The sequence below is a fragment of the Streptomyces sp. WM4235 genome, from assembly GCF_001279725.1.
Lineage (GTDB): Bacteria > Actinomycetota > Actinomycetes > Streptomycetales > Streptomycetaceae > Streptomyces.
The window spans coordinates 1-57671 of sequence record NZ_LGDE01000068.1; the positions used below are offsets into that span (position 1 = coordinate 1).

Below are 57671 nucleotides of genomic sequence, written 5' to 3' on the forward strand. Positions count from 1 at the left end.
GGGTCGCAGTCGTGCCTGCTCCTCGAAGCGGTCTGGGAGGGTCGCCTCGCCGATCTCCGCACGGGTGCCCGTCCACTCCTCCACCACCTGCCGCCGCTCCACGCCGCCCAACAACTCGACCTGGGACAAGGGGAGTCGGAAGCCGTCCAAGGCCTGCTCCACGAAGTGGAGGAACCGGTCCTGATGGCCGGCCACCGCCTCGATGTCGCACACCTCGGGCGCCGCGTCGAAGTCGATGCGCAACCCGCCCTCCGGACCGAGGTCGTACACGCCGACCGCCAGGTCCTCGACGGGCCCGTTGCCCAGGTTGTGCTGAGTGGTGGGGAACCCGCAGAAGCGCATCCCCGGCGTGAACGCCATGATGTTGACGAGCGGGGCCGTGATCCGCCGCTGCGTCTCGCCCAGACCCAGGTCCCGGCACATGTCCTCGTACCGGGTGCGCTGGTGCCGCAGACCCTCCCGGGTCTCCGCGACGACGGAGGCCAACAGCTCGGCGAGCGTCCCCTCGGCCGCGACCCGCACCCGCAGCGGGACCACGTTCGACAGCATCCCCGGAGTGCGCCGCGCGAGTTCGGTCCGTCGGCCCGTGACCGGCAGCCCCAACACCGTCTCCGGACTCCCGCTCACCCGATGCGTGTACGCCGCCACCAGCGAGATCACCAGCATCGTCCACGGCGCCCGGTGCTCGCGAGCCACTTCGCGCAACCGGTCGGCCCGATCGGGCGACAACACCACGGTCCGACGGACGAAGGGCAGCGCGCCCGGCGCCGTACGGCCCGAGTGCCCCTCCCCGAGCCGCGGGGTCGCCGGCAGGTCGGCGAGGTGCGCGGCCCAGTGCGCCCGGTCGGCAGCCCCCTCCGCGGAGGCCCGGTACGCCGCGTCCTCGGCCAGTACGTCCGACAGCGCCCCGAACGGGCTCGGCCCCCAGGGCTCCCCGGCGGAAACCGCCGCGTACAGCTCCACCAGACGCTGGTCGAGCAGGGCCACGCCCATGCCGTCGATCGCGAGGTGGTGGAAGGCGTGGAAGTAGAACCACCGCTCCCCGCCCAGTCGGATGAGGGCGTGCCGGGTCAACCAGTCCTCGGCCAGGTCGAAGGGCCTGGCCAGTTCCGCCGCCATCCACGCGCGGGCCGCCGCGGCGGGATCCGGTTCCCCACCAAGATCCATGAACTCCAGCCGCCGGCCGACCGGTTCGGGGTGAACGAGCTGCCACAGACCGCCCTGCTCGTCGGATCCCGTACCCCGGATCCGCAGGACGTCGGCCTCCCGGGCGAGTCGGTACCAGGCACCGGCGAGCGCCTCGGGATCCAGGGCGCCCAGGATCTCCCGGTACTCCCCGATGTTGTAGCGGCAGCCCGTGGCGTCCAGCCCATGGGCCATCCAGATGTCGCGCTGCGCCGCCGACAGGGGCAGCCGCACAGCGGCGGGCCCGTGCGCGGTGCCCTGTTCAGAGGCCTTCGGGGACATGCGGAAGCTCCTAGGGATCGTTGCCGTGGCGGGCCCGGGGGCGCCCACACGCGCCGGGTCTGTCGGGTGGTCGTCGGGACTCATCGGCTGTCGTCGGGTGGTCGTCCGGCCGTACGTCATCCAACCCGCGGCGCGCCGGCCCGGGCGGCAGTTGCTCCGGCACTCCGGCAGCAGTTGCTCCGGCATTCGGGCCTTCCGGCACTCCGGTGCTCCGGTACGTCGGTGCTCCGGTAGGAGTCAGGAGGTGGCGGAGACGGAGGCGACCGCCCGTGCCCGGCAGGCGGTCCGGACCAGGCCCAGCACCCGGAAGTGCGAACCGTCGCCCTCGTGCGCGACCCGCACGGCCCCGCTGATCAGCAGCTCCCGCAGCAGCCGCCCGGAGCCCGGCAGGTCGCGGCCGGTCAGCGCGGTGATGCCGGTCAGCGTGAACTCGTCGTCGGGCCCGCCGCCCGCGCACAGCGCCTCCAACAGACCCCGCGCGCCGGGCGTGAGCCGATCCGTCAGTGCGTGCAGCGCCCTCCGCAGGCGCCCCGCGCCCTCCCCGCCGCCGAGGTGGTCGAGGAGGGCCGCGGGGTCGGCGTCCAGGCTCCGGCACAGGGCGTCGAGATCGCACAGCACCAGCCAGGACGCGGCCGCGGCGAGCGCTCCCGGATGGCCGTCCAGGCGGCGGCAGATCCACGTCGCCCGCTCCAGATCCGCCGACGTCGCACCGAACCCGGGCCGAACCCGCCGGACGTGGTCCAGGAACACCCGCACGGCCGGGGCGGCGCGATCGACGGTTCCCTCGGCCGGCACCGCCGGCGGGGAGAGCAGGAAGATCCGCTCGCCCGGCATCTCCCACGGCCGGTCCGAGGTGACCAGCAGCCGCAGGCCGGGGCAGGCCCGCAGCAGGGCTGTCAACAGGTCGAACCGGGGAGGATCCGCGGGGGCGCCGTCGAGGACCAGTAACGCGGCCCTGTCGCCGAGGAGTTCCGCGAGCGCCGACACGGCCTCCGCGCCCTCCGGATCGCCGCCCCCGGGGACGTGCGCGGCGCGCACGGCGGGCGCCGGGTTCGCGGCGGCCCACAGCCGGGCCGCGGTGGCTGCCACCCGGGCCGCCACCGTGCCCTCCCCACACGTCAGGTAGTCCGCCGTGGCACCGGGAAAGGCGTGCCACAGCACCGGCGTCCCGGCCCGGTGCAACCGATCCGCCACCTCCAGCGCCAACCGGGTCTTGCCCACCCCGGCGAGCCCCACCACGTGCGCCAGCCGCTCCGCGCCCGACCCCAACTCCCGCTCCAGCACGCCCGCCTCGTCGTCCCGACCCAGGATCGCGTGCAGCGCGGTCGGCGGCGCAGGCGGCTCCGCCCATCCCTGCCCACCCGGCCGACCCCGCTGCGCGGCCGCCTCCAGCGCCGCCCGGGCCCGCGGACCCAGCCGCAGCGCGTCCGCCATCAGCCGCACCGTGTCGGGGCGCGGCCGTCTCGCCTTGCCCTGCTCCAGATCGCGGATGGCCCGCACGCTGATCGTCGACAGATCGGCCAGCTCCCGCTGGGTCATGCCGATGCGCAGCCGGTGCCCTCTGATGAGGGCTCCCACCCGGGAGGCCTCCCGCACCGCTCCGTCCTCGGTTTCCCGTGTGTCGGGCGTGCCGCCGGTGTGGTGGGCGTTGTGGGTGTCGTGGGTGTCGCGGGTGCCGTGAGCGCTGTGGGTGTCGCGGGTGGTGTGGGTCTCGTGCATGCCGTGGGTCTCGTGCGTGCCGAGTGGGCTGAAGGGGTCCCGCACACCGTGCGTCCCGTACGGGGTGTCGTGTGGGTTCGGGTGGGCGGCGCTGCGAGCGGTCGTGTGAGCTGTCATGTGGGCGCTCCCGGCTGCGGTGGTGGGGGAACGGGCGGGCCTGGGACGAAGCGCCCGGTTCCTGTTCCCATCGTCGGCAGCGCGCTATCGCGCGGGCATCGTCCGACGGCCGGGCGCCGCTATCACGGGGCCGGGAAAGCGCGGGTCAACGGTGATAGCGCGGCGATAGGAGCGGGGCCGGTCCCGGGATTCCGGCCGTTCCTAACGTGAGGTCCAGAAAGCAGGAAGCGCCCCGGAACCACCGGAGCGCACCGATGAAAGGACCTCGACATGAGCGTCACCCACGCCTTCCGCGCCGCCCTCGTCACCGTCACCATCGCCGGAGCCGCCACCCTCGGGGCGCAGGCCGCCCACGCCGCCGACCCGGCCGGCCTCACCGCGGTGACCGGCGCCGGCGTCTCGTACACCGCGGCCGCGGCGGGCGCCTCCACCAACACCAACCCGTGGGACTGACGCCCCGCCGCTCGGGAACGACGGCCGGTCAGACCCCGGCGGCGGACTCCGCCGCCGGCGCGTGCACCGCCCGAGCCGTCAGGGCCGTGATCGCCGGCCCGCGCACCGGCCCGGACGAGGAACCGCCCCCGATGCCGGGACCCGAAGCCGTGGCGCCCGCCGTGCCTCCCGCTGTACCGGTGCCGGCAGCCGCACCCGCGCCGATTCCCGGCATCCCTTCCGCTGCCAGCATCCCTTCCGCCTCGACGAGTTCGACCGTCATCCGGCGTTCGCGGAAGGCCCGTACCGCCGTCTCCAGCAGTTCGCGGGAACGTGACCGTTCCCCGGAGCTCCCGCTCGCGGCCAGCAGTCGCGCAAGGTCGAGCCGCACCAGCGCCGCCCCACCGTGGTCCATCATCTGGTCCCGCACGGACAGCGCCTGGGCGTAGAAGCCCCGGGCCGCCTCACCCCGGCCCATCTCCACGTGCGCGTGTCCCAGGTCGCGCAACAGGTGCCCCTCACCGATCAGGTCCCCGCTCGCCCGGCACAGTTCCAGCACCTCCGTGAACGTCCGCACCGCGCGCTCGTGTTCACCCTGGCTCTGCGACAACTGCCCCGCCCTGCGTAGGGTCCGCGCCTCACCTCCCGTGTAGCCCACGGACCGGTAGATGCCGAGTGCCTCGTCCAGCCGGCTCTGCGCCGCCGAGTCCTGCCCGCGCCGCATCCAGATGTGCGCGCTCTGCGTCAGGACGATGGCCCGGCCCACCACGTCACCGACCTGGTCGAAATCCCGCAGCGCCCGGTCGTACAGGCCGAGCGCGCGGTCGTCGTCGCCCCGCATCCGTTCCAGCAGGGCCAGGTCGCGGTGGCACAGCGCCAGGCCCTGCCGGTCGTCGAGCTCCCGGAACAGCCCGAGGGCCGTCGTCAAGGCGGTGCGGGACTCCTCGTTCTGGCTGCGACCCAGGTACAGCACCCCGAGCGAGCCGAGCAGGGCCGCCGTGCCGCGCGTGTTCCCGGCGGACCGGACCGACTCCAGGGCGAGTTGGTGCGTACGCTCCCAGTCGTCGAAGTAGCCGCGGCCCTCGAAGAGGGTGGCCAGGGTCGTCGCCAGGTCCCAGCACAGTTCGTCCTGCTGCTCGCGGGCAGCGTGCTCGACGGCCTGCACCAGGTTCGCGTGCTCACTGTCGAGCCATTCCAGCGGATCGACCAGCAGCTCGTCCACGCACACGGCCGGCGGTTCCCAGCGGGGCGCGGTGCCGTGCAGCACCGTGAAGTCCCCGCCGTAGATGCGGCGGTGGGCCTGTTCCGCAAGCGACAGCCAGCCACCGAGCATCCTGGCGACGGCCGTCTGCTGGGCGTCCGGATCGTCGTGCGTGGCCAACTGCTCCCGCGCGAAGACCCGGATGATCTCGTGGAAGCGGTAGCGGAAGCCGCCGGTGGAGTCCACGCCGACGACGTCCAGCATCTGTACGTCGACCAGGGGTTCGAGGAGGTCCGAGGGGAACGGGCTTCGATCGTCCAGCAGTGCCCCCGCCAGCCAACCCGGCAGCGTGGGTCCCTGTGCCAGGCTCAGCAGGCGCAGCAGCCGCCGGTCCTCCGCCGCCAGGCCGTCGTGGGTGAGGCAGAGGCTGGCCCGCATGGTCATCTCGCCGTGGGTCAGCTCGTCCAGACGGTGCCGTTCGTTGGCCAGCCGGTGCACCATCGAGGACAGCGGCCAGTGTGGTCGGGCCGCGAGCCGGGCCGCGACGATCCGCAGGGCCAAGGGCAGTCCGCCGACGGTCCGTACCAGCGCCTCCGCCGCCGACGCCTCACGGCCGACGCGGTCGCCGCCGACGACCCGCGCCAACAGTTCCAACGCCCGCTCGGTGTCCATCACGTCGAGCTCCACCCGGTGCGCGCCGGGCAGCCCGGTCAGGCGGACCCGACTGGTGACGAGCACCGCGCACCTGTTGCTGCCGGGCAGCAGGGGCCGGATCTGACTCTCGGACGCCGCGTCGTCGAGGACGACCAGGACCCGCCGCGCGGCCAACAGGGTCCGGTACATCTCCGCCCGTTCGTCCTGCGACTCGGGGATCACCGGCCCGGGGATGCCGAGCGCGCGCAGGAACCGTCCCAGTACCTCTCCGGACGTGGCCGGAGTTCCCGTGCCGCGCAGATCGCAGTACAACTGTCCGTCGGGGAAGTGGGTTTCACCCAGCCGGTGTGCGATGTGGGTGGCGAGCGTGGACTTTCCGGTACCGGGCTTGCCCACGATCACCGCGAGCCCCACCGCCCGCCGGTCCCCGTCACCGAGCAACGTCCCCTCGATCAGGGCGATCTGCTGCTCGTCACCGACGAAGTCCGATGTGTCGGCCGGGAGTTGCCGTGGCACCTCCTCGCGAGCCGTCGTGGCCGTGCGGAACCCCGCGGCTCCGGTCGGCTCGGCCTCGGCGAGGCTCCGTCCGGTCGGGCCGAGGTCGAGCGGGGCAAGGCCGGGCGGGACGAGGTCGGCCGGAGCGAGTCCGTTCGGGACGAGGCCGGCCGGAGCGAGTCCGTTCGGGACGAGGCCGGTCGGGGGAATCGAGGTCGCTGCCACGAGCGTGGTCGCACTCGCACTCGCACTCGCTGTCGCCCCGGCGTCGTCGGCCCGGTCCCGGCGCTGCTCGGCGTACCCGCCTCCGGTCGAACCGGGGAGGGTGCCGCCACCCGGCGCGCGGCCGGGCCCGGGTCTGTCGAACCCCGCGGCTGCCGAGGCGGGGCTGTCTGGCCCGGTCTCCGACGGCAGCGGGGGAACGGCACCCGACAGGATGTCCCGCTCCAGCCGGCGCAGCGCCCCACCGGGCTCCAGGCCCAGCTCCTCCACCAGCAGGTCGCGCCCCACGCGGTAGCTCTCCAGCGCCTCCGCCTGCCGGCCCGACCGGTACAGGGCCAGCATCAACTGCCCGCGCAGTCGCTCCCGCAGCGGGTGGACCCGTACCAACAACTGGATCTCGCCCACGAGCTGATGGTGCCGCCCCAGGTCCAGATCCCATTCGATCCGGGTCTCCACGGCCGTCAACCGCTCCTCGTCCAACTGGAGCGCCTTGCTGCGCAACGTCTCGCTCGACACCCCACTCAGGCAGTCGCCTTGCCACAACTCGCCAGCCGAACGCAGGAGTTCCACCGAATCGGACACGGCGCCCTGCCGCGCGGCGGTCCGCGCGTCCGCGACCCTGCGGGCGAACAGCGCCGCGTCGACGAGGTCCCCCTCCGTCTTCAGCACGTACCCCGGCGGTCGCGTGGTGATCGCGGCGGCGATGGCCGCCTTCGTGAACAGCTTCCGCAACCGCGAGACGCAGATCTGCACCTGGGTGCGCGCCGTGTCCGGCGGTTCGTCGTCCCAGATCAGATCGACCAGATAGTCGGTGCTGACCACCCGGTTCGCCTCAAGGAGCAGGGCGGCCAGAATGACTTCCTGCCGCCCGGGGGGAATCCTGACCGGCCCGTCACGGCCGGTCACCTGTAACGGTCCGAGGATCCGGAAAACCACCGCGTCCGGGGTGTGGAACACCCCGCCGGACGAAACAGTCATGAGTCTCCCAGCTGGGGCAACGCCTGAGGACGGGTCGAGCGCTGGGCAAGTCTCCCCGAACACCCCTCCGGTGTCCATGGTGTGGGGGTTTCGTGCGCGTGAACCGTGATAGGGCGGGGATAGCACCGGGTTATGGCCCCGGGGCACCGTAGACCTGCGGCACCGGTCGGGGTGCGGCCGTACGAGAGGACCTCCCATGAACAGTCGGCACGCCGGGCGGGTCCCGCCGCCCAGCCGCGTCGTCACCGACTCCGGGATCGACCACGTACGCCTGGCCTACCACTACCTCGACACCGGAGACCTCGACGGCTACGGATCGCTGCTGCACGCGGGAGCCCTGGGCGCCGATCTGGAGTGCCCGCCGGTACCGGGAACCCGTCACGACATCACGAGGATCGTCGCCGACGGGGACTGCGTGGTCGCGATGGGCCGACTCGCCCCCCAACAACGGGACTTCGTCGACGTGTTCACCCTCTCGGCCGAGGGCATGCTGCGCGCCTGTCGCCGCTACTACGGCGGCCCGCCCCGCCCGGGCCTGTCGGGACGCTGAACACGGCTCCTCCGCACAGGAGATGACGGTGGAACCCCTCCGCACTGGTCCGTCCTGTTCCGGGGCACGCCCGCCACCCCGCACGCCCCCGAGTCGATCACCTGGGGCATGCTGGCGGCCGGAAGACCACCGCACCCGAGGGAGCAGCCGAATGACCGTCCGCCACATCGAGTTCGAGCGCCTGCACAACTTTCGTGACCTGGGCGGCTACCGCTCCGCCGACGGTCGCACCGTCATCCCGGGCGCCCTGTACCGGTCCGACTCGCTCGGCAAACTCCGGGGCGCCGACTGGGACCGGTTCCTCGCCCTGGACATCCGTACCGTCATCGACCTCCGTTACCCCTGGGAAGCCGACGCCAAGGGCGGGGTGCCCGAGCCGCACCGCTTCACGTACGCCAACCTCAGCATCGAGCACCGCCCCTACGACCAGGCGGAGATCGACCCCGACATCGACCCCTGGCGCTACCTCGCCGACCGCTTCGCCGAGGTGGCCGAGGACGGCGTCGAGGAGATCCGGCAGGCCATCGAGCTGATCGCCGACGCCGAACCGGGACCGACCGTCTTCCACTGCACGTCCGGCAAGGACCGCACCGGCCTGATCGCGGCCTTCGTGCTGATCCTCCTCGACGTGCCCGAGGAAGAGATCCTGGCCGACTTCGCCCTCACCGAACTGGCGACCGAACGCCTCACGGCCGACTGGCACACCGCCCACCCCGGCCGCACCATGCGCTGGCCCGCGTACGGGCGCGCCCCGGCCACCGTCATGGAACTCGTCCTCGCGGACCTGAATGCCCGCCACGGCTCCCCGATCGCCTATCTCACGGACCACGTCGGCATCACCCCGGGGACCGTGACCCGGCTGCGCGCCCGACTGCTGACGGCCACGGCCCCTGCGGCCCCCGCGGCTCCCGCGGCTCCCACGACCGCCTGACGTGTTCCAGGCGAAGGTCGCGAGGAGGGCCGCCCTCGGTGCCATGCCGTCGAAGCCGTGGTACGCGCGCGGCCAGACACGGAGTTCGGCCCGACCCCCCGACCCCCCGACCCCCCGACCGCCTGACCGTCCGCCAGATCGCGTTCGCGTACGCCACGTCCTCGGCCACGCGTGACCTCCAGGTCCGACCCGGCGCCCGGTCGCTCCGGAAGCCCTTGCTCGGCGGGGGCCGGGCCCCGGCCCGGCTCGCCGACCTCGTGATCGGCCGGACTCGTGACAGGACGCGCAGACGAACAGGCGCGAGAGGTGGAGAGGTCGGGACGAATCGCGCTTCGGGCAGTGATACCCCTTGGACAGAGGCTGGTTGAGGTACGAGGCTGACCGGGAATCGCCCGGTGGGCACATTCCGCGAGTGATATCACCGAGGTGATCTCGGTCTACGCGGGGCTGCCCCGGGCCTGGGGTGTTCTCGTTCGGGAGGTAGGAATGGCCCAGCAGACCCTGCGGTACTGCGATCAGTGCGGGTGCCGGCTCAGCCAGTACAACCCGGACGGCCTGTGCGCCTCCTGCGCCCGGTCCCGTATCGAGGCCGCCCCCGCACTACCCGTCGTGCCGGAGAGGGTGTGGCAGGACGCCGGCGTTCAACAGGCCTTCGCCGCCTTGGACTTCGGCAAGGCGAGCCGCTTGATCAGGCAGCGAGGCTCACTGCGCCAGGAGGACATGGCCCGGCTCACGGGGTTGAGTCAGGCGTTCTTGTCCATGCTGGAATCGGGCCGCCGCCGCCTCACCAACATCGACAAGATCATCGAGTTCCTCGCAGGCGTCGGCGCCCCCGCCGAGCTCCTGCGGTTACCACTCCCACGGCCAGTGGGCAGATCGCCTCAGCGGCCCGCGGACCGGTCGGCCGCTGATCTCGACCCGAGTTTGCCCTGGACCTCGGCCCGTATGGTGGCGGCACTGGACCACACGGTCGGGTACCTCGCCGAGCAACTCCAGTCGACCCGTCGCAACGAGCACGTTCAAGACGTGCTCGGCGAGCTCGTACAGGCAGGGCAGAACCCCTACGCTCTGGACGGCCTGCTCGACGCGGAGATCGGCGGGTTCGCCTCCGACGCCCACCGCCGGCCGGCGCTCGTCGCCCTCGCGCAGAGGCCAAGCACGGCACGGCCTTCCATCGCGCGAACACCGTGATCATCGATGATTCCCTCAAGGACGTTCGCACGGGCCTCGAAGGCGGCGCCCGCGTCATCGGCGTGGCTTCGGGAAGGACCACGACCGCCGAACTCACCCGGGCCGGTGCCGATCTCGTACCCGACTCACTCGTGGACGTCGCACGGGTACCGAACGTCATTTGCGAACTCACCACCACGGGTGGGTAGTCGTCACCGCCGAGCACACCCGCCTTCGCTTGAAGAGGCAGTCGATTCCCCCGGAACCACGGATCAGCGGCGAGCGGGGGAGGACGTGGCAAGGCCGCCCGAGCCACAGGAGTTGTCGAGCACGCCGTACCGCCACCCCAGCGTGACGAGGCGGGGATCGTTCAAGGCGTTCCACGGTTTCCTCAGGGCCCGCAGCTTCCTCTCCACCACGTCGGCGGAGTAGTGGCACCGGCGGCCGGTCTCCGCCAATGCAATCGCCCAAGGCCGGCCCCAGGGGATCTCCCCGCTCGACTTCGGTCGCCACCGGTGCCGGTGTGACCCGTTCAGCACGGGCCAACTGGCTGGTGACGTAGCAGGCGTGCACGAGCGCGGTCCGGGTCGCCACACCGGTCTTCGCGTTGCTGTCGGACATCTGGACGTTGACGGTCGCCTTGGAGAGCGTCAGCGCGGCGGCAACCTGGGCGCTGGACATCCCCAGGGCCACCCTTTCCGCGATGCGCAACTGGTCTTCAGAGGATGGACAACGGGTCGACATCCGGCGCCTGCTCCCCCCGCACCGACGCCGAGGCATTCCGGCCGTTGCCGCCCTGGACGCCCGGGCCACCGCATACCTCGTCCGAGTACATTGACCGGGCCACGCCGAGGCATGAGGGGGAGCGGATGGCAAAGTCGCTGGAAATCGAACCGATCGGCATCGTCGTCGGAGGCCGGACCGAGCCCACGGACGATCACTGGGGTGGTCCCGCGATCATCCGCCTGAACCCCGACTTCCCGGCGGAGGTCGTCAAGGGCCTGGAGGAGTTCTCACACCTCGTCGTGGTGTGGCACTTCCACAAGGCTTCCCCGGCCGACGTGGCCCTCCACGCGCGAAGCCCCCGCGGCAACCCGGCCTGGCTGCCCACCGGGACCTTCGTCCACCGCAACCACCGTCGACCGAACCAGCTCGCGCAGTCCTTCCCGCGACTCGCGAAGGTCGAGGGCCTGGACCTTCACGTCATGGACCTCGACGCGATCGACGGCACCCCCGTCTACGACGTCGCGCCCTACTTCCGAGAGATGGGACCGCGCGGGGAGGTACGGGAACCGCTCTGGCCCGCCGAGCTGCTGGCGGACTACTGGGAATGAGAGCAACCGACGTCACCTGATCGACCTGCGCAGGCCCGGAATCGACAGGCCGGCGCCGCGAAGGTGGGGATGGCGTGTGACTCTCACGAGAGGTCACCGGGTGGGCTTCATAGCCGATACGGATGGAATCCGGCGTGCCGGTCTGGCAGTCGGGACGGCCGGGGCCGGAACGAACCCGCTCTTGGGGCCCGGGCAGGTGCCACAGGTTGACAACGGAGGCTACTGGAGGGTGTTCATCCCGATGCTTGAAGGGTAGACCCTGATGGAAATGTTCGGCTTCTATCGTGAAATGCAGCCTGAACCTCAGGGTGTCTTTCACGAGTCGATTCGAGACAAGGTGAGAAGCGAGGCTCCGTACCCCAAGACGGAGATCAAGGAGTACCTCGAATCCGGCTACCCCATTTTCGACATCATGGAAACGACGCAGGACGTCATCGGAGGATCGTTCACGGTGGCCGGCGGTTCCTCTTTGCTGTCCGACGGGCGGTTCGTCTGGCGTGCCGATCTCCCCAAGTACGTCGGCACGTACAACCTCGAACTGCCGGGAGAGTTCCTCTCCTTCGCTGCTGAGCATACGTTTTCCGTACCTGCCGCGAGCCACGAGACGCTGCTCGGCATCTCGGTGGCAGCCGGGCGGGCGCTCGGCTTCCGCGTGGACACCGGCGCCGCGCCCGGCGACGGTGCGTAATCGGACGAGTTCGCCGTCCAAGCGGACCGGGACGCCGGTGATGTAACCGGTGCACGGGGGTCCGGACGGACTACTACAGCCAGTCGCGCTTCTTGAAGATGACGTACAGGCTCACGCAGACCACGGCCATCAGCAGGATCGCGAAGGGGTAGCCGGCCGCCCACTGGAGTTCGGGCATGGTCTCGAAGTTCATGCCGTAGATGGTGCCGACCAGGGTGGGGGCGAAGAGGATGGCGGCCCAGGCGGAGATCTTCTTGAAGTCGTCACCCGCACGCCGCTGACCTGCGGAAATTGCCTACACAGACAGTCTGGCCTGCAGCGATCAACCTTTCCGGGTCTTTCACCCTGCTGCCCTTATATGCAGCCGATTCCCCCCAGCCGCCCCCCAACGAGGCTTCATTCCCCCCAGATTCCCCCCAGCGGAGGTAGCTTGCGGCGGCGGGTTGCCGCTGGATGGGATCGTGATCTCGGCGGCGGGGATGGCTACACGACGTAGCAACAGGGATGGTACGACCTGGCGATCGCGGACGTCCCTGACTGTCTCCGAGTCTAGGTTGGATGAGGAGGCTGCATCTCTGTGGGCGATGAGTCTGAGCGACTTGTTGCCGCCGCTGTTGTGGTGCACGAGGGGTGCTGTTGGTGCGGCGTCGCATAGCAGAGGGGCACCCGTCCTGACAGCTACACAGCTGAAGGGCAGGACTCCAGTCTTGGCGACGGGGAAGGTCAAGGGCTGGCCGGTGAGTGCGTCGCCGGCCTTCGGGTCCTGCGTACAGACCTTCCAGTTCGACTCTTGGAGGACCCTGCGGCTCTGTACCGCATCCTTCACGGTGATGCTCGCATTTGCCGGGAGCGTGGAGCGGGCGGCCTTCATCCCCTGGCCGACGAAGTTCGGCATGACGTCGCCCGCTGGCTTCGGGGCGGGCGCGTCCGTGGCGGGGCAAGCTTCTTCAAGCTTGACCGCACCGAAGTCCACGGCGGTCTTGGTGTCGATGCCTGCTCCCGGTCCTGGGGTCTGGCTACAGACCTCCCAGTTCCGGTCGAGAGCCTGGAGCCGCTCGCGGCCGAGTGCCTCGTGCGACTTGAGGGCGAAGAAGCCTGCGCGCTGTGCTCTGGCTTCCTCGCTCTCCAAGTTCAGTTGTGGGTAAGCCATAGACTCCCTGCGAACCGTCAGAGGTTCGGCCGTCCCTCCAACTCCGCCCCGAATACGAGCAGGAGCTGGGTGACCGATCGTGTACCCGCTACTTGAACCCGGACGCGGTACAGACCGGGCTCCGTCAGTGTCACGCTGGCAGCCAGACAGTCCTCCCTGGTGGACAGGCGTGGCGTTGCCACAACGGCACCCGTCTCGGTGTTTATGACCTCGCACCTGACCCCGACCGGTCGGTCGCGACCAGTCACTCGCAACTGCCAAGCTCGACCTGCGATGGCTCCCTCGCCGGGCAGGTCTAGTCCGACTTCGCCAGGCCCCATCGGTGGGCCCGCGTAAGCGCTCTTCTCGGTCAGCACGCCATGGACATAACGGAGTGCAACGTCGTCCTTGGCCAGGGAGCCGTGTTGCACTGGCAGGTAGACCGGCTTTTCGGCGCCGTGTGTGGCTGCGTCGCGGTACACCGTTCCGTCTCCCCATCGGTCCAACCGCTCCGGGATGCCGTGCTCGTTGCGCCTCAGGTCCCCGTGCTCTCCAGCAATGAACGACGTGTACTGCGGCTGGACCACGCCGGCCTCGATGCGGACGCTCTGCGCAGTCGGCTGCGCGACACCTACGACGGCCCGGTGAGCCGGAATGGCCTCCATGTGGTCGAGGCGCATCTTCAGTTGAAAGCGCATCGAGGCCTCTGCGAGGTAGGGGTCGCCTCCGATCCTGGCCACCGTCTGCGGCGTGAGGCGGGCGACTTCCAAGCCCTCGTCGATGCAACGGTAGTCCGGAAGCAGGTCGTAGATACCTGGAAGGGTCACGCTCAGGCGCTGCAGACGATCCAGGACCATGCCGCTGATGCCCCCGGTCCGCCGCCCACCGTTCAGCATCATGGCGGCCTTCGCCGATCCAAGAAACGGTGTCCCCAGGGTGACGACAGCACGGGTGTCCCCGTGCAATTCGGGCTGTTGGTAGATGGCAGCCCGGGCAACCAGGCCGCCCATCGAGTGTGCCACGAAGACCAACTGTGGCATCCGCTCCTCGCACAGCGCACGCAGCGCAGGGGTGGCCAGAACGGTCGCGGTCCAGCCCTCCAGGTGCCGACGTGCCGCGTCAGCGAGCAACTGCCCGTTGTACTCGACCGGGAGTCTCCAGTCGTAGGGAAACGGCAGAACCGCAGCTGGCGTAGGGACCGTGTCGCGCACCATCGTGAGGAGGTCGTGGTAAGGCTCGATGCCATGGATTAGAGGTACCCACGCTGGGATCTGTAGAAGGGCCGACGGCAGCACCCGGGTCCGCCCAGTCCCGTCCAGCTCGGCCTCGGTCGCCCGAAGCGCATCGAGGCCGCCGCTGTGTCCGAACGCCCGGCCCAGCATGGCTGGCTTCAGCCCCCACAGCAGCTTGCCCGTCTCCGTCTCTACGAGTTCGCTGCCCATGATTCCCGGAACGACAATGACCGCGTCGGGGGTGACGTCCCGGCTCTGTCGTGCTCCTGGGTACCAGATACCACTGGTTGCCTCTTGCATGCCTCTGCTCCCCCTCCTGTCCGCCGTCCTGCAGACTAGCGCTCATGGACAGTGACAGGAGTGCCGCTCATCCGACGGCCGGTGGTGCTCGTCGTCGGCTGCTGGCTGTCTCAGTCCAGGGCTACGCAAATGAGGACCCAGAGTTCAGCGAGGGTATGAAGGAGCAGCTCCAGGTTCTGGAGGGCTGGTGGTGCGACCCGGGGCTCGGTGAGCGGAGCTTCACTCGCGAGGAGGTACCCGACCTGCAGCAGCGCCAGCACGTGGAGGCGTTTCTGAATGAATCGGAACTCCGGGATGCCCCCGCCGACGATGCCATCCTCTTCTTCGTTGCAGGGCACGGTGAGGCCAGTCCCGCCGGGAGCCATTTCCTGATGTTGCCGGGGACTGACCCCCAACGGTTGCTCGCCACTGCCTACCGCACTTCCGACTTGATCGCGGCAGTCCTGGACTCCGAGGCCAAACACGTGCTTGTCATCGTCAATACGTGCTACTCCCGCGCAGTCAATATAGGCCTTGCACAACTGACCCACGATCTGAACCAGCCTCGGTCCAACAGCCCCACTCTGGCTGTGCTCGCCGCCACTGACGTCGGCACTACGGTCGGAGTCCGCGAGCTGAGTGCACTCCTGGCCCAGGTACACAAGCAGCTGAGCACCTCGGCCGAACTGACGAGTGAGCACCTGACCTTCGTCGAGTTCATGGAACAGCTGCACGATGCGTCCGAGGCCACCGGATATAAGTCGCCGCATGCGCTGCTGGGCATGAACGGCTCCCGCACACCACACCTCTGCCTTCCCAACCCTGGCTACCAGCCCACCACGCGGCTCGTCGCACCGCAGCGCAGCCAGGTTGCCGCGTCGGAGGAGGACCTGCGCTACTGGATCAACCGGGCCAGCGGTCGGCCAAACCGAGCGGATCCGGGATGGTACTTCTCAGGGCGCCGGCCCCTCACCAGCGTACTTGCGAGGTTCCTTGAAGCCGGACCGCCATCGGGGTTCGCGCCCTCGCTGATCGTCACCGGTACGGCAGGAAGTGGAAAGTCTGCGGTGATCGCTCGCGCCGTGACGTTGAGCGACGTCGGCTTCCGTGCCAACCCGGCCTACTCCGGCGCAATCGCCGGCTCGCCCCCTGACACGGTTCCCCCGGCAGGCTCCATCGACGTCGCGCTTCTCGCCCGCCAGCGCACAGCCGAGCAGGTCGTCGCTGCGTTCCTTGACGGCCTCGGCCAAGAAGCCCCGGAACCAGAGCCCGGCACTGACCGCCTCACCGACATGCGTGGCCACCTGCTGAAGGTCCTGCGTGAGCTCGCGAGCAGCGGTCGCACCACCACGTTCGTCGTCGACGGTTTGGATGAGGCCGACGACCCCTACCTCCTGGTCAGCCAGGTTGTCGCGCCGCTGGCCCAGGCGGGGCAGGCCGCGCTCCGGCTGGTGATCGGTGTCCGCAGCCACCTCACGAGCGCCGCACCCGGTGCGCCAAGCACGGGGGAGCCCGTTCAAGATGTCGCTCTCCTCGACCACGTGAGACAGGCCCTGACTCTGGCAACCGGCACCTCCCGTACCCAGCTCCCACCGATGCAGCTGCGCACGGATGGCCCGGAGACGACCGCCGACGTTCAGGAGTATCTGCAAGCCTTGCTCGACGACATCCCTGATGCCGCGTTTGACGCCGCGGACGTCGCACGCCGGATCACTGCGAGGATCCCGGATGTCTCCTTCCTCGATGCTCGTATTGCCGGTGGGCAGCTTCGCGAACACGAGTCACCCGCAGACTTGCTCACCGACCCACTATGGTGGGACTCCCTCGGCGGGGGACTGGTCGGGATGCTTCGTCGAGATTTGCGTGAGCTGAGCACTCCGCGACTCACGTCCGAAACAGCCTTGGCTCTGCTCAGAGCAGCTGCATTCGCCCAGGGGGCCGGAATCCCCTGGGGACCGATCTGGCCGGCCCTCGCCGAAGCCGTCCTGGACCGGCCGCTGCCAGACTCCGAGTCCGCCATTGTCGGCCTCAGGGCCAGTCGGTTGGTCGGGTACCTGGCCCAGGACACAGAGGACGGCCGCACGGTGCATCGCCTCGCTCACGAGCGTCTCGCCGAGGTTCTGCGCAGCGAGCCCCATCTCCTGCACACCTCGGCAATGGAGTCGCAGTGATGACCTCAGCACCTCAGCCGGACTCGCAGGTCGAGATCCATCGCCGCATCGCTCATCGTCTCGCCGAACTGGTCCACAGCGAGCCTGGCGTCCCACTTCACCCCTACATCCGCCGGCACCTATCCCAGCACGCAGACCTCGGCCACGTCCTGAACGATGCAGCTCTTCCTGCGGCATTCCTTCCTTGGGACACTGACGGCAGGCTCCGGGGCCGCCTCGGACTACCAATCGCCCCGCGGCCAGACCAGCATGCTGTGGCGGCTTGGGCTGAGATCGAGCCATTCCTGGTCGGTGCGGACCAGAGGACGCGTCAGGTCAGCCTCGAATTCGCTCTCGCCACACGGGGTGTACAGCTCGGCGAGAATGTGACCGTCCGCCCCCGACTCGCCCGTTGGCAGACGCCAAACAACGTGGTGGCGGATGCCGGGACAGTACTTACATGTCTCGCAGTGATTCGAGGAGCGGACGGCCGCACGTACCTTGCGGCAGGCGGCCGAGACGGCGTTTTGGTAGTAGATCCGATCAAGGGAACCCAGGTTGGAGAACGGCTGGCCGTCGAAGGCGGAGTTCGGGCTGTGGTGGGGTTCCCCGGACCCCAAGGTCGAGCACTGCTCGCAACTGGCGGCAAGAACGGGTTGGTTCGACTCTGGGATCCCTTGACCGGGGCCGAGGTTGCCAGGCCATTGCGTGCGCACCAGCACGCCGTGTCGTCGATGGTGGCATTCCCCGGGAGCCCTGACCGTCCACTGCTCGTCACGGCCGGCACCGACGGAGACGTCCGTCTGTGGGATCCCCTGGCCGGCATTGAGGTTGCCAGGCCATTGCGTGCGCACCAGCACACCGTGTCGTCGATGGTGACACTCTCCGGGAGCCCTGACCGTCCACTGCTCGTCACGGCCGGCACCGACGGAGACGTCCGCGTGTGGGATCCCCTGGCCGAGACTCAGCTCGTCAGAGCCTTTCATGCTCACAAATTGGGTGCGATGGCCTTGGCGACGTTCCCCGGCCCCGAGGGCCGTACCTTGCTCGCTACTGGCGGCAAGGGGTCGAAGGGCCGAGCTGTCCGGGTGTGGGAACCGTTGTCCGGTACCGAGGTCAGCAAGCTTTCGCGTGGCCGTGGGAGCTTCGCGAGGGCCATGGCCTCGTTCGACGGGGCTGATGGTATGCACTTGCTCGCCACGGGGGGAACGGACGGGGTCGTTCGCCTCTGGGATCCTCGGACGGGCGAGCTGGTCTCCGAGCTGATGCACGGTTACGAGGGCTCCGTGTTGGCGCTTGTGACGTTCCCCGGTTCACACGGAGCGCGACTGTTGGCCACGTGTGGCAGGGATGGAGTGGTGCGGGTGTGGGACCCGCTGAAAGTCCAAGGCGGTGAGGTCGAGCGCGGCCACAAGGCCGGGGTACGGGCCCTTGTGGCATCCGGTGGGCAGAGAAATCAGCCACTCCTCGCCACGGCCGGTCATGACACGGTGGTGCGGGTGTGGACCCCGCTGACCGACAGCGATGCCGCTAGGCAGCTTCAGAGCCCCGAGAGTGTGGTGCGGGCCCTGGCGGCGTTCACCGGTCCTAATGGCCGGCCACTTCTTGCCGTCGGCGGGAGCGACGGGGCAGTGCGCGTTTGGGATCCGCAGGCTGGGAAGATGACGGGTCGCCTCCTCCGGGACAAGCAGAGCTCAGTGGCCGCCCTAGTGACGTTCGGTGACTCGGAGGACCGACCACTGCTTGCTGCGGGCTACCGGGACGGAGCCATTCTGGTGTGGGATCCGTTGACCCAAGGCAGGCTCTATGAACTGGTGGGTGAGCGCCGTGTCGAGGTGACGGCTCTGGCTGCCTTCTACCGGACGGAAGGCCAGCTTCTGCTCGCAGCCAGCGGCAAGGACGGCGCGGTACGTGTCTGGGATGCCGAAACCGGCGATCCGGCCGGACAGCCGATTCAGAGCTTTCAAGGCGAGGTACGAGCCTTGGCCGCGTTCGACGGGCCCGCGCATCGTTCGCTGCTTGCCATCGGGGGGAGCGACGGGGCCGTCACCCTTTGGGATCCGCTGACCGGTGAACCAGCGGGAGAGCCGCTTCAGGGCCATCGAAGCGCAGTAACTTCTCTGATCACCTTCGTGGGTCCACAGGGCCAAGTGCTGATGGCTACCGGAAGCAAGGACCGCAACCTTCGGGTTTGGGATGCCCTAACGCGCCGCTGCCTACTCCGCATCGTCACAGCGAGTCCCCTCCATGCCCTGTTCCCGGTCCGGGGTGACCGTGCGGGAGCATCAGGCCTTCTGGTCGGTGCCACGGCCGGATTCGCCTTCGTTGATATCGATATGGCCGAGTGAGCGTCGATCACGCCTCAAGTGGGTGAGTGGAACCTTGCCCTCGCTGCGGTAGCTCTCGCAGGCGCGGTGGATTGCCAGCCGGAGCTGTTCACTGGCTGGTCGCGGTTGAGGGGGATGCCGATGGACAGGGCGACTCCACCGTCGGCAAGGCCGAATCCCCAGGGGTCTGGTGCAGGTCCGGGGGACAGGTTCGGTCACGCGGCCTGAAGGGCCTGTGTCGTCATGACGGTCTCGAATTCGACGGGGGTCAGTCTGCCGAGCGAGGCTTGCCTGCGGCGGCGGTGGTAGGTCCTCTCGATCCAGGTGACGATCGCGATCCGCAGTACCTGGCGGGTGGCCCACGTCCGGCGGTCATGGCCGCGTTGTCGCCGGCTGCCCCGACTCTTCTTATGGAGCCGGCCATCCGGTGGCGGTCGAGCGCCCGGACGAATTTCCGGGACCGGAATTGCGATCCACGATCGCTGTGCAGAATGGATCCGGCGACGTGTTCACGCCGGGCCACGGCGTTGTCCAGGGCGGTCACGGCCAGGCGGGACTTCATGCGCGTGTCGATGGAGTAGCCCACGATCCGCTTGCTGAAGACGTCCTTGATCGCGCAGAGATACAGCTTTCCCTCGCCGGTGATGTGTTCGGTGATGTCGGTGAGCCACAGCCGGTTCGGGCCACTCGCGGTGAGGTCACGGCGAACGAGATCGTCGTGCACCGGTGGGCCAGCCTTCTTGTTCCTGCCTCGTTTCTTGCCGAACACGCTCCACCAGCGGTTGTCCCGGCAGATCCGCCACGCGGTCCGGTCGGCCATGGCGGATCCCGCGCTGTGGGCCTCGTCGGCCAGGAAGCGGTAGCCGAACTTTGGGTCCTCACGGTGGGCGTCGAACAACGCGTTCGCGCGAGCGGCCGGCTCGACCTCGGCATCGGTCACCGGCCGCTCCAGCCACCGGTAGTAGGGCTGTCTGGCGAGCTTGAGGACCCGGCACGTGACCGTGACGGGAATGCCGTCCGTGGCCAGCTCCTTCACGACCGGGTAGATCCTTTTCCCGGGAGGTTCGCCTGGGACAGGTAGGCGGCGGCCGGGCGCAGGACCTCGTTCTCCTGCTCCAGCAGCTTGATGCGCCGACGTGCCTCGCGCAGCTCCGCGCTCTCCTGGCTGGTTGTCCCGGGCCGAGTCCCGTCGCCGATGTCCGCCCGGCGCATCCACTTCCACAACGTCATCGCGTGGACTCCGATGTCAGCGGCCACCTGCTCGACCGTCACGCCCGGGCCGCGCTTCCTCGCGACCCGCACGACGTCCTGGCGGAACTCTTCAGGATATGGCTTGGGCACAGCGACACCCTCCCACCCGCCCCGCAGGGCAAGCCAGACCAGATGTCACCCAATCGTGCGGCAGACCCGGTGCCCACCGGCAGCCCCTGCTACGAGCAGTTGGTGGCTGATATCTGTATCTCTCTGCCTAGCCGGTCCATGCCTCTTAGGTAACAACAGAAACAGTAGGCGTCACACGTCACATCAACTCAGTAAATATGATGGCGGAAACGAGTCGCTAGGCAGCTCGCGTAATCCCGTGAATTTCGGATTCTCCGTCATCTGGCCGGACCGCGGCGACGCTACGGCTATGCGACTTCATTTCCTGCGCTGGATCCTCGCCCCCATCACCAGCTGGCAGGCGTTTCGGGTGTCCAGGGCCAGCCGTGGACGCACTTCATTCGACGTGGCCTGGCGGCGGGCCAGGGTCGCGAGACACCCTGAAGAAGCTCCCTACGTGTGGCTCGGACACAGAGCTCCCAGCAGCACCGAGCATCATGACCAGACCGGCAACAACCGGCCACATGGCCCGATCTGACACGGCTGATTTTCGGTCGACAACAGCGGTGATCGAGAAGACCGTGGGCTTTCCGCCACATTCTGAAAAGCATTCCTCGACGCTTGGCCGTTTAGTGAGAATCAAGAGCCTGCCAGCCAGACAACGGGGGAGAGCGATATGCCGGATCCTGTAGAGATCGCCCTGATCAGCTCAGCCGTGCCCGCCACACTGACCTTCCTGTATCAGCGACTGGAACACCTGCTCAGCCCACGCCGCCGTGAGATCGAGCCCGATGTCAGCCTTCCCGACACCCTGGTCGGAATGCTTCAGCTGCCCCTGCACCCGGACGAGGAGCGCCTTCAGGCCTACGAACGCGAACTCGAAGTGCTCCACCTCGTCCTCCAGGGCTACGCCGGCCGTAACCTGGACACAGACGCCACAGACCCAGGCCTGCTGCGCAGCATGACGATGCTGCGGGCCGCCCTCGAGGACATCTACGGGCAGCGTCTGACCTTCGAAGGCGAGAACCGCCCGGCCTCCGGGCCGTTCGTCGACCAGAAGCTGACCACGCTCACCGGTGAGGCCACTGGTATGGATGCCGACGAGATCAGCGGGAACGCCCGGGTCACTCAGCAGGTGGAAACGGTCGAGGCAAACGCCAAGCTCATCGGAATGAAAGCGCGCCGGATCGGCGGATAGCAACGCCGAAACGCCACCCGCTGCGCACCCGCGCAACGGCGCCATCCGTCCGAAGGGCCGCGTGTTGACACTGAACGAACCGACCGCCCCCAGCCAGCCCCGCGGGCTGCCAGTCCTGGCTCCACCTCCCAGCGGCACCGACGCGACCAAGCCTCCCGCCGCCCTCCCCGCCGAGGCCGCACCTACTACCCCCGCGCAAGCCACAGTGCCCGCGCAGGACGGAGCCCCGCCCGCTGCGGAGGAACCAGCAGCACCTGCCGAGGCGACCACCACGGCTGATCACGTGTCCGAACCGGATCGCCATGCCGAAGACCGCACTGGGAACACCGATTTCGCGATGAGGGTTGACCAGACGGTTCCGAACAACCACGGCACCGTCATTGGCGTTCAGAACAACCACGAGATCCAGCGACTACGCGGAACCCCTCTGACCGATGACTGGGTCCGCGGGCGCCTGCGCAGCTTTGCCAGCAACGACGACACGACGAAGACACTCGAGGCGATCCTCGAAGCCCACCGCGTCGTGGTCATCCACGCGTCCCCCGGCACCGGCCGTTACACCACTGCCCTGCACATCCTCACCACCTTGCGCATGCGCGCTATCCGCCAGGTCAGGCGCGTCCCCGACGAGAAGATCGAGCTCGAAGGGCTTCTGGACGAGGACACCGGCTGGATCCTGGACCTGCGACACGAGACACAGCCGTTGCCCACCGCTACTGGACTCCACCTGCGAGAGATCGCGGACCATCTGCGCGAGACCCGATCGTTCATCATCGCTGTCGTCCATACCGACACCTGGACGAGCGTGGCCGACGAAGCACCCGACCTGGACCACCAGCTCAAGCCCGCGGACGGGCTCCGTGTCGCCCGCTCGCACCTCGCCGACCAGCCACTCAAGCCGAGCGAACTGGACCAGTGGCTCAGCGATAGCAAGATCACCCGCCACCTCCAGCACGCCACACCAGCGATGGCGGTCAGTTGGGCCCACAAAATCACGTCGGCCGTCACACTGAACCACTCAATGACGGAACCGAAAATCTTCGACGAACTCGTCGACTTCGTCATCCAGTCCGCGCGGAACTGGCGCAGTGAACTCCTCAAGTGGCACAAGGAGCAAACCGACAGCGGTCACCGCACCTACCTGCTCGCCGCCGCCGTACTCGACGGAGCAACAGCCCAGGCCGTCTACGACTCCCACCTCAAGCTCGGTACGGCACTCGACGACACACCCGTACCCACCAAAGGCCAGCGCGGCCCCGGCGTCATCGAACTTACCGACGCCATCAACGCAGACCTCGGCACCGACGATCGCATCCGCTTCCTGCGCCCGGGATACGCCGAAGCCGTCGTCGACTACTTCTGGGTCGACCGTGCCCACCACGTCGAGGCCTTCACTCACTGGACAGCCGAGCAAGCAGCCCTCCTGTCCGGCGACCTCGGGATCGGTCTGGCTGATCGCGTCAGCCAGTGGGTCATCCGCTACACCCTCACCAAACAGAGCCTGACCGTATTGCGCGCGACCGCCACACACTGGGCAGCCTCCAAGAACCTCAGCGGCCCCGCCGTGGACCTCCTGGTCGCCGCCGCCATTGACCCGCAAGCCGGCAAACTCGCCCGCGATAAATACCTTCAATGGGCCGGCGCCCCCGACCAGCCAACCCCTGACGAACGCGTCCACACCCCGGTCGCCCTCAAACGCGTCCTCGCCGCAGCGATGGCACAGCTCGGCCCCGCCTACCCCAAGGTCGCGCTGAGGCGACTGGCCGACCTCGCCGCGCACACCGGCGACGCCACCGTCACACAAGCCGTTGGCGAGGCCCTCATGGCCCTGTGGGACCAAGAAGGCTTCACGGAACGGATCCGCGACACACTGACCACTTGGTTCACCGCAGCACAGCACCACCACACCGCTGCAGCCCGCCGCGCCTTCCTGCATCTCGCGGAAAGGACTGGCCCCTACGGCATCCCCATCCTCCTGACCACACACACCAGCGGACCAGACCCCTGGACCCTCACCGGCTGGCGCCGATCCCTCGACGACACCCAGAGCAGCCAGATCCAAGGGGCCGTCGACGCCTGGCTTGACGCCGCCCTCGCACACCGCGAACTCCGCACCACGATCGTCACCACCTTCACCGAAGCCGTCTTCCGATCCGATACCGACCGCACCTACCTCGCCCAGCGGTACATCGTTCTCAACCACGCCGCCAACGGATGGGAACCCGCCCACGCCGGACAGCAGCCCACGGAACGCACCCGCCTGCGCGACGAGGTGCTCATCGCCATCCGAGAAGCAGACCCGACAGCCCCGACCCGCGCCCGCGATGCGCCGACCACGTCGTAGAAGGGGTGGCTGGCCTCAACCCCGGGCAGGCAACCTCAGCATCACTTGCCCCATGCCCAGTACGATGCCCGGCCACCCCTTCACCCTCACCCTCACCGGGGCGTGGGAAGAACTTCCCTCGCCTCGTCCCCACCACAACCCCGACGCTGCCGCCAGTCACCACGCCCTGACCATCGTCCGCAACATCACCTCCGCCCTCACCCCGGCCGACACAGTCCTGGCCGCGGCACGCATCAACACGCTCCTCGGCCAGCCCTCCGACATCCCCGGCATTCCTGTCAGGCTCATCTGGGCCCACGCGGACCTGACCACCGACCTCGAGGCACTCAGCGCCACCAACCGACACCAACGTCTCAAGCACGAGGAGGAACAGCGCCGTGCCGAACAGGCCCGCCACCTGGAGACGGCACGTGCCTTCCAGACCACAGTGATGAGCGACCCCTCCCTAGCCCTGGCCTACTGGTATGCCACCGCACCGCACACCATCGACAAAGACACACTTACTCGCCTCGAACAAGTGCACAGCCAAGCCGCCGCTTACGCACCACAAGGCCGTTGGGCACTCCTCGCACGCCTGCTCCACACCTTCACCAGCGACCTGACCACCGACGCCAAGAACCACCTCATCGACACGATGGCTGCCCTCACCGACCGTTACGGGCAACCCGACATCGCCAGCGAGATCCGCACCCTGCACACCCCAGACCCGGCCGAGCGGCATGTCCCTGCTCAGGGGCCAACCCCCTGAGCGCCCCGGACACGACGAAAACCGCCCATGACAACGGGGAAACACTCACGCAGCGCCGGACGCCGAATTGGCGGGCCGACGACTGGCGCGAGGTGGGCCGCAGGTCATCACCACCCCGCCTGGGACGGGCGAAGCTAGGTTCGCGGCTCTCGACCTCGGCCAGCCGCTCTTCAGGCGCGCTGCGTTGGTTCGGTGCTGCGTTGTCCCAGGCGCCGTAGGAAGTAGCGTCCGCACGCTCTGCTGAATGAGGCGCCACACGCATTGTCTCCCAACTCACAAGAGCTGCCTCTGCCCCCTACGGGCGTGGACCCCAGCGAGCGCGTCGGACTGGTCACCCAGGCTGCTGCGCCCTGCGGGTATGGACCCTTGGCGTCCGGTCTCTGAACGAGCCAGATGTGGTCCAGCGCGCATGGTGCTACTTGCCGCAGAGCTCATCGATTCGACACTGCTCCCAGTAGTCCAGGACCATGTCGAGTCGCCTGACGGACGGTTCGATCCGGCTCAGGGAGCGGTCCAGGTTGATGAACGGAATCATCAGGCCGGTGAGCGATGACGTCTTGGACTTCAATCGCTCCGCCTGCTTCCTCCATGACAGCAAGTGCTTGGCCACGTCGCTGAGACCGTTCAGCATGCGAGCCATGTCGTCGTCCGGGAGGGAGGGGTCCACTTCCCCGGCACTGTTGACGCCCAACAGCTGCTGCGCGATGGCCACGGCCGCGATGACGGCCTGGACACGTTTCATTGCGTGATCGTGAAACCTGCGGCTTATCGCTTTGAGATCGACATCGACGCCTTCGACAAGCCGGCCCCGGAGCTGATGTGGCGTCACGATGCGAGCTGGGTCCGACGACGCCATCGTCCATGCGATTGGTCTGTGCCGGCCGATGAGTTCATCTGCGAGAACCCTGTAGGCCAGTACAAGATCTGAGATCAGATCCGGTTCCAGCGTGTCCCGGTGGTATGCCGCATTGCGGTACTGGTGCAGCCGGTCGAGCACCTCGCGTTCCTGGGCTGTCAGCACGCCCCTCTGTTTCAGGAACTTGGTCCTTTCATGCAGATGTTCGTCCATGGACTTACGGCGATCCGGTTCCACATGCTCGTCGACGGCTTGGGTCAGCCGCTCGTCGATCTGTCCGCCGCTGTCACGGAACTCGCGCATTTCCGCAATGACGCTGTCAGCGATCTGGGAGGCCAGCTGGGCGTTGACCTCACGGCCGATGACCACCTCAACCAGATGGTCCAGGAGGATGAGGGCAAGCCGGTCGTGTGCCTGGTCACCTGCCTCAGCGCAGCGCCGGATCTCGGCTATCTCGACCGCGAGCCAGTTCCACTGCTCGGCCTGCTGTACTGCGACGCGGTCCCAGTCGGACGCGAAAGGCTGCATAGGTGGCATGGCACCAGCCTCCCATCACATGACGTAGTGAAGCTCCCCCCGCGAACTGGACAGCGGGTGTTCACGCTGCCGGGGCGAGGTCTTGCCTGAGCAGGGTTCTCGTTTCGAGCGGGGTGACGTACCCGGAGTCGGCTGCGGTTGTACTCGACCTCGATGTAGCGGAAAACGTCGGCCCGGGCAGCCTCGCGGGTCTCCCACACGGTCGTCCCGATCTCCGCTTTCAGGATGGCGAACCAGCTTTCCGCGGCGGCATTATCGTAACAAGAGCCGACACGCCCCATCGACTGCCGCATGCGCAACTTGCGTATCTCGGTGCGGAATTCGTCACTCGTGTACTCGCTGCCGCGATCCGTATGCATGACGCAACCATGCTCCAGGCCGCCCCGCCCGGCCGCCATCCTCAGAGCGGCGACCGGCAGCTCGGCGCGGTGGTGCTCGGCCATTGCCCAGCCGACCACCTCCCGCGTCGCGAGATCGATACACGTTGCCAGATACAACTTCCCTTCCAGTGTGACGAGTTCGGTCATGTCGCCGACGAGCCGCATCCCGGGCCGGGGCGCGGTGAAGTCCCGGCCGATCAGGTCGAGCGCGAACACCGCCCGCTTTGCCTGCCGGGTCAGGCCCCGATGCCGGCGGCGGGTGATCCCGGCGATCCGGTGTTCGCGCATCAGCCGCTCGACCTTCTTGGAGTTCACCGCCCGCCCGGCCCGCCGCAGAGCGGCATGGATCCGCGGGGCCCCGTAGGCGCCGCGAGATCCGGCGTGGAGCACCCGGATCTCACCCACCAGCACATCCTCGGCCCGCTCCCGCACCGTCCGGGCCGGCCGTGACGCCCTGTGCGCGTAGTAGGTGGAACGGGGCACCCCCAGCACACGGCACAGAAACACAACGCTGTGACCTGCAGGATTACCCTCCGACGCCTTCTCCGCATCGATGAAACAACACCGCGCCGCGGTGTCTACCTCATCTTGTCCTGAGCGAAGAAGGCGGTCGCTTTTCCCAGCACCTCGATCGTGGCCTCCTGCTCGCGAACCTTCCGCCGCAACCGGACCAGCTCCTCACGCTCCGCAGTGGTCAACGCCCCGGCGGGCCCCTCACCGCGGTCGATCTTCGCCTGCTTCACCCACCCGCGCAGGCCTTCCGGACTCACACCCAGATCCCTCGCGACCTCAGTGACCGTCTTCTCCGAGGACAACGCCAAGGCAACCGCGTCCCGTTTGAACTCGGCCGTGTACCGCTTACTCATGTTGCTCTTCATGCTCACTACCTGTGACTGCTTCCTCCGGGACCATCCGTCCCAGTATCAAGCTGTCCAGCCGACAGGGGGAAGCTCACAGGGGGAAGCTCATAGCGCTGTGAACTCCAGTACGCGGTGCAAGCGGGCAGAGCAGAGCCTCCATCTCAACTGCGGTGACGGGCGCGAGAAGGGCGGCATGGCGTCCTGCATGTGAGGGAGAGGCCAGAGAGCGATGGGGCATGACCCTTTCTCGTCATGTTGACGAGAATGAGGGTGGGGTGGCACTCTGAACCTGCGGCCCGTTGGCGCCGTGCTCCGTGCGAGTCACCTCTGGCGGCAACCATGAACCACACAGACGCTCAGCAGTACGTACAGCAGCTGGAAGCGGCGATGGCGCAGATCAGGCCCTGGGGGGCCGTAGCCATCGTCGGGGCAGGCATGTCATTCGCCGGATATCCCATGACTGCCGGACTCAACCCCTTGCTCTGGCAGGCCCTGGACGCCTGCCCGCCAGCACTGCACGCGACAGCCCGCACCATCGGACAGCCCCCCACACCGGCCAAAGACCTGCTCGGCAACAACTGGGACAAACTGAGCCGCGGCTACCAGCAGCTGCGCCTCCACGCCGACGCCCGGGCTTCCTTCCAGCTCGGATTTCAGGCACTCGACCGACAGCGCCAACCCTCACCTGCACACCAGGCCATGGCACGCCTGATGCACCACGGCCTCATCGAGCTCACCGTCTCCTTCAACTGGGACACCGCCGTCGAACGTGCCTGGGGCGCCCAGTACGGCACCCCGCTGCCTGCTGCCGCGGCCCAGTTCGTCAAACCCCACGGGGACGCTGCCCGTCCCAGGGCTGCGTGGATCCTGCCCGACGAGCCCGGCTTCGTCCCACCCGACCTCGCCGAGCGGGTACGCGCCATGCTCACCGAACGCCCCCGCGTTCTGCTCATCGTCGGCTATTCCGAAAGCGATGAGGACGTCGTCACCCAGCTGACCGGTCCCATGGGGCAGCAATGGCCGGTTGTACGCATCGGCCCCTCCGCCACCGGCCCACTGGCCGTCACCGCCACGGCCGACGACGCCTTGCCCGACCTCGCATCCCAGCTGGTCCCCGAGCCCGAACTGCCCGGCTGGCGCTGGGTCGACTACAGCATCCAACGAGACCTGGGGGCCGCCCTGCGCGGCTACCGGCTCACCTCCCAGGACGCGGAAGCCTGCCCGCAATCCCCCGAAGCCGCGGATGTGGCGCAGCGGCTGACCGTCGCCAACCTGGCCCGTCTTCAGGCGCCCAGCGGCTGCGGCAAGTCCGTCACCGCCTTTCAGGCCGCACGCATGCTCAACCACGACGGCTGGGAAGTCGTCGAACTAGCCGAGACCGGAGTCGCCACCCGCGCGACCGTTCAATCCCTCGCCCGCACGCACTATCCCACCGTGGCTGTCGTCGACGACGCACAGGCCCTGCGCCCCGAGGTACTGACCAGTCTGGAGCGCCTTGCCTCCAGCCGGCTGAAGGTCCTGCTCGTCCACACCGACGACGAGAACGCCCCCTCAACGGACCCCGCCACAGTGCACCTGCTGCCCACCCGGGCTGTTCAGCTTCTGGCTGACCACATCAGCGCCCACCAGAACGGCCTCCTGTCCGTTCTCTCCCGGCTGGACGACCGCCTAGGACAAAAGCCGTTCACCATTTCCGTCGACGAACGGCTCGCTGAAGCACGCCAAGCCTCCCGCCCATGGCAGTTCATGTTCGTCCTGACCGGAGGGGAGCGCCGTGCCGCGGAGGAGGTCGCTTTCCTGCGTGAACACAATCGAGCAGACCTCCTGCTTGCTGTTCTCAGCGCTCAGCAACTCCTTTCCCTCGACGCCGGCATCGATGAGACGACACTGCTGCCCCTGGCCGCTGGGAATCTCGACCGTTCCCAGCGATGGGCCCACGACGCGCTGGCTGCTCTCGTCGGGCGCCGCCTTGCGCTTCCAGGTGAACGCATCCGCACCCCCCATCAGCGTTTCGCCGCATATGCGCTGCGTGCCGTCCTGCGCACGGGCACCCAGCCCGATGAACAGCTCCTGCAGCACCTCCGCAGGCAGCTGACCGATCCGACCACAGCTCTCCGCGGCATCCACTGGCTGCTGGATGACCTCCGTCAGGTCGAACAGCTCCGGTACAGAAGACCACCCTTGCTCATGGACGAGACGACGACCCAGACCCTGGTGGACCGCTGCATTCACGCACCCCGCCAAGAACGAGCAGCAGCAGCGATGGTCCTGTGGCATGTCACGTGGTGGGGAGAAGAGGCGCGCACCCAAGTGCTGTCCCGCGATGCCATCATCGCTCGCTGGATCAGCGAGGCCACTACAGCTGAGGCCTATTCGCTGCGCTGGGCTGCCAGCGGACTGCGCTCCGACAGAGGCGAAGGCGGTACCTGGGCTACCACTGCGGCACAGATCCCACCTCTTCAGTTCGCCCACCGACTGAATACGGAACTCACGGCCGGATCCGTCTACTCCTGGTCCGAGCTGGTGGGCGAGCTGTGGCAGGTAGTGCCACAGGAGTGGAAGAAGGAATGCGTGGAGGCACTGGACCGCGCAACCTTGCTGACCGCAGCCCACGACCTCGACGAATACTCCGTGCACGGCTACACCAAACTCGCGATGTGGTGCGCCGCGGCGGATATCAGCCTGTACTTCGAAATGATGAGCGAGGCGGCCCCAGCCATCAGCCGCACTCTGACCACGGCACCAGGACAAGCTGTCAATAACCTTTTCGACTTCCTCCTGGCGACCTACTGGGCCGAGGATCCCCAGCCCCAGGACGACGCCCGGCGCCGGTTCGTCGAGGAGGCCAAGGTCCTCGTGCGGCGCATCATCGCCGCAACCTCGTGGGAAACCGCTGCTGATGTCGTCAGTAAGGGTGATCTGCGCTCATGGGGAAGCCTGGACGTGCTGGCCCACTGGCTCCACAGCCACGACCCCATCGCCTATGCCACGTTCACCGACAACATTACTCTCGCATCTCTGGACACCCGCACCGCAGGACTCTGGCACGACATGATGGAACTTCGTTCCATCACACAGACACTCAGCTGCGGCACCAGCCGAGAACCGGGCCGCAGCTGGATCACCACCCACGCGGACGAGATCACCACAATGCCGAGTTGGGCCATCGCGATCGCCCCGGACACCGCAGCAGCCATCTCCCGGCGCGGCGGAACGCTCTCCCTGGGCCTGTCCGGCGGGGCTCACTGGGACTGGGCTGCCGACGCCCTCCAATCCCTCACGGAAACGAACAGACCCGTAGCCGTGGAGCTGCTGCGCTGTAGCCGTTCAGACCTCACCAACGCTCTGACAAACAACCAGTTCCACTCTGCCAACGGCTTGGCAGAGTTCCTCAACGCGGCTGACACATGTGCCCCAGACATCGTCGATGCCGCCCTCGAGGCCCTCGCCCCGACCCAGATCAGCGAATCATGGCCAGCAATGCTGGACGGTGCAGACGAGCAACGCATCGCCGCAGCGACACTGATCACCCGAACCGCACGTATTCACGGCCCCATGGGAGAGCAGGCTCGACAACTTCAACGTCACCTCCCCGTAGGGGAGTCGCCCTCGCCCGGTGAAGCCGACGCATAGCTGGTTCTGCTGCGGCGCTGCGTAGGAAGCCAGGGGCCAGAGATATACCGGTACGCACCGGCACGCCACCGGGGGACCTTGCTCGAATGAGGTTGGTCACATCGGCTTGGCAAGAACTAGCCGGGATGACCGTTCACTTCAGGGCTGGCGAGCCCGAGTAGTAGAAGACGTCAGCTCGGAACGCATTCCGGATCTCCGTGAGGGCTTCGCGGTCGCGATTGAAGCGGAGCTTGTTGGTGAGGAGGACGGCCCATCGGTCTTGTTGCGGGCTGATCCACATGCCGGTGCCAGTGAAGCCGTAGTGGACCCAGATGTCCTCGTTGGGTTCGGTAGCAGGTGCAGGATGCCAGAAGAGGCCGCGGGCGGGGGCTAGGCCGCCCGTGCGGATGCGTAGGGACTCGTCGATCCAGTTGGGGCCGAAGGCGGTCTGGGTGGGGGCGAGCATGTGGCGGAGGAAGCGGGCCACGTCGTCGAGGACCGAGAAGGTGCCAGCGATGCCGCAGACGCCGTTGAGGAGGCGGGCGGAGAAATCGTGGGCCGTGCCCTTGAGGTGGGTGCCGGTGGTCTCGTCGTACTCGGTGGGGGCGCAGCGGGCCGCCTCGGCGTCGGGGAGGGGGCCGAAGCGGGTCTGGGTCATGCCCAGGGGGTGCCAGATGCGGTCGGTGGCGAGCTGGTCCAGGGGTTGGCCCGAGAGGTGTTCGGCGAGGTAGCCGAGGACGAGGGCGGCTCGGTCTGTGTACTCGACGGCTTCGCCGGGTGGGCGGTGGAGAGATTCGTGGAGGACGCCGTCGCGGATGTCCTGGGGGTCGGTGCCGTAGAGGTTCTTCAGGTTGGCGCGCAGCGGCAGGCCTGCGGTGTGCGTGAGCAGGTGGTGGGCCGTGGCCCGGGCTAGGGGGCGGCCTGCGACTTCGTCCCAGAAGGTGCCCAGCGGGGTGTGGAGCTGGAGCTTGCCCTCTTCGACCAGGGTGCCGATCGTGGACCAGACGGCGAGGATCTTGGTGAGGCTGGCCACGTCGAAGACGGTGTCCAGCCGCATCGGCTCGTCCGGATGGTCGGGGTCCAGGAGGCCGACGGCTCCGCTGGCCTCGATGCCGTCGGCGTTCCCGACCGCCCACACCGCGCCGGGGTAGACCTCGTCGCGGACGCCGGTCTGGAGGAGGTCTTCGATCCGGTCGGTGGTGTGGGTCATGGTCTCCCGATCGTCGTGGGCCGCGGGTGGTCCGATGGCCAGGCTAGTGACGCGGCCGGTGCGTTGTCGGCTGCGGCACGACGGCCGGCGCAACCCGATGGCCGTCTCCCGCTTGGCATCGCCTTGGCGAAGGTGGACCGATGCGACGCGGAGGTCTGTGAGCGGCTGCTCGGGCACGCCGACCTCACCCATTCGGTCGGGAGCACGTGAGGGAGTTGGAGTTGCAGACCGTGCTGGGGTCGCTTCGGGGAGCGCGGCTATCGCACGGGCAACGCGATTGTCCGGCGGTATCCGCATCTTGCGATGGCGGGAGTGGGACCGGCTGGTTCGCCGGGCGTTCCGGTGGTGGCTGACGCAAGCTGAGGTTGGCGAGCGGTTACCGGAGGTGGATGTAGTGCCCACGTCGAGGTCGCATCAGCGAGTCCGTGGTTTGACCGAACCCGCGACGACCGCGAAAGGGGCGGCGGCCGACGAGGCGGCGATCCGGCTCTTCGCTGAGGAAGATTCCGTGCAGGAGCTGACCCGTCTGCTGCACCGGGCGTATGCCGATCATGCAGCCGCAGGACGGGTCTTCTTCGCCTCGTATCAGTCTCCGCAGGACACGGCTCGCCGCCTGAGGGGCGGCGAGTGCTGGCTGGCGTTTCAGGGGACCTCGCTGGTGGGCACGGTCACCGTTGCGGTTCCGTACGTCGCCCCGGATGGGTATCCCGCACCGGCCGGTGCGGGGTCTTTCTGGCAGCTCGCGGTGGATCCGTCTCAGCGGGGCACTGGCTTGGGGCAGCGACTTCTGTCGGTTGCTGAAGCGCGGGTCGCCGCTCGGGGTGCCGCGCAGGTCGTCATCGATACGTCGTCCCAGGCGACTGAGCTCGTCGGCTGGTACCGCCGGCGGGGCTACGTGCCCGTGGGTACCTGGCGGTGGGATGTGACCAACTACGACAGTGTGGTGCTCGTGAAGGACCTGGCGACGAGCCGATCGTGATGGCGGGAGGCACCCAGCAGGCGGCGGCCCCGGCTGGGGCGTTCGCTTGCCGTGTGCCTCCCGCGCGTGGGTCACCTACTGGTCGAGGGCGCGGGTCGCTTCCTGGACAGCGATGCTGAGGGCTTCGTCGAGGGCCTCGACGCGGCGACCTCCGGCATTGGCGACGGCGCCAGTGCCGCCTGCTCCGCCGCCGACGGTGCGGGCGGCCGAGGCGAGGATGTGGCTGGCCTGGGTTCCTGAGCCGAGGACGCCGGGGGTGATCGCGGCGACGAGCAGGGCCTTGCCGTCGTGTTCGGTGCCGAGGACCACCACGGCGCGTTCGTTGCTGAGGCGGTCGGCGGTGCTGGTGGCGAGGCTGCGCAGGTCGCTCGCGCCGAGTCCTGGAACCCGCTGCGAGACGATGCGACCCCCGGGCACCTGGCGGGAGGAGGAGGCGAGCTTCTCCGCCTGGCTCCGCAGGTCTGCCTCGCGTCGGCGGGAGAGGTCCTTCTCCGCGGCGGCCAGGGAGCCCAGGCGCTTGTGGAGGGTCTCGGCGGCCTGCTTCGGACGGGTGCCGAGGAGGGTGGAGACCTCTTCGAGGATGCGGCGCTCGACGTCGTGGTGGCGCAGGGCGCCGTGGCCGGTCAGGGCTTCGATGCGGCGGAGGTTGGAGCCGATCGATCCCTCGCCGAGCAGGAGGAAGGCGCCGACCTGGGAGCCGTGGGCGACGTGGGTGCCGCCGCACAGTTCGCGGGAGAAGTCGCCGATGTCGACGATGCGGACGGTGTCTCCGTACTTCTCCCCGAACAGGGCGATGGCGCCGGCGGCCTCGGCCTCGGCGCGGTCGGCGTGCCAGGCACGGACGGCGGGGTCGTCGAGGACGTGGCCGTTGACGGCGGCTTCGATCCGGGCGAGCTGCTCGGGGGTGACGGCGGAGAAGTGGGCGAAGTCGAAGCGCAGGCGGTCGGACTCGACGAGGGAGCCCTGCTGTCGGGCGTGATCGCCGAGGGTGGCGCGCACGACGGCGTGCAGGATGTGGGTGGCCGAGTGGGAGCGCATGAGGCCCTTGCGGCGGTCGGCGTCGACAGCGGCCTCGCCCCTCGCACCGGTGCAGAGCTCGCCTTCGACGACGCGGGCGCTGTGGACGCGGAAGCCCTCCAGGCCGTACCGGGTGTCCGTGATCCGCAGCAGGGTGCCGTCGGCCGTGCGCAGAGTGCCGGTGTCGCCGATCTGGCCGCCTGCTTCGGCGTAGAACGGCGAGCGGTCGAGGACGAATTCGACGTCGGAGCCCGCGGGGGCGCTGGTGGTGACGGCCCCGCCGGAGATCAGGCCGAGCACGGTGACCTCGGCGGTGAGGTGCTCGTAGCCGAGGAAGTCGGTGCGCGGCAGGTGGGCGGACAGCTCGCGATAGGTGTCCTGGCGGCGCAGGGCGTCGGCGGTCTTGGCCTTGCCGCCGGTCTTGGCGCGCTTCTTCTGCTCGTCCAGCAACGTGGCGAATCGGTCTTCGTCGACGGTCAGGCCGGCGTCGCGGGCGGCCTCGACCGTCAGCTCCAGGGGGAAACCGAAGGTGTCGGCGAGCTCGAAGGCGGTCTCGCCCGGCAGGAAGCCGGAGTGGCTCTCCCGGGTGCGGGTGATCGCGGCGTTCAGGAGCCGGGTGCCCTGCGCGAGGGTGCGGGTGAAGGACTCCTCCTCGGCGGTGACGACCTGCTCGATGAGGTTGGCCTGGTCGGTGAGTTCTGGCCAGACGTCGCCGAGGTTGGCGATCACGCTGGCGGTGGTGGGGGCGAGGACGGGCTGGTCGATGCCGAGCAGGCGGGCGTGGCGGACCGCGCGGCGCATGAGGCGGCGCAGGACGTAGCCGCGGCCGTCCTTGGCGGGCAGGACGCCGTCGGCGATGAGGTAGGCGATCGAGCGGGCGTGCTCGGTGACGACCTGGAAGGAGACCTTTTCGTCGGCGCTGCCGGGGCAGTCGCGGCCGGCGAGTTCCTGGACGGTGTTCAGGGTGGGCATGAGCAGGTCGGTGGTGCAGACGTTCTCGACGTCCTGGAGGATCGCGGCGAGGCGGTCGAGGCCGAGGCCGGTGTCGATGCTCTGCTGGGCGAGCTCGCCGAGGATCGGGAAGTTGCCCTTCTTGTCGCCCTCGCCGCGCTGGTACTGCATGAAGACGAGGTTCCAGATCTCCACGTACCGCTCGCCGTCGACGGCGGGTCCGCCCTCGCGGCCGAAGGCGGTCCCTCGGTCGTAGTTGACCTCCGAGCAGGGGCCGCAAGGTCCGGGCACGCCCATGGACCAGTAGTTGTCCTCCATGCCGAGGCGCTGGATGCGCTCCGAGGGGACGCCGATCTTGCGCCAGAGCTGTTCGGCCTCGTCGTCGTCCTCGTAGACGGTGATCCAGAGTCGGTCCTTCTCCAAGCCGTAGCCCTCGGTGAGGAGTTCCCAGGCGTAGGAGATGGCGTCGGCCTTGAAGTAGTCGCCGAAGGAGAAGTTGCCCATCATCTCGAAGAACGTCGCGTGCCGGTTGGTGCGGCCGACGTTGTCGATGTCGGAGGTGCGGGCGCACTTCTGGATGGTGGTGGCGCGGCGGTTCTCCGGGGTGACCTCGCCCAGGAAGTAGGGCTTGAACTGGTTCATGCCGGCATTGGCCAGCAGGAGGGTCGGGTCGGAGGGGATGAGGGGGCTGGACGGGACCTGGCGGTGGCCGCGGGAGGTGAAGTAGTCCAGGAAGGTGGAGCGGATCTGCGTCGAGCGCATGGGTGTGGCCCTCACGGAAGAGTCGTGGAGAGGTGGGGGGTGATCACACGCCGAGCCGGGCCGAGAACGGGGACTGAGTGGTTCTCAGTTCTCCAGCTCGACGCAGATAGCTCGCGCCCCCACGGTGTAAACCATGACTCCAGATCCGTTGCTCACAGGTGGTGCAGCCCGCACGGACCGACGGTCCCGTGCGTGTTGCACCACCCAGAGTAGCGGGTCCGGCATCAAGATCGCTTGGTCTTCTGGTGGGAAGGCTCTGCTCCTGCCAGAAGGAGGAGGAGTACGTCGGCGAGCCCCGTGGCGTGTGGCAGGACGAGATCGGCGCCCGCCCGGGTGAGGGCATCGGGGCCGGCGAAGCCCCAGCCGGCGCCGACTGCCCTGATGCCGGCCGCCCGGGCGGCGTGGATGTCGATGTCCGCGTCACCGACGTACACCGCGTCCTTCGGTACGACGTCGAGCTGTCGCAGGGCGAGCAGCAGCCCGTCGGGTGCGGGCTTGGGAGCCGCGTCCTCGAAGCAGACGATGGTGTCGATCAGGTCGAGGATCTCCGGGGGTAAGAGCCAGCCGACCCGTCGGCGGCTCCGCAGGGTCACGATGGCCGTGGCGACACCGGCGGCCCGAAGGGTCGTGAGGGTCTCGCCGACGAACGGGAAGGCCTCGGTGGAGAGACCGGCCGTTGCGGTGGCCGCGTCCCAGCCGTTCTCGTTGATCACCCCGCTCAGGCCGAGTTCGGCCAGCACCTGCTCGCGTGGCCTGGTCAGGGCTCCGGCGGGGAGGTCGTCGGTGGTGACGCGATGGTCAAGAGCAGAGGTCGCGAAGCCTGCCAGGGTGGCGAGTTGAGCGGTGCGACTGTCGAGGAGGACCCCGTCGAGGTCGAAGAGTACGGCCCGCTTCACGCGGCATCACCGCCTTGCGCGGGCGGCAGGTCGGACTCGGTGAGCAGGGAGTGCAGGGTGACGCGGTGCTCTGCCAAAAGCAGGCGGCCTCCGAGCGGGCGCTCCAGTACGCACAACGCGTCGGTGACGGGAGCTCCGGCGATCCGCAAGGTGCGGGCCATCTTCAGCAGCTGGCCGCCGGAGCGGACCACGTCGTCGACCAGGACGGTACGGCGGCCGTCGAGTGGGGCGCCCTCGATCTGCCGGTGGGAGCCGTAGCCCTTGGGCCGACGGCGAAGGAACAGCGCGGGCAGGCCGGTGGCAGCGGACAGGGCGACGACGAGGGGGACGCCGCCGAGCTCGATCCCCGCGAGCAGCTGGGCGCCGCCGGGCACGAGGCAGGCCAGAGCGGCGGCAGTGTCGTGCAGGAGCGCGGGGTCGGCGGCCAGACGGTACTCGTCGAAGTAGGTGTCCAGCCGGGCGCCGTCGGCGAGGCTGAACGGGGCGGTGACGCATGCGGTTTCTGCGAGCCGAGCAGTGAGGCCGGCCAGCGACGGGCTGGTGGTCATGCTCCTCCGATCGGGACTGTGTCGAGCGTGGCGAGGCAGGTGTGGAAGGCATCGGCGGACTCGACCGCGGTGAGGTAGCCGAGTGGCCGAGTCGGGGTCTCGTACAGCCACTTCTCCTGCCGCAGGAACGTGAGAAGGCGCAGGGCGGCCGCCCCCGCTAGGAAGATCGGTACGGGCCGGATCGTGGTCGCGTAGTACAGGGCGGCGGTCAGTTCGTGCAGAGTGCCGACGCCGCCGCCCATCGCGACGATCAGATCCGCGTGTGCCAGGTAGTGGTTGAGCCGTGCGCCGAGGTCGAGCAGGTGGACCGAGCTGGTGGCATGCGGGTTGAACGGGCCCCACTCGTCGTGCTTGCCGATCAGGGTGACCGCCGTGACCGAGGCTCCCTCGGAGCTCGCTCCGCGGGCGGCTGCCTCCATCAATCCGTTGTAGCCGCCGTGCAGGAGCGAGTACCCGGCCCGGGCCAGTGACCGGCCGACCTCCTCGGCCAGCTTCTCCTCGTCCGCCGAGGCAGGGACGACGCCGCCGAAGAAGACGGCGGTCAGGCCTTCGCGGGCCCAGCTGGTGGCCGGGCCCGCGAGGTGGAGTGCGCTCACGCCAGCTCCTGGTAGGTGCGGTAGGCGGCGATGGCGTCGCCGAGGCCGTCGAGGGCCTCGGGGCAGGCCCGCTCGACGAGGGCGAGCATCCGCTCGATGGCCGCGACGACGTCGGGGGCCGTCGGCACGGCGGGCCCGCTGATCGCGGCGTCCAGGTCGCCCAGGCAGGCCCGGCCGATCGGGGTGCCGGCGATCTCCTCGCGCAGCTGGTACCAGCCCCAGAACCGGGAGGCCGGTGCCAGAGCGGCCTTGATGAGGTCCTTCGTCGCGGTGTGGAGCCGGTGCCACTCCGAGTAGGCGACGAACCGCTGGCCCCGCTTGATGCGCTTGTGCAGCAGTACGGCCAGCACCAGGTGCTCGATCAGTAGCTCGGTGCAGGTACGCGGCCGGGCGAGAAACGCTCCGGCAAAACGCTCGGCGGCCATGGCCGCCTCGGGTCCGGCGGGTGCCGGCTCGCGGTCGAGGATCGAGGCGGTGGCCACGGTTGCACGCAGGCGCGGGATGTGTGTGGCGGGCACGAGGTAGAGGTCGATCTGGTGCAGGATGCCGTCGTCCGGGACGAGGAAGACCATCCCGATGCCGCCGAAGTCGGCGACGATCGTGTCGCGCCAGCCGGGCAGCAGGGCGCCGGCCTCGATGGACATCAGGTCGTCCAAGGCCATCACGAACGCGGGGAGTCGGGCGTCGTGGACGCCGACGACGAAGTCGACGTCGGAGAGGCGGTCGGCGGTGCCGTGGGCCAGCGAGCCCCGGATCATCAGGTGGGTGACGGCCGGCGAGGTCGCCAGGATGTTGGCGAGGCTCGACAGGAGAGGGAGTTGGGCCGGTCGGTTGGCATGGGTGAGTTCAGCCAGTTGCAGGGTGGACATGCGCGTCCTCCGTTCGGATTCCGGCGGGGTGGACTTACGTGGCGGACTTATGGGGCGGCCGATCAGGCGGTGAGGACGAGGAGACGCTGCTTGGCCGCCGTCCATCGCGTCGCTGCCTCCATGTCGCCGAGCGAGGTGTGCAGCTCGGCGATCAGGTCATAGGCCGCGCCCTCAGGCAGGGCGTAGGTGTAGAAGAGCCTCAGCAGCATCCGCTCGGCGGCTTCCGTGTAGCCGAGCTCGGCCATGTTCCGCGCGGCCCGCAGCCGCTCGGCGAGGACCGTGTGGTCCGCGGAGGGCAGCAGCTCGGCGGTGTCGGGGTTGAGCGAGGGGTGCCGAGCGAGCCGCCGGTAGGTGTCGTCCGCGTACACGTCGGCGATCAGATGGATGCGGTCGGGACCGAGCAGGTTGCACACCCCGTGGGCGTACGTCGGCGTCAGCCGCCAGATCCGCCCTCCGGTCATGTGCACCTTGGTGCCGCCGGTGACCAGGAACGCGGACGCGTTCGTGTGCAGCGGGATGTGAAGCCGGTGCCGCTCGATCTCGTCGAGGTCGTCGTAGTCACGGTGCTCCCACAGGAACGCGTTGGGCTCCAGCCGCGCGAGCCGCACCCACATGTAGTTCAGGCCCAGTTCGTCCAGGAGCGCGGAGGTGGCCGGCATCTGGGCCAGCAGTCCGGTCGGTTTGGCGGCGCAGTCGCCGATCGTCACGTCGGCGGCATCGCCGGAGGCGTTCATCAGTGAGGTCGTCCACCAGCCGCCCGACTGGTAGGCGCCGTACTCCGCCTTCCAGGGGGCCCGTACGGTCAGGGCCTCGTGGCGCATCCGTTCCAGGTGAGCGAGATCGACGGAGTCCAGCTGGGCGATCTGCCCGGCCAGAGCGGTCACGGTGTTGTCCATCAGTTCCCTCCCGTTGCCGGCCCCGAGTCGTGGGCCGGCGGGCACGTGGTGCTGGATGGGGGTTGCTCGGTTGGCGCTGTAGCCGCGCTCCCGGCATCACGCTTCGCGTTCGGTGGTACACGGAAGGTGAAGCGCCGCTCAGCATGGCGACGCGCCGGAACGCATGGATACGACGTCGCTGCCGTCGCGAGGCCGTCCTTATCCCCGACTGAAGCCCGGTCCACGTCGTGGTGCGTCATCACCACCGTCATGGCTGCCGTCATCTGCTCGGTGAGCCGCCGGAAGGGGTTTCCCGTCGATCGGCCGGGGCTATCGTCAGACCAGACGAACAGGGACCGGAGGGGATCTGCGGTGGCTGAAACTCCCACGCTTCTACGGGTCTTGACGCTGCGGAGGCACTGGCAGGTCTACAAGACCTTTCTGCTCCGGTTCGAGGAAGCGGCCCACCGCTTGGCACTGGACGAGAACGACCCGTCGCTTGGTGGTCTGTCCGTGTCCAAGCGGCAGTTCGAGCGCTGGTACGGCGGCGCGGTGAAGACCCGCCCGTACCCGGACCAGTGCCGGGTACTGGAGGCCATGTTCGGCGTCGGCGTCGATCTCCTCCTCGCGCCTGCGCCTGCGCCTGCGTCCGCCGCCTCGCCGACGACCCCGGTCGAGTCCTCACTCGTCATCCCACCGCCGAGGCTGAGCGCTGTCCTCCTCCCATCCGAGCAGGCACAGGTGCTGCCTGCCGGTGGTCCGTTCAGCAGCGAGACCCGCTTCGAGGCGGGCACCACAGAATTGGAAAGGCAGGTTGCGATGGCGGCTCGTCGTGCGCTCCGGTTCACCGCGATGGCGGAGGGCAGCAGTGTCGGACCGGAGACCCTGGGCCAGATCCAGGACGAGGTGCGACGGCTGACCGTCGCGTACCCGAAGCTGGCGCTGCCGACCTTGCTCGGTGATCTGGTCGAGGTACAGGACCTCACTTTCCGGCTGCTGGAACACGGCCGGGTCAAGCCACTACAGGCCCGCGAGCTCTACCTGCTCGCCGGGATCACCTCGGGCATGCTCGCCAAAGCCAGCCACGACCTGGGCAACCCGAGCGCCGCGATGATGCAGGCCCGCACCGCGTTTGTGTGCGCGGACAACGCCGACCATCACGCCATGCGCGCCTGGGTCCGCTCCCTGCAGTCCCTCATCTCCTACTGGGCCGGTCGCCCATCCGAGGCCGCCGACTACGCCACCCTCGGCCAGAGCGCCGCCGGGAGCGTCCGCGGCACCACCGGCGTCTGGCTGGCCTGCCTCTCCGCCCGCGCCCACGCGCTCCTCGGCGATGGCGAGGCCACCCGCGCGGCCATTCGGCAGGCCGAGGAGGCCCGCACGATGCTCGAACCCGACGACCTCGATGCCTTCGGCGGCATCATGACCTTCCCGGTGCCCCGCCAGCTGTATTACGTCGCCGAGGCCACCGTGAACCTCGGCGAGGACCCCGCGCTCGGCGAGAGCCAGTCGGAGGCCGCCGTCGCCGCGTACCGCGGCGCCACGGAGGACGAATGGGCCTTCGGCGACGAGGCCGGCGCGCAGACCGACCTCGCCCTCGCCCGCATCGCCCGAGGAGAAATCGAGGGCGCCGTCGAGGCGGTGCAGCCCGTGCTCGACCTCCCCATCGAGCAGCGGAACTTCGGCATCACCAGCAGCGCCCAGCGGGTCCACACCGCACTGCAGGCCGAGGGCCGGCGACACCGGGGCGCGGCAGCAAGCCTGCGCGAGGAGATCGAAGCCTTCACGGCCACCCCGGCATCGGTCCTCGTCCGATGACCCCGCAGGTAGGCTCCGAAGGCATGACCCCAGTCAACCTGGCCGGCCCCCGCCTGGCGCTGCGCGAAGTCGAACCCGAGGACACCGCTGCCCTCCTGGCCATCTACGGAGACCCCGAGGCCACCAGGCACCTCAGCTTCGAGCCCCGCACCCGCGATCAGGCCCAGGGGATCGTCGACCGGTCCATCGTCTCGGCGAAGGACACCCCGCGAACCGAGTACTGCCTCGCCATCACCCCGCTCGGCGAACACCGGCTGATCGGCTACGCGCGCCTGGCGACCGAACCTCAGCAGGCGGCCACCATCGGCTTCGCCTTGAACCCCGCGGAGTGGGGCAAGGGCCTCGGCACGGAGACGGTCCACCTGCTGTGCACGCTCGGCTTCAAGGCCTTGGGCCTGCACCGCATCTGGGCTGCGCGTTCGCCACTCAACGAGGCATCCGCGCGCACCCTCCTGCGAGCGGGCATGACCGAGGACGGGCGGATCCGCGATCACGTCTTCGTTCACGGAGCCTGGCGAGACTCGATCACGTACTCAATCCTGGAGCACGAGTGGACACCGATCGACGCCATGGGTCCGGGCATCGTTGACGGAGTTCCGGAGGGCGTGGCCGACCCTGACGCTGACAGCGGACAGGAGAGGTGAGCTGGTGCTGCCTGGTTTGGGCCTCACGCGCGAACCGGTGATCGCCGGCATCGCCGAGTTCGCGCGCGGCGGCCTGCCGGTCCCGGCGGCCACCGATGACGGCAACCACTGGGTCGACGGCACCTGCTGGCTGTACTGCGGACGGCGTCGGACGCGCGTTCTGTGGATCGGCCCGGTCAGCGTCGCTGGAGCCCAGGCGCCGATGTACGCCTGCGGCCCCTGCATCGAGGAGCTCCAAGAACGAGTCTGGGACTCCTTTCAGCTCCGCGACAACCCCGGACACCCTGGGCAACGACCAGAGTGCGGCCTGGATGGCAGGTCAGTTGTCGGAAACCGGGGTCGTCACCGACGCGGCCAGGCGTGACCGGGCCCGGCGAGTAACAGCACCTCTGGGGGCCAATGCGTTCGGTGTTGGCCCCCAGAGGGCGCTATGGGGTCAGGAGCGTGGAGCTCACTGGAGATCGCGCTGCTCCCATATGGCTGCCATTTCCGTTAGGGCAGTCATTGCGTGGGCGATGGTTTCGCGGGTGACGGGGCGGCCCGGAGACTGGTACTGGGGGTCGAACCGGGCGAAGGCCATGGAGCCCCGTGTCTGTGCCAGGGTCGGTACGACGTCGCACAGGAGATTGGTCGCGACCATGCGCTGCCGCTTGTCTTCCTTCGCGCGCGCCGCATGCTCTTGCCAGGCCTGGCTCGGGCTCAACTCGCCGCTGATGACGCGGTCGGCGAATTCGGGGTCCTCGATGCGCAGGCGAGTGAGGTGCTCCAGCTCGGCCTGCGCGCGTCCCACGCTTTGGCGTGCGACCTTGTAGGCATCGTCCAGGCTGACCGTACGGGCAATGACGGGGTCCACGAGATCGGGCTCGTGCTGCATGACGTACTGCGCCAGGGTCATCCGGTCGGCGCCGCCGGTCTTCTCGCTGAGGGAATGCGCCGAATCGTCAGGCGACTGAAGTCCGCTCGTAGCGGCGTGGGCGTGGGCCTTGGCGGCAATCATCGCCGCCTGGCCCGAGGTCAAGTTCCGCTGTCGGATGTTGACCGACAGGGCATATGTGTCGGGGGTGTCGCCCTCGTAGGTGGTGAAACGGGGTTCGACTCCGAGGGCCTTACAGACGGCGAGGCGGTGGCGGCCGTCGAGGAGCACTCCGTTGGCGTCGAGGACGATCGGGTGTTGCAGGCCGGTGGTCTTGATGGAGTCGGCGAGGTCGCGTAGTTCGGACTCGGTAAGCGGCGGGAACAGTTCGGCGATGGGGTGGACCTTCAGAGGGTGCTCCTTGTCGAGTGGTGTACCGGCGGTACCGCGTGGGTGCCGTACGGCTTGGTGGGACGGGCTCGGGGCTATGTATCAATGGTCTGGAGAATCCCCGGTTTGGCTGACCGGGGATCGTCGGCTAACTTCAGGCCGCCTTGCTCAGGTCAGCGCCGGCGGACGGTGTCGTTCGCGGCCCTGCTCGGAGCTTGCACCGGCGTCAGGGACGGCGTGCTGCGCGTGGTTCGGGTGGGGGTGTTCTGGAGGCTGCCCGGGTCAGCAGGCAGGTGCGCGAGACGGCGGAGACGCCAGACGAGGACGTCGCTGACGGAGGTGGCGCTGTCCAGCTCCCGGTGCCGCGTGGCCTCTGCGAGGAGGCGGGCCGGGTTGTGGCCTGCGGCCTGGGTATCGGCGAGGGTCGCTGCCAGGGCGGGCCAGCCCGGCTCGGCCAGAACTTGTTCGGCGATCTCGGGCAGCGCCTGGCGTAGGACGGCTGCCTGTCGTCGCTGCAGTGGCAGGGAGCGGCCTCGCTGGTGGAGCACGGACATCGGCTGGGCGGCCGCGATCTCGTAGGCGGCGCGCAGGTGTTCGGCGGCTTGGCGGGCGGCTTCGGCTTGCTGGGCGTGGTGCTTCTTGGCGTGCCAGTTCGCCGCCGCTGTGACGAGGAAGAACGCGGTGTCGATGAGCATGGCAGTGGTGGCGCCGTCCTCTCCGCTGCCGAGGGCCGGCCCGCTGTGGGCGAGGTCGTGCGCGGCCTGGCGCAGGGCGCGGTCGTGCCCGCGTACGGCGCGGACGTGGGAGCGCGAGGCCCGCTCGAACGCGAAGGCTGCATCCTGGAGTTCTCGTCGGGTGTGAGCGGCGGAGGTCCCTGCGAGCGCGTCGAGGACCTCGCCGGCAGCGGCGATCTGGGCTGCTGCCGTGCCGTCGTCGCCGTGCTCGATGAGCAGCAGTGCCTGCCAGGTCGCGGTGGTGGCGCGGCGGCGGGCGTACGCAGGGCCGGTGACCGGCGGGAGAGCGGGGCGCTCCGGTGAGACGTCCTCGTCCGAGGAGGATTCTGCCGGTTGGGTCCAGCGTTCGCGGATACGGGGCAGGGAGAGGTCGGGGGCGAGCTTGGATCCCGAGTAGAAGACGGGTTCGCCGTTCCTGTTGCGGTCGTCGGGCAGGGCCACGGTGTAGCCGAGAAGGTCCCCGGACGGTGCCACGCGCCGCTTTACGAGGAGACCGGCATGGGTGAGACGGTCGAAGAACTCCTCCTCGCTCTGGGCGCCGGCCGCCGCGCGGCGGACGCTCTCGCGCAGTTCCTCCCTCGGGGTGCGTTCCTGCCGGTGGCGGTCGGCTTTGTGGCGTTCGGCGCTGGTGGGGCGCTGGGCTGCGGTTCCGTCACCGGCCTTGAGGCGGCGCAGGCCGTAGTCGGCTTCGATGAGACGGGCTTCGGCCTGGGAGCGTTTGGCTTCGTTGTGGCGGCGGGGCCGGCGGCCGTCCTCGCGGACGGTGGTGGCGATGATGTGGATGTGGTCGTCGGCGTGTCTGACGGCTGCCCAGCGGCAGGCGGCGGTGTCGCCGTCGGGGGCGATGCCAGTGGCGGCGACCATGCGGCGGGCGATGTCGCCCCACTGCTCGTCGGTGAGGATCGGGTCCTCGGGCGCGGCACGTACGGACAGGTGCCATACGTGCTCGGTGGGGCGTCGCGACTTGGGCAGGGCTTCGACGGGCTGGTCGAGGAGCCTTTGCAGGTCCCCGTAAGTGGCTTTCGAGTTGCGTCCGGGGTCGGGGACGAGACTGTCCCAGGCCGCCACGAGGTGTGGGTCGGTGTGCTTCTCGTCGGTGCCGGGGCCGTAGAGGTAGCGGATCAGGCCGATGGTGCGGGTGCCCATCTTGTGGACGCGGGGGATCATCCGGTGGGAGCCTCCGTCTCGACGTAGCGCTGGGTGAAGTCGTCCACGCGCTCGGCGGTCCGCTGGACCGCGTCGAGGACCGCCTTGGCGTGCGGGGCATCGGCGCCGGAGTTCAAGACGGTGGCGACCTGGTTGAGGTTGTTGCCGATCTGGCCGAGGGCCCGGCGCAGCGCGAACAGCTCCCTGACCATGTCCCGGTGGGTGGCGATCTCGGCTTCGGTGTGGTCGAGGTCGCGGGCGGCCTTCAGAGCGGTGTGGGCGAGGAAGCCGGCGATGCTCATGTGGCAGACGGACGCGGCGTGGGTGAGGAGCTGGAATTCGTCGTCGTTCATGCGGCAGCTGGGCTGGTGCATGCGCTTCTTCTCGGCGAGCAGGCGTTCACGCTGGCGCACGTGCGATGTGGTTGGGGCGGTGTGCGTGCAACGGGCGGTGTGGCAGGTGTGTTGTCCCTCCGTTTCGTGGTGCGATCCGGCCTTGGCCGCGTCCCGAAGGATCGGCACCCCCTGGTGCCGGTCCGCTCCCGCCACCCCTGGGGCGGGGGAGCCCAGAGCATTGCTCCCGACGGGAGCAATGCTCTGGGTACAACTTGCTCCTCCTGAGGCTGGAAGCGAGGGCATGTGCTCGTCGTGGCTGGGACCGTCGTGCGGTGGGTTGTGCATGCGTGTCCTTGAAGCGGTAGAGGCTGGTCGTGTGAAGAGGTTGTTGGGCGGGGGTCGACCGGTTTGGGACCGCTCGCTCGTGACGCGAGACGCTGCAGGTGCTGTCCGGGGACCGGGCGGGGGACGGTCCCCGTTTCGAGGAGGCGCTCGGTCCCCGGCGGCAGGGGCATGGGGGACCGGTCCCGTCTCGGTCCCCGTAGTCGTGGGTGGGGACGGTCCCCGACGTGGTGGCCTGACGGTCCCCGAAGCGCCGCAGGGCGGTCCCGGATGGTGGGGACCGTGGGGACGGTCCCCACTGAGTCGGGGGACGTCAGGCGGGGGTGACCTGCGGAAACAGAGTTGGGGACCGGTCCCCGTGGTGGCCGGCGCGCGCAGCGCAATCAGGGGACGGTCCCCGATCGACTGCTGTCGGTCCCCTCCTGGGGGAGGGCGCTGTCAGGCGGGACCGGGGTCAGTTTGGGGACCGGGACCGGGTTGGGGACCGTGATGGGGACGGGACCGGGACCGAGGTGGGGACGGTCCCCGAACGGCTCGGGCCAGTGGTTCGGTCCCCACGATGACGGGGACCGGCCCGGGTGGGGACCGTGGTGGTCAGGAGCCCGACGGCTGGGTGCGTCGGCGGTCCGGGCCGGTGAGGATGACGCGGGTGGTCATCTCTGCCAGGCGGGAGGCGACGCGGTCCCCGACTGCGTTGCGGAGTTCCGCGATCGGCAGGTTGGTGGTGATCAGGGTCGGGAGCATCTCGGTGTAGCGGCGGTTGATCAGCCGGTACGTCAGCTCCTCGGTCCACTCGGACTGCTTGGCCGCGCCGAGGTCGTCCAGGATCAGCAGCGGGCACCGGCCGAGCTCTTGGATCTCCCGCTCGGGGTCGTGGTTGGGCCGGGGCCGGAGCTGGGCGTAGAGGTCGGCGGAGGTGACCGCCTGCCAGCGCAGGCGTACTCCGGCGGCCAGCAGCGAGCGGACGGCTCCGTAGGCCTGATGTGTCTTGCCGATGCCGGTGGTTCCGGCGATCAGCAGCGAGGGGCCGTAGGCGATGCCCCGGGTACCGGCCGGCCCGTTTCGCCCGGCGCGGGTGACCGCCTCCACCCAGCCCAGGACTTCGGCTTGGGTGGCGAGTGCCTCGCGGTAGCGGGGCGGGATGCGGCGGTCGGCGAGTTCCAGGGCGGTCACCGGCTCCACCGTGGGCCCGGCGGGTGTGGTGTCGGGGTCGATGCCCTTGGCAGCGAGAATGGCCTGGAGACGGGCTGCCAGGGTGCCGGCGCGCTGCGGTTCACGGGTCGCGGTGGTCATAGCTGGCCTCCGTAAGCGGCTTCGGCGTCAACGGGGTTGGTGTACGGCTGAGGGGCCCGGCGGGTGCCAGCACTGGTCTGGGGCGGGTTCATGGCCTCGTTGACCAGGCTGGGCAGCAGGCTCGGGTAGAGGCTCTTGAGGCGCATGCGATCGACCCCGGCGCGGATGTGGTCCGGGTCGATGCCTTCGTGCAGCAGCTTGCTGATCTCCCGGCCGACGTGGCCCAGGACTTTCTCCGGAGGGCGCTTCCCGCATGCGGCGGCGTACTCGGCGACCAGTTGCTGGGCCGTTGCGGTCTGGGGTGTGGCGGGGGCGCTCGCGCCTCCCAACGGAGATCCTAGATCCATGATCCTAGGTCCTAGATCCGGACCGTGAGGGCTCGGCGCAGGCTCCCGCCCTTCCTGCTGATGCTGCACGGAGGGCTCACTGAACCCGTCCTGACCTGCGGATACAGGGATCATCGAAGCGGCGTGAGATGTGGGTGCGAGCTCCGGGGCGAGTGCCTGATGGTGCACGGACGTCTCACGGAGCCCTCCCTGCGCCAGCGGTGAAGTCAGGGGTACCCGACCGCCGTCGTGGTAGGGACAGTTCGGGTGCCGGACACCGCTGGGGCGGTTGACCTTCTGGTGCTTGGAGAAGGTCACGATGTGCAGGTACCGCTTGCCGTCCTCACCCTCGTACCGGCAGATGAGTTCATTGCCGGCGAGCTGGGTGAGGTCGTCCTCGACCTCGATCGGGCCGTGTTCGGGTCGCAGGGACCACAAGAGGCCCGCGATGACGGCGGACTGGTCACGGAACCGGCCGTGGTCGTCGGCCTGGGTGAGCAGACCGAAGAACGTCCGCTCCGCGGTGATGCTGACGGCGGCCAGTGATTCGGAGCTGAAGGCTTCAGGCTTGATGGTGCGGATGCGTGCCATGCCTATCGCCCCGCCTTCGCCTGCTGCTGGGACGGCGACGCCGCGGTGGGCGCGGGTGTGCGGACGGCTGCTTCGGCCGTACTGTTGGGCATAGACGTTCCTCAGATCCGTTCAGGAGTGGGCGGTTTGGACAAGGGACTCCCATCGGCTCTCGGCGCTGCAACGCCGGGAGCCGATTCCTTTGTCAGGGGTGCTTGGCCAAGACAGCCACACCAAGCCCGCGGAAGTCCAGCGAATCCGCACTCGAAAAGCGTCAGAGCGCATCGCTGATCGCGAACGTCTTCACAGTAAGGGCGAATCCCCGGTTGACCAAAAAGTCGACGGCGCAGGGAGAGCGGCGAAGATCGCACCCCGAAAGCCATTGACCGGGGTAGACGAGGCGATCTATGTTTCCGCCGTCCGGAGCCCCTGATGGTGTGCGTACCTCTGTGATCCGAGATGGGTCCTAGTTCCGCAATGGCCGCCTATGTGCGAATCGCCAGTTCGTTCTCCGCGAAACGGGCTCCAAAGTCCCATGTCTGGGCTTCCGTGATTACGAGAACCCGGGAACCCGAGCTACAACAGACGCATGCCCCGGAGAGCTACGGAAATCGGTCCCGCCGGAGAGCGGACCGCCCACGCCATCGAGCGGCTGCGCACCTCGCGCGGATTCGCCCAGCGAGAGCTCGCTGCCCGCGTCACCGAGCTCGGCCACCCCATGACCAACACCATGCTGTCCCGCATCGAACGCACCCGCCGGCGCTGCGACGTGGATGACCTCGTCGCCATTGCGGCCGCCCTCGGTGTCTCCCCACTCGCCTTGCTCCAGCCCGCGACGTAGGGGTCCGGGGCGGGTGCGCGGTGACGCCGCCCCGGCTTATACCCGACGATCCCCGGTCAGCCAAACCGGGGATTCTCCAGACCATTGAAGTAGTCCGCTCCACCTGCCTGACAGCAAGCGGGGGCGGATTCGTCATGCCCGATGTCCGTCGCCACAGGTTGTCGACGGAAGACCCCGAAGGTTCGATACGTGCGAAGTGTTGCTTGTGACAGTGAATTGCTGGCGAATGTCCGTATGTCTCCCCGTGCGTCGCCGCTGCGGAGGGGTTTTCTGAACGTGCGTGAAGCCGCCGAATACCTAGGGCTTTCGCCCGCCACCCTTTACGTGTGGCGGCACCGTCGCCAAGGTCCGCCGAGTTTCCGGATGGGGCGGAGCGGGCGCGTGATGTACCGGATCGAAACGCTTGACGAATGGATCCGGGAACAGGAGCAGGCGGACTCCCGCAGTAACACTTCCCTAAATCCGGTGAATGCCGCCCCGCAGCGCCGCGCCGGGTACGCGGCCACGGCCTGACCGATCTACCCGGCCTTACCACCCGCCCTACGTCCAACCCTCGCCCGAGGAATTCTTTGGCTGGCTATATCGAAGACCGTTGGATCAAAAAGAAGAAGGATCCCGTCACCGGGAAGCGTGAGCGTACGACCCGTTACGGCAAGGGGTCTCGGTACCGTGTCGCTGGAATCCCGGGCGTCCGGGACATGTCGTTCGACGTGCTGGAGGACGCCAAGGGGTGGCTCCGGCGGTCCGGCACCGACAGCGAGCGGGGCGAGTTCGTCGACCCGCGCGACGGCTCCATCACCTTGACGGACTTCGTCACGCGCCACTGGCGCGCCGGCGTTCGCGGCGCGCCCGGCACGGTCAAGCGAGTTGACGAGCGTGTACGACTCCACATCCTTCCGCACCTCGGCGCGGTGGCGCTGCGCGACGTGTCGGCGACCGTCCTGCGCGGCTACATAGCCACGCTCGAAGGCGAGTGCTCTCCGCGGTACGCCCGGCAGATCCTCACTTCGCTGTCGAACATCTTCGAAACCGCGATCGACGACAAGCGCCTGGTCCGCAACCCGATGCGGGCCAAGACGGTGCGTTGGCCGAAGGCCCCCGACGAGGATCGTGACGCGTGGCCGCTGGCAACGGCGCAGAGGGTGCGGGACGTGATCAATCCTCGCTACCGGATCGCCGTCGTCGTCGCGCTGGGGTGTGGGCTGCGCCAGGGAGAGGTGTTCGGGCTGTCGCCGAGGGACATCGACTTCGAACGCGGTGTCATCCGGGTGCGCAGACAGGTGCAACTTCTCTCAGGACGCCTCTACTTCGCCCTGCCCAAGGGCGGCAAGACGCGCATCGTCGACATGCCCCGGTCGGTGGCCACGGAACTGGCCGCGTACTTCCTTGACCATCCGGCGGTCGACGTCGAGCTCCCCTGGGGCGGACCGGAGCCCGACCGGGAGAAGCAGAGCTTCCCGCTCGTCCTCACGACGACGTACGGCAACGCCATCCGCGCCAACATCTTCAACGACGAGGCCTGGAAGCCGGCCCTCGCTGCGGCCGGAGTCATTCCCGTACGGGAGAAGGGTGCGCGGTGGAAGGCTTCACGCAAGGACGGCTTCCACGTGCTCCGGCACACTTACGCCTCGATCCTCCTCGAAGCGGGCGAGTCCATCGTCACGCTCGCCCGGTGGCTCGGTCACTCAAGTCCGACCATCACCCTGGACCACTATGCCCACTTCATGCCGGAGGCCGGAGGCAAGGGCCGCGCGGCCATCGACGCACTGCTCGGCACGGTGCCCGAGTGCGTACCCGAGGGCCTCGTCTCGTCCCACCAGAGCACTACCGGTCTCACCGAAGCGTGACGAACCACCTCGACCCGCCGATGCCTTCAACAGTCGGTCACAGCGAGGAGACGCGCCGCATGGTCAGGGTCGAGGTCCCATTGCAGGGTGATGGCCGTCATGCCGTCCAACTGCAGGTAGTCCTCTGTTGGATGATCAGTCGCTCCTTGGGCGATGGCACTAGCGAGGTTCGCCACGCCAGAGTCCCGGATGGCTGGGCCCTCGGCTATCTCGGTCTCCACCCGACGAGCGAGGGTGTCGAGGAAGTCGAGGATCACAGCGATGACCGGATCCCCCTGGTGGAGTCCCGTGATCACCCGGCGTGCCTGCTGGAAGTGCGCCACCGCCTCGTCGGCGGTGTTCTGGTGCCTCGCGTCTGTGTCCCTGAGCGTCGCGAGGTGAGCCAGCCCGGAGAGGCACTGGAGGGCCTGGTGGGCGTCGATGGCAGCGTCGGTGAGCGGGGTCGGGTGCCCTTCAGGAAGCTCGGTGCTCCAAGCGTCGAAGAGACCGGTTCCCGGCCATAGGGTCGTCTGAAGCTGTTGCGCCATGAGCCTGACTGGCTTGCCGTCCACAAAGGGAACGAGCAGGACGGCCCTACGGCTGCCCTGGGAGCCGGGATCGTGCTTCAGCAGCGAGCACAGCTGTTCCACTGCCGTCGGCCACTGAGTGAGTTCGGCGAGCTCCACGCCCACCGCAAGTTCCGCGGCAGGCCACTCCGTTGAGTCCGGATCTGAGACGGGTCTGGTGTACACGCTGACGCGGATCCCTGCGGCCCTGGCGTTGGACTGGAGTTTCAGGGGCAGGGCGTCTGCTCGTGCGCCGGCGGCTCGGCGGGCAAGGTCTGCTGCCCGAGTGAGTGCCTGCGCGGAGGGTCCTGATCGCGCCGCGGCCGTGAGCTTCTTGGGTCCGAGGGTGCCCCAGGCGAGTTCGGCCAGAACGGCATGCAAGTCGGCGAGGTTCCTCACGAGGTGATCGAGGACGTCCGGAGGATCCTGGCCGATGAGGTGCCAGCGCTCCTCATCCCGCACCTGCATGGCGAGGCTTGGCAGGCTGTCGCCGACGTAGCTGGCGAGCGCTGCATACCCGTTGGGGTCGGCGAGCCTTCGCGTGAGGTTCTCGGCGATCCCGTTCACCAGGTGTTGCAGGTGGTCGCTTCCACCTCCTGGAACGTCGTCACCGACGGGCAGCGTGGACAGGAACGAAGCGTCGACGGGGAGCGTGAGTGACGCGGCCCAGTCCTGGAGCGCTGCCTGCGTCGTGCGTAGGCCTTCGGCGTCTTTGGGTCGACCGCGACCGACGCACCAGGCTTGGGTCAGATCCGTCAGGTATTGGTGGAGCACGGGGAGCGAGGAGGCTGCGGTCGCGGCTCGGGTGGTCCAGTCGGTGTGGCCAGCCACCGTTGCGCCGATCAGTGTGCGGGTGCGAGTCCACGCCACCGCGGCGGGTGATCTGTCGTATTGCCGCTTCAGAAGGCTGACCCCGCTGGTGAAGTCACCAATGGTCAGGGGCAGCCCACCGGGTAGCAGATTTTGGATGTCGACACTCTCGCACTGTGGAAGGCAGCGCAGCAGCATCCGCCCGAGCTCCCTGACCTCCTGTTCGGCATCCGGTCGTGCCTGGTCCGACACGTGGAGCAGACGGGCGTATGCGACCCGGCTGCCCTCGCGATCGACGATGGACGCCTCAGTGACCCACGGTGAATGGGCCACGAGGGTGCCCAGCACACGCTCCTCCCCGCCTGCGAGTTGCAAGAGCTCTTCGGCCAGGGGCACCGATGCGGTCCGGGCTGTGGAGAGGATGTCCCCCAGGAGATCGACCGGTGCGCTGGCGAGTAGCTGGCCGAATGGCGAATCGGCGAGCACCGTCGGCCCACCCGCGAGATCCAGACCAGTCCCGGCAAGGACGGCGAGCAACCGCTGGGATTCGACCGGCTCCCCGCACTGGGACAGAAGGAGGCTTATCGCTGCTTTGCCGAGCCGTTCCACGAGCGCGTCGCGCAGCGGCGAACCGGATGTATCCGCCGCTCGGATCTCGGTGATGGCCGCGGCGATCTCGGGTTTGAGCTGCGGCAGCAGGTCCCCGTCCACGAGCGCGAACTGAAGGGTGGTGCGGCGCAACGCGGGCGGGATCCGGTGTTGGTCGAGGGTCCGGCGCCAGTTGGCCGCAGTGCGGTTGACGTCGACCAGCCGAAGAGCCTGCAGAACGCCGGTGGTCGCCTTTACGGAGGGGCGCCGACGGAGTTCGACCACGATCTGGTCCAGTACGACGGGATCCATCGCGGGGTGTTCGGTGAGGACACCGGCGATGAACGGCTGAAGCTGTGAGTCCACCAGCATGCGCATCACCGCCAGGACGGTCTCGTCCAAGATCGGCGGTGGAATCGCGTGTACGGCGTCGGCCAGATGCGCCGAGCGCAGCTGGTGCAGCCCGGACAGGAGTCCCCGCCGTTCGTGGACGAGATGCTCATCGGCCAGGCGGGACAACGCCGTGCGAAGGTCCGTGTCTCCAAGGCCCAGCTGTTGCTGAAGTGCCCGTACGGGCAGATCGACGCCCCACTGGTGGGCGATCGAGATCCTGGCCAGGATCTCGATCTCTGTCTGGCGTCCTTCGGCCACGCGCCGCTCGACCTGCTCTGACAGGACATCCGAGAGCCTGCGTCCGCGGGTGAGTAGATGCGTGAATTCCAGGGTCAGGCCGTTTGCCGCGTCGTACGCTTCCCGCCAATGCGCGGCAGCCGTGGTGCCGGTGGCCGACAACCCGGCGTGGATCTGCTCGGCGACCTCCTCATCGAGGGTGACCTCGATCTGGGTACAGTCGACCCGGCTTCGGAGGGGCAGAAGGTCCTCGCTCCGGACCGAGCCGAGGAGCAGGACACCAGGGATCGGGGCGAGCTCGCGGTAGAGGACGTCCCATGCCTCGGCCGCTCCGATACCGATGCCGTCCACGACGAATCCGACCGGAGAGCGGGTCGTGGGTTGCAACGCCCTCGCAAGCCTTACGAGCGGGACGGCGTCGTCCGCCTGGAGCCGCCTGATGCGGTACCAGAGCACGTGTCTGGTCACGTAGGCAGCCGTCCACATCACGGCGGACTTGCCGATGCCCGACGGGCCGGTCACGAGGACGCTCTGACCCCGATGGATCGCATCCGCCACCCGCCCGGTCAGGGCAGGCCTGGGGGCCGGAAGCCCGGCAGTGATGTGGCCGGGCTGCACGTTGACGCCTTCGTGGAAGCCGGCGGCCTGGAGCGGCCGGTCGAAGTCGACAGGCTCGCAGAGGCCCGTGGCCAGTGCCTCCTCCAGCGATGCACGGTCGATGGTTTGCGCGACCTCGTTCGCAATCCCTGCAATGTTCGTTCGACTTAGTCCTGCCGCTCCCGACAGGGTCGTCTGAGCGTTGGCGTCGGCCCGTCTTGCGACGGCGCTGCGCAGGGCCAGCACGACTGCCTCCGCAGCTACCGGCAGCAGCCCGAGCCGATGGGCTACAGCGGTGCGGGTGTCGTCGGCGGCGGCACGCCATGGCAAGACGTAGAGACTGGCGGCATTGCACCATGCGTCGATTTCATCTTTGGTCAGGCGGGCCTTCGCGGCCTTCGCGTTGAATGCCTGTAGCAACCGGTGGCCTCGCGGTAGATCACTCAGGGGGGCGCCCCACTGGGTGAACCATTCGCCTTCAACCGGCCGCTCGAGGACAAGAAGGGGCCGACCCTCCAGCCGAGCCTGTACACGCTTCGCGTGCGCCAGGGCCATGGCGACGAGGTGCTCAGCAACCTCGGGTGCGGTGAAGTCGCCGATCCGTTCCTGGCGGGACTTCACCTGGACATGCCAGGGTGTCGGTCCATCACACGAGAGGTCTTCCAGACCCTCCGGGACGATGCGATCGGAGTCGAGGGCGCCGGACAGAACGCGGCCGCACAGCCACGCCCCTACAGCGTCTTGGTAGTGGAACCCACGGCCGGCGCGTGCTCCCGAACGCGTCGACACCCACAAGGCCTCGCCAGGTCCGCTGGTCGGTTCGCTTTGCTGCACAGGCACGGGGGGCTGGGCCCGCCTGCTACGCCCCCTGCTCTTGCTGGTCATCCGAGAAGCATTGCAGGCCCGTTGGACAGCCGTATGGCCTACCGCATGAAGTCTCCGAGACGGTCGCTGAGGAGCTTCCTCAACGGTTGCTTGTTTTCGCGCTGCCCAGGGGCGACGGGAGCCGAATTACCACTGGTGGCTCGACACTCGCAGGAGCCGGTGGGGATGGTCCAGGGCACGCCAGTGTGGTGCATGTTCTGCGGGCCGGTCGGCAGCTCCCAGGGAAGCGCTGGCGTGGTGTTCGCCGGCACTCTCGGTGACGGTCAACGGCGGCTGTCCGACTCAAGCTGAAGCGCACGGAACGCGTGGAGTAGCAGGTGGGAGGGGCACGGCTCGCTCCCTGGCACCGCGCATTCTCCCCAGATTCTCCCCAGGGCCCCGGATTGGCCTCTCGAAGGCGTTCGCTGTAGCGAACTCGACCAGAGACTCTTGCCCGCCGTCTACAGCCAGTCGCGCTTCTTGAAGATGACGTACAGGCTTACGCAGACCACTGCCATCAGCAGGATCGCGAAGGGGTAGCCGCCGGCCCATTTCAGTTCCGGCATAGACTCGAAGTTCATGCCGTAGATGGTTCCGACGAGTGTGGGAGCAAACAAAATGGCCGCCCACGAGGAGATCTTCTTGATCTCCTCGTTCTGTTCGAAGCCGGCTTCGGCCAAGGCGCGCATCTCGGCGTTCTGTTGTTGGGAGACCAGGGTGGCGTTGACCGTCAGGATTTCGGTCAGGGCTTGGCGGAAGCCGTCGACGCGTTCGCTGGTGTGGGTGACGTGGTCGGCGACGTCGCGGAGGTAGCGCTGGAGTTCCTCGTCGGTGCCGTACTTGGCGAAGCCGGCCATCAGGCTGTGGAGCATGCCGACCAGTGGGCGGGTGGCGCGCTGGAACTCGACCATTTCGCGGGAGAGCGCGTAGATGCGGCGGGAGACCTCGGGGTCGCCGCGGAAGACCTCGGTCTCGATCTCGTCCATGTCGTTCTGTACGCCCTCGACGACCGGGGCGTACCCGTCGACTACCGCGTCGAGGATGGCGTACAGGGCGGCTTCGGGGCCGAGGGAGAGGAGGTCGGGGGTCTCCTCCATGCGGCGGCGGACGGCGGAGAGGTCGGGGGCCGCGCCGTGGCGGACCGTGATGAGGAAGTCCGGGCCGACGAAGACGTGGAGCTCGCCGAAGTCGACCTCCTCCAGGGCGTCCAGGTAGCGGGCGGCGCGCAGGACGACGAAGAGGGTGTCGCCGTAGCGTTCCAGCTTGGGGCGTTGGTGTGCCTCCAGCGCGTCCTCGATGGACAGCGGGTGGAGGTTGAACTCGGCGGCAAGGGAGTGGAGTTCGGCCTCTGTCGGGCGGTGCAGGCCGATCCAGGCCATGCCGTCGGGCTGTTCGCGCAGTTGCCGGAAGGTGTCGGCGAGGGTGGCGGGGGACGCGGCCCGGCGGCCGTCGCGGTAGACGGCGGAGTCGATCACGCTGCGGTGGTTCGGGGGTGTCGATTCCGGCGACGCGGGGTCCGGGGCGGACGCCGACGCCGGGGGAGTGGTGGGCGGGGCGCCGGCCGGGGAGGAGGGGCGGAGCCACCCCGTACGCCTCGACGATGTGCCCGACGAGCCCGACGAGCCCGACGAGCCCGATGTGCCCGATGAGCCGGGTGACCGCGAGGGACCCGGCGGGGAGGATGCGGCGTCCGACGGCGTGGAGGGACGGCGGTGTGGGCGCTCCGGCATCGCAGCTCAGCTCCCGTGGTCGGTCGGACGCGTGTGTGGGGGCGAGGGGAAGGATATAGGGAGGAATGGTCCATGACGTTGCGGACCGTTCCTGTCCGCAAGCACGGCTAGCGTGCTGCCATGGCTTCCAGAACCGCTCCCGTACTCGACACCCGCGCACTGAACCGTGCCACGCTGGCCCGCCAGCTGTTGCTGAGCCGCGCCGAGATGTCCGCGCGGGACGCCGTCGAGCATCTCCTCGGGCTCCAGGCGCAGAACGTCAAACCGCCGTACTTCCAGCTGCACGCCCGGCTCGCCGGGTTCAGGCCCGCCGAGTTGGCCGGGTTGATGGAATCCCGCGAGGTGGTTCGGATGGTCACCATGCGCTCGACCATCCACACCCACACCGCGGACGACGCGTTGATCCTTCGGCCGCTGGTCCAGGCGGCGCGCGACCGCGAGGTCAACCAGTTCCGCAAGGGTCTCGTCGGGGTGGACCTGGACCGGCTGGCCCTCGTAGCGCGCGCCTTCGTGGAGGCCGAGCCGCGCACCATGGGGGAGATCCGGGAGGAGCTCCTCAAGGAGTGGCCCGAGGCCGATCCGCAGTCCCTGGCCGTCGCCGCGCGCTGTCTGTTGCCGCTCGTACAGGTCACCCCTCGCGGGGTGTGGGGGCGCAGCGGGCAGGTACGGCTCACGACCGTGGAGAACTGGCTCCAGCGGCCGGTCGGGGAGGCGCAGAACGCGGGGAGGGCGCAGAGCGACGGGAAGGTGCGGGGCGACGTGGCGGAGGCGCAAGGTGTGGGCGAGGGGCGGGGCGTCGACGAGGTGGTGCTCCGGTACCTCGGCGCCTTCGGGCCCGCCTCGGTGAAGGACATGCAGACCTGGGCCGGGCTGACCCGGCTGAAGGAGTCGTTCGAGCGGTTGCGGCCGCGGTTGCTCACCTTCCGCGACGAGAACGGTGTCGAGCTGTTCGACCTGCCCGACGCGCCGAGGCCCGATGCCGGGACGGCGGCCCCGCCGCGGTTCCTTCCCGAGTTCGACAACCTGCTGCTCTCCCACGCCGACCGGTCCCGGGTGATCGCCCCGGAGTTGAAGGGCCGTACGTGGACCGGCAACCAGCCCCACCGCGCGTTGCTCCTGGACGGTTTCCTCGGCG

At 68.7% G+C, this 57671-nt stretch carries 44 protein-coding genes and 3 pseudogenes (1 of these 47 running past the window's edge); 21 read left to right on the top strand and 26 right to left on the bottom strand.

Annotated features, from left to right (window positions below):
* Together ADK55_RS07790 and ADK55_RS07795 are read right to left on the bottom strand one after the other, a co-directional pair.
* The coding region (locus ADK55_RS07790) for a condensation domain-containing protein (RefSeq protein ID WP_234349944.1) at nt 1–1467 on the bottom strand (1467 nt) is incomplete at its 3' end.
* Nucleotides 1468–1704: 237 nt separating this feature from the next.
* Nucleotides 1705–3303: a helix-turn-helix domain-containing protein gene (locus ADK55_RS07795; RefSeq protein ID WP_234349945.1), complete on the bottom strand. Its 1599-nt coding sequence runs from the start codon at nt 3301–3303 to the stop codon at nt 1705–1707.
* Nucleotides 3304–3573: 270 nt separating this feature from the next.
* Here ADK55_RS07795 and ADK55_RS07800 point away from each other — a divergent pair, with 270 nt between their 5' ends.
* Complete coding sequence (locus ADK55_RS07800) at nt 3574–3756, top strand: hypothetical protein (RefSeq protein WP_053676741.1); 183 nt, start codon at nt 3574–3576, stop codon at nt 3754–3756.
* Between the two features lie 28 nt (nt 3757–3784).
* Here ADK55_RS07800 and ADK55_RS07805 read toward each other — a convergent pair whose 3' ends face one another.
* The gene (locus ADK55_RS07805) at nt 3785–7285 is read right to left on the bottom strand and encodes an AfsR/SARP family transcriptional regulator (RefSeq protein WP_234349946.1); all 3501 of its coding nucleotides are present in this window, start codon (nt 7283–7285) and stop codon (nt 3785–3787) included.
* A 196-nt stretch (nt 7286–7481) separates the two neighbouring features.
* On the opposite strand from ADK55_RS07805, the gene ADK55_RS07810 reads away from it, so the two are divergent.
* The 4 genes from ADK55_RS07810 (at nt 7482) to ADK55_RS39620 (ending at nt 10145) form a co-directional block, all read left to right on the top strand.
* On the top strand, nt 7482–7835 hold the full coding sequence (locus ADK55_RS07810; RefSeq protein WP_053676742.1) for a hypothetical protein: 354 nt from the start codon (nt 7482–7484) through the stop codon (nt 7833–7835).
* Nucleotides 7836–7986: 151 nt separating this feature from the next.
* Nucleotides 7987–8766, top strand: coding sequence for a tyrosine-protein phosphatase (locus ADK55_RS07815; protein ID WP_053676743.1), 780 nt, complete (start codon nt 7987–7989; stop codon nt 8764–8766).
* A gap of 486 nt (nt 8767–9252) precedes the next feature.
* The gene (locus ADK55_RS37495; protein ID WP_053676744.1) at nt 9253–9957 is read left to right on the top strand and encodes a helix-turn-helix domain-containing protein; all 705 of its coding nucleotides are present in this window, start codon (nt 9253–9255) and stop codon (nt 9955–9957) included.
* Nucleotides 9954–10145 (top strand): HAD hydrolase-like protein, encoded by a 192-nt coding sequence (locus tag ADK55_RS39620; protein ID WP_053676745.1) that lies wholly within the window; start codon nt 9954–9956, stop codon nt 10143–10145. The genes ADK55_RS37495 and ADK55_RS39620 overlap by 4 nt, the downstream gene beginning before the upstream one ends.
* Here ADK55_RS39620 and ADK55_RS40900 read toward each other — a convergent pair.
* Nucleotides 10126–10716: a LuxR C-terminal-related transcriptional regulator gene (locus ADK55_RS40900; protein WP_107089121.1), complete on the bottom strand. Its 591-nt coding sequence runs from the start codon at nt 10714–10716 to the stop codon at nt 10126–10128. The genes ADK55_RS39620 and ADK55_RS40900 overlap by 20 nt on opposite strands.
* A gap of 89 nt (nt 10717–10805) precedes the next feature.
* Here ADK55_RS40900 and ADK55_RS07835 point away from each other — a divergent pair, with 89 nt between their 5' ends.
* Nucleotides 10806–11270 (top strand): SAM-dependent methyltransferase, encoded by a 465-nt coding sequence (locus ADK55_RS07835; protein WP_053676747.1) that lies wholly within the window; start codon nt 10806–10808, stop codon nt 11268–11270.
* Between the two features lie 262 nt (nt 11271–11532).
* Complete coding sequence (locus ADK55_RS07840) at nt 11533–11958, top strand: hypothetical protein (RefSeq protein WP_053676748.1); 426 nt, start codon at nt 11533–11535, stop codon at nt 11956–11958.
* A 73-nt stretch (nt 11959–12031) separates the two neighbouring features.
* Here the strand turns inward: ADK55_RS07840 and ADK55_RS07845 are convergent.
* From ADK55_RS07845 to ADK55_RS07855, 3 genes and pseudogenes are all read right to left on the bottom strand, one after another.
* Nucleotides 12032–12223, bottom strand: a pseudogene (locus ADK55_RS07845) (CorA family divalent cation transporter); the annotation flags it as partial.
* A gap of 75 nt (nt 12224–12298) precedes the next feature.
* A complete protein-coding gene (locus ADK55_RS38390; RefSeq protein WP_159041312.1) occupies nt 12299–13108 on the bottom strand; it encodes a PASTA domain-containing protein in 810 nt (269 codons plus the stop codon).
* Nucleotides 13109–13125: 17 nt separating this feature from the next.
* Nucleotides 13126–14619, bottom strand: a complete 1494-nt coding sequence (locus tag ADK55_RS07855) for a lipase/acyltransferase domain-containing protein (RefSeq protein WP_107089122.1) — start codon at nt 14617–14619, stop codon at nt 13126–13128.
* Nucleotides 14620–14774: 155 nt separating this feature from the next.
* On the opposite strand from ADK55_RS07855, the gene ADK55_RS07860 reads away from it, so the two are divergent.
* Nucleotides 14775–16769, top strand: a complete 1995-nt coding sequence (locus tag ADK55_RS07860) for an ATP-binding protein (RefSeq protein ID WP_053676752.1) — start codon at nt 14775–14777, stop codon at nt 16767–16769.
* Between the two features lie 221 nt (nt 16770–16990).
* Here the strand turns inward: ADK55_RS07860 and ADK55_RS39625 are convergent, their stop codons facing one another.
* On the bottom strand, nt 16991–17602 hold the full coding sequence (locus ADK55_RS39625; protein WP_234349947.1) for a hypothetical protein: 612 nt from the start codon (nt 17600–17602) through the stop codon (nt 16991–16993).
* Here ADK55_RS39625 and ADK55_RS40905 point away from each other — a divergent pair.
* Nucleotides 17483–18109, top strand: a pseudogene (locus ADK55_RS40905) (WD40 repeat domain-containing protein); the annotation flags it as partial. The gene ADK55_RS39625 and the pseudogene ADK55_RS40905 sit on opposite strands and share 120 nt — an antisense overlap.
* 3 nt (nt 18110–18112) lie before the next feature.
* On the top strand, nt 18113–19096 hold the full coding sequence (locus tag ADK55_RS39630) for a WD40 repeat domain-containing protein (RefSeq protein WP_234349948.1): 984 nt from the start codon (nt 18113–18115) through the stop codon (nt 19094–19096).
* A 194-nt stretch (nt 19097–19290) separates the two neighbouring features.
* Here ADK55_RS39630 and ADK55_RS07870 read toward each other — a convergent pair.
* Nucleotides 19291–20416: pseudogene (locus tag ADK55_RS07870) on the bottom strand (IS3 family transposase).
* 655 nt (nt 20417–21071) lie between these two features.
* On the opposite strand from ADK55_RS07870, the gene ADK55_RS07880 reads away from it, so the two are divergent.
* The 3 genes from ADK55_RS07880 to ADK55_RS07890 all read left to right on the top strand — a co-directional run bounded on the left by ADK55_RS07880 (nt 21072) and on the right by ADK55_RS07890 (nt 24685).
* Nucleotides 21072–21593 (top strand): hypothetical protein, encoded by a 522-nt coding sequence (locus ADK55_RS07880; protein ID WP_053676755.1) that lies wholly within the window; start codon nt 21072–21074, stop codon nt 21591–21593.
* Between the two features lie 283 nt (nt 21594–21876).
* A complete protein-coding gene (locus ADK55_RS07885; RefSeq protein ID WP_234349949.1) occupies nt 21877–23937 on the top strand; it encodes a hypothetical protein in 2061 nt (686 codons plus the stop codon).
* A gap of 52 nt (nt 23938–23989) precedes the next feature.
* Nucleotides 23990–24685: a hypothetical protein gene (locus ADK55_RS07890; protein ID WP_234349950.1), complete on the top strand. Its 696-nt coding sequence runs from the start codon at nt 23990–23992 to the stop codon at nt 24683–24685.
* Between the two features lie 415 nt (nt 24686–25100).
* On the opposite strand, the gene ADK55_RS07895 is transcribed toward ADK55_RS07890, so the two are convergent.
* The 3 genes from ADK55_RS07895 to ADK55_RS07905 are packed head-to-tail and all read right to left on the bottom strand — an operon-like array spanning nt 25101 to nt 27336.
* The gene (locus ADK55_RS07895; RefSeq protein ID WP_234349951.1) at nt 25101–26078 is read right to left on the bottom strand and encodes a hypothetical protein; all 978 of its coding nucleotides are present in this window, start codon (nt 26076–26078) and stop codon (nt 25101–25103) included.
* Complete coding sequence (locus ADK55_RS07900) at nt 25991–27013, bottom strand: IS3 family transposase (RefSeq protein WP_107089123.1); 1023 nt, start codon at nt 27011–27013, stop codon at nt 25991–25993. Before ADK55_RS07900 ends, ADK55_RS07895 begins: the two co-directional genes overlap by 88 nt.
* Before the next feature lie 23 nt (nt 27014–27036).
* A complete protein-coding gene (locus tag ADK55_RS07905; protein ID WP_053676831.1) occupies nt 27037–27336 on the bottom strand; it encodes a transposase in 300 nt (99 codons plus the stop codon).
* A 321-nt stretch (nt 27337–27657) separates the two neighbouring features.
* Between ADK55_RS07905 and ADK55_RS07910 the strand changes: the two genes are divergently transcribed.
* Entirely contained in the window at nt 27658–30951 is a 3294-nt protein-coding gene (locus ADK55_RS07910; protein WP_053676758.1) for a hypothetical protein, read from the top strand.
* 133 nt (nt 30952–31084) lie between these two features.
* Here ADK55_RS07910 and ADK55_RS07915 read toward each other — a convergent pair whose 3' ends face one another.
* Entirely contained in the window at nt 31085–32140 is a 1056-nt protein-coding gene (locus tag ADK55_RS07915) for a serine hydrolase domain-containing protein (RefSeq protein ID WP_053676759.1), read from the bottom strand.
* Nucleotides 32141–32570: 430 nt separating this feature from the next.
* Here ADK55_RS07915 and ADK55_RS38395 point away from each other — a divergent pair, with 430 nt between their 5' ends.
* Nucleotides 32571–33119, top strand: coding sequence for a GNAT family N-acetyltransferase (locus ADK55_RS38395; RefSeq protein WP_159041314.1), 549 nt, complete (start codon nt 32571–32573; stop codon nt 33117–33119).
* Between the two features lie 75 nt (nt 33120–33194).
* Here the strand turns inward: ADK55_RS38395 and alaS are convergent, their stop codons facing one another.
* From alaS to ADK55_RS07950, 6 genes are all read right to left on the bottom strand, one after another.
* Nucleotides 33195–35849, bottom strand: coding sequence for an alanine--tRNA ligase (alaS, locus tag ADK55_RS07925; RefSeq protein ID WP_053676761.1), 2655 nt, complete (start codon nt 35847–35849; stop codon nt 33195–33197).
* A 224-nt stretch (nt 35850–36073) separates the two neighbouring features.
* Nucleotides 36074–36745, bottom strand: a complete 672-nt coding sequence (locus ADK55_RS07930; protein WP_063839475.1) for an HAD family hydrolase — start codon at nt 36743–36745, stop codon at nt 36074–36076.
* Nucleotides 36742–37293 (bottom strand): orotate phosphoribosyltransferase, encoded by a 552-nt coding sequence (locus tag ADK55_RS07935; protein ID WP_063839476.1) that lies wholly within the window; start codon nt 37291–37293, stop codon nt 36742–36744. The genes ADK55_RS07930 and ADK55_RS07935 overlap by 4 nt, the downstream gene beginning before the upstream one ends.
* On the bottom strand, nt 37290–37889 hold the full coding sequence (locus ADK55_RS07940) for an LOG family protein (protein WP_053676762.1): 600 nt from the start codon (nt 37887–37889) through the stop codon (nt 37290–37292). Before ADK55_RS07940 ends, ADK55_RS07935 begins: the two co-directional genes overlap by 4 nt.
* The gene (locus ADK55_RS07945) at nt 37886–38758 is read right to left on the bottom strand and encodes a hypothetical protein (RefSeq protein WP_053676763.1); all 873 of its coding nucleotides are present in this window, start codon (nt 38756–38758) and stop codon (nt 37886–37888) included. Before ADK55_RS07945 ends, ADK55_RS07940 begins: the two co-directional genes overlap by 4 nt.
* A 62-nt stretch (nt 38759–38820) precedes the next feature.
* Complete coding sequence (locus tag ADK55_RS07950) at nt 38821–39654, bottom strand: aspartyl/asparaginyl beta-hydroxylase domain-containing protein (protein WP_053676764.1); 834 nt, start codon at nt 39652–39654, stop codon at nt 38821–38823.
* Nucleotides 39655–40005: 351 nt separating this feature from the next.
* On the opposite strand from ADK55_RS07950, the gene ADK55_RS07955 reads away from it, so the two are divergent.
* Entirely contained in the window at nt 40006–41451 is a 1446-nt protein-coding gene (locus ADK55_RS07955) for an XRE family transcriptional regulator (RefSeq protein ID WP_159041315.1), read from the top strand.
* A 23-nt stretch (nt 41452–41474) separates the two neighbouring features.
* A complete protein-coding gene (locus ADK55_RS07960) occupies nt 41475–42095 on the top strand; it encodes a GNAT family N-acetyltransferase (RefSeq protein ID WP_053676765.1) in 621 nt (206 codons plus the stop codon).
* Nucleotides 42096–42546: 451 nt separating this feature from the next.
* Here ADK55_RS07960 and ADK55_RS07965 read toward each other — a convergent pair whose 3' ends face one another.
* The 5 genes from ADK55_RS07965 to ADK55_RS07985 form a co-directional block, all read right to left on the bottom strand.
* Nucleotides 42547–43359, bottom strand: a complete 813-nt coding sequence (locus tag ADK55_RS07965) for a ParB N-terminal domain-containing protein (protein WP_324611172.1) — start codon at nt 43357–43359, stop codon at nt 42547–42549.
* A gap of 152 nt (nt 43360–43511) precedes the next feature.
* Nucleotides 43512–45239, bottom strand: a complete 1728-nt coding sequence (locus ADK55_RS07970; protein WP_053676767.1) for a relaxase/mobilization nuclease domain-containing protein — start codon at nt 45237–45239, stop codon at nt 43512–43514.
* Nucleotides 45236–45631 carry a plasmid mobilization protein gene (locus ADK55_RS07975; protein WP_063839479.1) on the bottom strand — a complete coding sequence of 132 codons (396 nt, stop codon included), beginning with the start codon at nt 45629–45631 and terminating at the stop codon, nt 45236–45238. Before ADK55_RS07975 ends, ADK55_RS07970 begins: the two co-directional genes overlap by 4 nt.
* A gap of 858 nt (nt 45632–46489) precedes the next feature.
* Nucleotides 46490–47188 (bottom strand): ATP-binding protein, encoded by a 699-nt coding sequence (locus tag ADK55_RS07980; protein WP_053676768.1) that lies wholly within the window; start codon nt 47186–47188, stop codon nt 46490–46492.
* Nucleotides 47185–48105: a hypothetical protein gene (locus tag ADK55_RS07985; RefSeq protein WP_053676769.1), complete on the bottom strand. Its 921-nt coding sequence runs from the start codon at nt 48103–48105 to the stop codon at nt 47185–47187. Before ADK55_RS07985 ends, ADK55_RS07980 begins: the two co-directional genes overlap by 4 nt.
* A gap of 568 nt (nt 48106–48673) precedes the next feature.
* Between ADK55_RS07985 and ADK55_RS07990 the strand changes: the two genes are divergently transcribed.
* The 3 genes from ADK55_RS07990 to ADK55_RS08000 all read left to right on the top strand — a co-directional run bounded on the left by ADK55_RS07990 (nt 48674) and on the right by ADK55_RS08000 (nt 50772).
* Nucleotides 48674–48925 carry a helix-turn-helix domain-containing protein gene (locus tag ADK55_RS07990; RefSeq protein ID WP_052874264.1) on the top strand — a complete coding sequence of 84 codons (252 nt, stop codon included), beginning with the start codon at nt 48674–48676 and terminating at the stop codon, nt 48923–48925.
* Nucleotides 48926–49159: 234 nt separating this feature from the next.
* A complete protein-coding gene (locus tag ADK55_RS07995) occupies nt 49160–49438 on the top strand; it encodes a helix-turn-helix transcriptional regulator (protein ID WP_053676770.1) in 279 nt (92 codons plus the stop codon).
* Between the two features lie 56 nt (nt 49439–49494).
* Nucleotides 49495–50772: a tyrosine-type recombinase/integrase gene (locus tag ADK55_RS08000; protein ID WP_053676771.1), complete on the top strand. Its 1278-nt coding sequence runs from the start codon at nt 49495–49497 to the stop codon at nt 50770–50772.
* A gap of 26 nt (nt 50773–50798) precedes the next feature.
* On the opposite strand, the gene ADK55_RS08005 is transcribed toward ADK55_RS08000, so the two are convergent.
* Both ADK55_RS08005 and ADK55_RS08010 read right to left on the bottom strand, forming a co-directional pair.
* Nucleotides 50799–54563, bottom strand: coding sequence for a hypothetical protein (locus ADK55_RS08005; protein WP_053676772.1), 3765 nt, complete (start codon nt 54561–54563; stop codon nt 50799–50801).
* A 704-nt stretch (nt 54564–55267) separates the two neighbouring features.
* Nucleotides 55268–56536: a magnesium and cobalt transport protein CorA gene (locus ADK55_RS08010; protein ID WP_420713604.1), complete on the bottom strand. Its 1269-nt coding sequence runs from the start codon at nt 56534–56536 to the stop codon at nt 55268–55270.
* A gap of 120 nt (nt 56537–56656) precedes the next feature.
* Here ADK55_RS08010 and ADK55_RS08015 point away from each other — a divergent pair, with 120 nt between their 5' ends.
* Nucleotides 56657–57671 carry the 5' portion of a winged helix DNA-binding domain-containing protein gene (locus ADK55_RS08015; protein WP_053676774.1) on the top strand. The gene runs 209 nt beyond the window's last position, so 1015 of the gene's 1224 nt are visible here — the first part of the coding sequence; it begins with the start codon at nt 56657–56659; the stop codon falls past the right edge of the window.

Bases quoted from the DNA above. Each gene is read 5' to 3' on its own strand.
- ADK55_RS07795 (WP_234349945.1), bottom strand. From the start codon at position 3,303: ATGACAGCTCACACGACCGCTCGCAGCGCCGCCCACCCGAACCCACAC.
- ADK55_RS07800 (WP_053676741.1), top strand. From the start codon at position 3,574: ATGAGCGTCACCCACGCCTTCCGCGCCGCCCTCGTCACCGTCACCATC.
- ADK55_RS07805 (WP_234349946.1), bottom strand. From the start codon at position 7,285: ATGACTGTTTCGTCCGGCGGGGTGTTCCACACCCCGGACGCGGTGGTT.
- ADK55_RS07810 (WP_053676742.1), top strand. From the start codon at position 7,482: ATGAACAGTCGGCACGCCGGGCGGGTCCCGCCGCCCAGCCGCGTCGTC.
- ADK55_RS07815 (WP_053676743.1), top strand. From the start codon at position 7,987: ATGACCGTCCGCCACATCGAGTTCGAGCGCCTGCACAACTTTCGTGAC.
- ADK55_RS37495 (WP_053676744.1), top strand. From the start codon at position 9,253: ATGGCCCAGCAGACCCTGCGGTACTGCGATCAGTGCGGGTGCCGGCTC.
- ADK55_RS40900 (WP_107089121.1), bottom strand. From the start codon at position 10,716: ATGCCTCGGCGTCGGTGCGGGGGGAGCAGGCGCCGGATGTCGACCCGT.
- ADK55_RS07835 (WP_053676747.1), top strand. From the start codon at position 10,806: ATGGCAAAGTCGCTGGAAATCGAACCGATCGGCATCGTCGTCGGAGGC.
- ADK55_RS07840 (WP_053676748.1), top strand. From the start codon at position 11,533: ATGGAAATGTTCGGCTTCTATCGTGAAATGCAGCCTGAACCTCAGGGT.
- ADK55_RS38390 (WP_159041312.1), bottom strand. From the start codon at position 13,108: ATGGCTTACCCACAACTGAACTTGGAGAGCGAGGAAGCCAGAGCACAG.
- ADK55_RS07855 (WP_107089122.1), bottom strand. From the start codon at position 14,619: ATGCAAGAGGCAACCAGTGGTATCTGGTACCCAGGAGCACGACAGAGC.
- ADK55_RS07860 (WP_053676752.1), top strand. From the start codon at position 14,775: ATGAAGGAGCAGCTCCAGGTTCTGGAGGGCTGGTGGTGCGACCCGGGG.
- ADK55_RS07880 (WP_053676755.1), top strand. From the start codon at position 21,072: ATGCCGGATCCTGTAGAGATCGCCCTGATCAGCTCAGCCGTGCCCGCC.
- ADK55_RS07890 (WP_234349950.1), top strand. From the start codon at position 23,990: ATGCCCAGTACGATGCCCGGCCACCCCTTCACCCTCACCCTCACCGGG.
- ADK55_RS07895 (WP_234349951.1), bottom strand. From the start codon at position 26,078: ATGCCACCTATGCAGCCTTTCGCGTCCGACTGGGACCGCGTCGCAGTA.
- ADK55_RS07905 (WP_053676831.1), bottom strand. From the start codon at position 27,336: ATGAAGAGCAACATGAGTAAGCGGTACACGGCCGAGTTCAAACGGGAC.
- ADK55_RS07910 (WP_053676758.1), top strand. From the start codon at position 27,658: ATGAACCACACAGACGCTCAGCAGTACGTACAGCAGCTGGAAGCGGCG.
- ADK55_RS07915 (WP_053676759.1), bottom strand. From the start codon at position 32,140: ATGACCCACACCACCGACCGGATCGAAGACCTCCTCCAGACCGGCGTC.
- alaS (WP_053676761.1), bottom strand. From the start codon at position 35,849: ATGCGCTCGACGCAGATCCGCTCCACCTTCCTGGACTACTTCACCTCC.
- ADK55_RS07935 (WP_063839476.1), bottom strand. From the start codon at position 37,293: ATGACCACCAGCCCGTCGCTGGCCGGCCTCACTGCTCGGCTCGCAGAA.
- ADK55_RS07945 (WP_053676763.1), bottom strand. From the start codon at position 38,758: ATGTCCACCCTGCAACTGGCTGAACTCACCCATGCCAACCGACCGGCC.
- ADK55_RS07950 (WP_053676764.1), bottom strand. From the start codon at position 39,654: ATGGACAACACCGTGACCGCTCTGGCCGGGCAGATCGCCCAGCTGGAC.
- ADK55_RS07960 (WP_053676765.1), top strand. From the start codon at position 41,475: ATGACCCCAGTCAACCTGGCCGGCCCCCGCCTGGCGCTGCGCGAAGTC.
- ADK55_RS07970 (WP_053676767.1), bottom strand. From the start codon at position 45,239: ATGATCCCCCGCGTCCACAAGATGGGCACCCGCACCATCGGCCTGATC.
- ADK55_RS07980 (WP_053676768.1), bottom strand. From the start codon at position 47,188: ATGACCACCGCGACCCGTGAACCGCAGCGCGCCGGCACCCTGGCAGCC.
- ADK55_RS07985 (WP_053676769.1), bottom strand. From the start codon at position 48,105: ATGGCACGCATCCGCACCATCAAGCCTGAAGCCTTCAGCTCCGAATCA.
- ADK55_RS07990 (WP_052874264.1), top strand. From the start codon at position 48,674: ATGCCCCGGAGAGCTACGGAAATCGGTCCCGCCGGAGAGCGGACCGCC.
- ADK55_RS07995 (WP_053676770.1), top strand. From the start codon at position 49,160: ATGTCTCCCCGTGCGTCGCCGCTGCGGAGGGGTTTTCTGAACGTGCGT.
- ADK55_RS08010 (WP_420713604.1), bottom strand. From the start codon at position 56,536: ATGCCGGAGCGCCCACACCGCCGTCCCTCCACGCCGTCGGACGCCGCA.